Origin of the sequence: Oculatella sp. FACHB-28, assembly GCF_014696015.1 — a bacterium.
In the GTDB taxonomy this organism is placed as follows: Bacteria; Cyanobacteriota; Cyanobacteriia; order Elainellales; family Elainellaceae; genus JAAUTN01.
The window spans coordinates 115,344-171,506 of record NZ_JACJPJ010000098.1 but is presented as its reverse complement, the minus strand read 5'-3'; the positions used below and the strand labels follow the sequence as shown (position 1 = coordinate 171,506).

Annotated in this window: 56 protein-coding genes and 3 pseudogenes (2 of these 59 running past the window's edge); 29 read left to right on the top strand and 30 right to left on the bottom strand. The window is 46.1% G+C overall.

The window, feature by feature from the left end; translation table 11 throughout:
• From H6F88_RS28005 to H6F88_RS27990, 4 genes are all read left to right on the top strand, one after another.
• A protein-coding gene (locus H6F88_RS28005) for an ATP-binding protein (protein WP_190646080.1) crosses the window boundary here: on the top strand, positions 1 to 260 show its 3' end. 1,927 nt of this gene lie to the left of the window's left edge; only the last 260 of its 2,187 coding nucleotides appear in the window; the start codon falls outside the window, past its left edge; the stop codon is at positions 258 to 260.
• A gap of 214 nt (positions 261 to 474) precedes the next feature.
• Positions 475 to 1,158 (top strand): hypothetical protein, encoded by a 684-nt coding sequence (locus H6F88_RS28000; RefSeq protein WP_190646079.1) that lies wholly within the window; start codon positions 475 to 477, stop codon positions 1,156 to 1,158.
• Between the two features lie 58 nt (positions 1,159 to 1,216).
• Entirely contained in the window at positions 1,217 to 3,082 is a 1,866-nt protein-coding gene (locus H6F88_RS27995) for a hypothetical protein (RefSeq protein WP_199333834.1), read from the top strand.
• Positions 3,079 to 4,542, top strand: a complete 1,464-nt coding sequence (locus tag H6F88_RS27990; protein WP_190646078.1) for a DUF1802 family protein — start codon at positions 3,079 to 3,081, stop codon at positions 4,540 to 4,542. Before H6F88_RS27995 ends, H6F88_RS27990 begins: the two co-directional genes overlap by 4 nt.
• 36 nt (positions 4,543 to 4,578) lie before the next feature.
• On the opposite strand, the gene H6F88_RS27985 is transcribed toward H6F88_RS27990, so the two are convergent.
• Complete coding sequence (locus H6F88_RS27985) at positions 4,579 to 4,815, bottom strand: helix-turn-helix transcriptional regulator (protein ID WP_190646077.1); 237 nt, start codon at positions 4,813 to 4,815, stop codon at positions 4,579 to 4,581.
• A 214-nt stretch (positions 4,816 to 5,029) separates the two neighbouring features.
• On the opposite strand from H6F88_RS27985, the gene H6F88_RS27980 reads away from it, so the two are divergent.
• Complete coding sequence (locus H6F88_RS27980) at positions 5,030 to 5,302, top strand: hypothetical protein (protein ID WP_199333833.1); 273 nt, start codon at positions 5,030 to 5,032, stop codon at positions 5,300 to 5,302.
• Positions 5,303 to 5,391: 89 nt separating this feature from the next.
• A complete protein-coding gene (locus H6F88_RS27975; protein WP_190646101.1) occupies positions 5,392 to 6,240 on the top strand; it encodes an Rpn family recombination-promoting nuclease/putative transposase in 849 nt (282 codons plus the stop codon).
• Positions 6,241 to 6,294: 54 nt separating this feature from the next.
• Here H6F88_RS27975 and H6F88_RS27970 read toward each other — a convergent pair whose 3' ends face one another.
• From H6F88_RS27970 to H6F88_RS27950, 5 genes are all read right to left on the bottom strand, one after another.
• Positions 6,295 to 7,623 (bottom strand): TIGR03279 family radical SAM protein, encoded by a 1,329-nt coding sequence (locus H6F88_RS27970; RefSeq protein ID WP_190646076.1) that lies wholly within the window; start codon positions 7,621 to 7,623, stop codon positions 6,295 to 6,297.
• A 17-nt stretch (positions 7,624 to 7,640) separates the two neighbouring features.
• Positions 7,641 to 9,476, bottom strand: a complete 1,836-nt coding sequence (locus tag H6F88_RS27965; protein ID WP_190646075.1) for a class I SAM-dependent methyltransferase — start codon at positions 9,474 to 9,476, stop codon at positions 7,641 to 7,643.
• Positions 9,477 to 9,643: 167 nt separating this feature from the next.
• Entirely contained in the window at positions 9,644 to 11,041 is a 1,398-nt protein-coding gene (locus tag H6F88_RS27960) for an ATP-grasp enzyme (RefSeq protein ID WP_190646074.1), read from the bottom strand.
• Positions 11,042 to 11,109: 68 nt separating this feature from the next.
• A complete protein-coding gene (locus tag H6F88_RS27955) occupies positions 11,110 to 11,976 on the bottom strand; it encodes a class I SAM-dependent methyltransferase (protein ID WP_242050746.1) in 867 nt (288 codons plus the stop codon).
• Positions 11,973 to 13,229, bottom strand: a complete 1,257-nt coding sequence (locus H6F88_RS27950; RefSeq protein ID WP_190646073.1) for a sedoheptulose 7-phosphate cyclase — start codon at positions 13,227 to 13,229, stop codon at positions 11,973 to 11,975. The genes H6F88_RS27955 and H6F88_RS27950 overlap by 4 nt, the downstream gene beginning before the upstream one ends.
• A gap of 840 nt (positions 13,230 to 14,069) precedes the next feature.
• Between H6F88_RS27950 and H6F88_RS27945 the strand changes: the two genes are divergently transcribed.
• Positions 14,070 to 14,297 carry a hypothetical protein gene (locus H6F88_RS27945; protein WP_190646072.1) on the top strand — a complete coding sequence of 76 codons (228 nt, stop codon included), beginning with the start codon at positions 14,070 to 14,072 and terminating at the stop codon, positions 14,295 to 14,297.
• Positions 14,298 to 14,303: 6 nt separating this feature from the next.
• Here H6F88_RS27945 and H6F88_RS27940 read toward each other — a convergent pair whose 3' ends face one another.
• On the bottom strand, positions 14,304 to 14,528 hold the full coding sequence (locus H6F88_RS27940) for a hypothetical protein (protein WP_190646071.1): 225 nt from the start codon (positions 14,526 to 14,528) through the stop codon (positions 14,304 to 14,306).
• A gap of 398 nt (positions 14,529 to 14,926) precedes the next feature.
• Here H6F88_RS27940 and H6F88_RS27935 point away from each other — a divergent pair, with 398 nt between their 5' ends.
• Positions 14,927 to 16,840 (top strand): cyanophycin synthetase, encoded by a 1,914-nt coding sequence (locus H6F88_RS27935; RefSeq protein ID WP_190646070.1) that lies wholly within the window; start codon positions 14,927 to 14,929, stop codon positions 16,838 to 16,840.
• 329 nt (positions 16,841 to 17,169) lie between these two features.
• On the opposite strand, the gene H6F88_RS27930 is transcribed toward H6F88_RS27935, so the two are convergent.
• Both H6F88_RS27930 and H6F88_RS27925 read right to left on the bottom strand, forming a co-directional pair.
• Positions 17,170 to 20,088, bottom strand: coding sequence for a GAF domain-containing protein (locus H6F88_RS27930; protein ID WP_190646069.1), 2,919 nt, complete (start codon positions 20,086 to 20,088; stop codon positions 17,170 to 17,172).
• A gap of 152 nt (positions 20,089 to 20,240) precedes the next feature.
• Entirely contained in the window at positions 20,241 to 20,972 is a 732-nt protein-coding gene (locus H6F88_RS27925) for an Npun_F0813 family protein (RefSeq protein WP_190646068.1), read from the bottom strand.
• 456 nt (positions 20,973 to 21,428) lie between these two features.
• On the opposite strand from H6F88_RS27925, the gene H6F88_RS34200 reads away from it, so the two are divergent.
• The 6 genes from H6F88_RS34200 (at position 21,429) to H6F88_RS27900 (ending at position 25,594) form a co-directional block, all read left to right on the top strand.
• On the top strand, positions 21,429 to 21,554 hold the full coding sequence (locus tag H6F88_RS34200; protein ID WP_277882242.1) for a hypothetical protein: 126 nt from the start codon (positions 21,429 to 21,431) through the stop codon (positions 21,552 to 21,554).
• Positions 21,555 to 21,633: 79 nt separating this feature from the next.
• Positions 21,634 to 22,470: an AraC family transcriptional regulator gene (locus H6F88_RS27920; protein ID WP_190646067.1), complete on the top strand. Its 837-nt coding sequence runs from the start codon at positions 21,634 to 21,636 to the stop codon at positions 22,468 to 22,470.
• 48 nt (positions 22,471 to 22,518) lie between these two features.
• Positions 22,519 to 23,688 carry a benzoate/H(+) symporter BenE family transporter gene (locus H6F88_RS27915; protein ID WP_190646066.1) on the top strand — a complete coding sequence of 390 codons (1,170 nt, stop codon included), beginning with the start codon at positions 22,519 to 22,521 and terminating at the stop codon, positions 23,686 to 23,688.
• A 250-nt stretch (positions 23,689 to 23,938) separates the two neighbouring features.
• Positions 23,939 to 24,592: a hypothetical protein gene (locus H6F88_RS27910; protein WP_190646065.1), complete on the top strand. Its 654-nt coding sequence runs from the start codon at positions 23,939 to 23,941 to the stop codon at positions 24,590 to 24,592.
• Between the two features lie 380 nt (positions 24,593 to 24,972).
• The gene (locus H6F88_RS27905) at positions 24,973 to 25,158 is read left to right on the top strand and encodes a hypothetical protein (protein WP_190646064.1); all 186 of its coding nucleotides are present in this window, start codon (positions 24,973 to 24,975) and stop codon (positions 25,156 to 25,158) included.
• An 82-nt stretch (positions 25,159 to 25,240) separates the two neighbouring features.
• Positions 25,241 to 25,594, top strand: a complete 354-nt coding sequence (locus tag H6F88_RS27900; RefSeq protein WP_190646063.1) for a hypothetical protein — start codon at positions 25,241 to 25,243, stop codon at positions 25,592 to 25,594.
• A 109-nt stretch (positions 25,595 to 25,703) separates the two neighbouring features.
• Here the strand turns inward: H6F88_RS27900 and H6F88_RS27895 are convergent, their stop codons facing one another.
• Both H6F88_RS27895 and H6F88_RS27890 read right to left on the bottom strand, forming a co-directional pair.
• Entirely contained in the window at positions 25,704 to 26,009 is a 306-nt protein-coding gene (locus H6F88_RS27895; protein ID WP_190646062.1) for an RNA-binding protein, read from the bottom strand.
• A 181-nt stretch (positions 26,010 to 26,190) separates the two neighbouring features.
• The gene (locus H6F88_RS27890; protein WP_190646061.1) at positions 26,191 to 26,748 is read right to left on the bottom strand and encodes a GNAT family N-acetyltransferase; all 558 of its coding nucleotides are present in this window, start codon (positions 26,746 to 26,748) and stop codon (positions 26,191 to 26,193) included.
• Here H6F88_RS27890 and H6F88_RS27885 point away from each other — a divergent pair.
• Entirely contained in the window at positions 26,747 to 27,280 is a 534-nt protein-coding gene (locus tag H6F88_RS27885) for an AMIN domain-containing protein (protein ID WP_199333832.1), read from the top strand. The genes H6F88_RS27890 and H6F88_RS27885 overlap by 2 nt on opposite strands.
• Positions 27,281 to 27,320: 40 nt before the next feature.
• On the opposite strand, the gene H6F88_RS27880 is transcribed toward H6F88_RS27885, so the two are convergent.
• From H6F88_RS27880 to H6F88_RS27860, 5 genes are all read right to left on the bottom strand, one after another.
• Complete coding sequence (locus H6F88_RS27880) at positions 27,321 to 29,180, bottom strand: AAA family ATPase (RefSeq protein ID WP_190646060.1); 1,860 nt, start codon at positions 29,178 to 29,180, stop codon at positions 27,321 to 27,323.
• A 224-nt stretch (positions 29,181 to 29,404) separates the two neighbouring features.
• Positions 29,405 to 29,764, bottom strand: a complete 360-nt coding sequence (locus tag H6F88_RS27875) for a hypothetical protein (protein ID WP_190646059.1) — start codon at positions 29,762 to 29,764, stop codon at positions 29,405 to 29,407.
• A gap of 293 nt (positions 29,765 to 30,057) precedes the next feature.
• The gene (locus tag H6F88_RS27870) at positions 30,058 to 31,533 is read right to left on the bottom strand and encodes a CoA-acylating methylmalonate-semialdehyde dehydrogenase (protein ID WP_190646058.1); all 1,476 of its coding nucleotides are present in this window, start codon (positions 31,531 to 31,533) and stop codon (positions 30,058 to 30,060) included.
• Positions 31,534 to 31,954: 421 nt separating this feature from the next.
• A complete protein-coding gene (locus tag H6F88_RS27865; RefSeq protein ID WP_190646057.1) occupies positions 31,955 to 32,224 on the bottom strand; it encodes a hypothetical protein in 270 nt (89 codons plus the stop codon).
• A 64-nt stretch (positions 32,225 to 32,288) separates the two neighbouring features.
• Positions 32,289 to 33,032 carry a trimeric intracellular cation channel family protein gene (locus H6F88_RS27860; protein WP_190646056.1) on the bottom strand — a complete coding sequence of 248 codons (744 nt, stop codon included), beginning with the start codon at positions 33,030 to 33,032 and terminating at the stop codon, positions 32,289 to 32,291.
• Positions 33,033 to 33,087: 55 nt separating this feature from the next.
• Here H6F88_RS27860 and H6F88_RS27855 point away from each other — a divergent pair, with 55 nt between their 5' ends.
• A complete protein-coding gene (locus H6F88_RS27855; protein WP_190646055.1) occupies positions 33,088 to 33,474 on the top strand; it encodes a VOC family protein in 387 nt (128 codons plus the stop codon).
• A 34-nt stretch (positions 33,475 to 33,508) separates the two neighbouring features.
• Here the strand turns inward: H6F88_RS27855 and H6F88_RS27850 are convergent, their stop codons facing one another.
• Positions 33,509 to 33,781, bottom strand: a complete 273-nt coding sequence (locus tag H6F88_RS27850) for a Precorrin-3B methylase (RefSeq protein ID WP_190646054.1) — start codon at positions 33,779 to 33,781, stop codon at positions 33,509 to 33,511.
• A 68-nt stretch (positions 33,782 to 33,849) separates the two neighbouring features.
• Positions 33,850 to 34,275, bottom strand: coding sequence for a biopolymer transporter ExbD (locus H6F88_RS27845; protein WP_242050745.1), 426 nt, complete (start codon positions 34,273 to 34,275; stop codon positions 33,850 to 33,852).
• Between the two features lie 555 nt (positions 34,276 to 34,830).
• On the opposite strand from H6F88_RS27845, the pseudogene H6F88_RS27840 reads away from it, so the two are divergent.
• The 3 genes and pseudogenes from H6F88_RS27840 to H6F88_RS27830 all read left to right on the top strand — a co-directional run.
• Positions 34,831 to 35,145: pseudogene (locus tag H6F88_RS27840) on the top strand (ammonia channel protein); the annotation flags it as partial.
• 274 nt (positions 35,146 to 35,419) lie between these two features.
• On the top strand, positions 35,420 to 36,439 hold the full coding sequence (locus H6F88_RS27835; protein WP_242050744.1) for a HAMP domain-containing sensor histidine kinase: 1,020 nt from the start codon (positions 35,420 to 35,422) through the stop codon (positions 36,437 to 36,439).
• 18 nt (positions 36,440 to 36,457) lie between these two features.
• Complete coding sequence (locus H6F88_RS27830) at positions 36,458 to 37,102, top strand: response regulator transcription factor (protein ID WP_190646052.1); 645 nt, start codon at positions 36,458 to 36,460, stop codon at positions 37,100 to 37,102.
• A gap of 92 nt (positions 37,103 to 37,194) precedes the next feature.
• On the opposite strand, the pseudogene H6F88_RS34710 reads toward H6F88_RS27830, so the two are convergent.
• A pseudogene (locus H6F88_RS34710) lies at positions 37,195 to 37,311 on the bottom strand (DUF2281 domain-containing protein); the annotation flags it as partial.
• Positions 37,312 to 37,816: 505 nt separating this feature from the next.
• A complete protein-coding gene (locus tag H6F88_RS27825) occupies positions 37,817 to 38,191 on the bottom strand; it encodes a spore coat protein (RefSeq protein WP_190646051.1) in 375 nt (124 codons plus the stop codon).
• Positions 38,192 to 39,137: 946 nt separating this feature from the next.
• On the opposite strand from H6F88_RS27825, the gene H6F88_RS27820 reads away from it, so the two are divergent.
• A complete protein-coding gene (locus H6F88_RS27820) occupies positions 39,138 to 39,761 on the top strand; it encodes a hypothetical protein (RefSeq protein WP_190646050.1) in 624 nt (207 codons plus the stop codon).
• A 320-nt stretch (positions 39,762 to 40,081) separates the two neighbouring features.
• Positions 40,082 to 41,809 carry a DUF262 domain-containing protein gene (locus tag H6F88_RS27815; RefSeq protein ID WP_190646049.1) on the top strand — a complete coding sequence of 576 codons (1,728 nt, stop codon included), beginning with the start codon at positions 40,082 to 40,084 and terminating at the stop codon, positions 41,807 to 41,809.
• Positions 41,810 to 42,014: 205 nt separating this feature from the next.
• Here the strand turns inward: H6F88_RS27815 and H6F88_RS27810 are convergent, their stop codons facing one another.
• From H6F88_RS27810 to H6F88_RS27800, 3 genes and pseudogenes are all read right to left on the bottom strand, one after another.
• Complete coding sequence (locus tag H6F88_RS27810) at positions 42,015 to 42,167, bottom strand: hypothetical protein (protein ID WP_199333831.1); 153 nt, start codon at positions 42,165 to 42,167, stop codon at positions 42,015 to 42,017.
• 23 nt (positions 42,168 to 42,190) lie between these two features.
• A pseudogene (locus tag H6F88_RS27805) lies at positions 42,191 to 42,441 on the bottom strand (hypothetical protein).
• A 93-nt stretch (positions 42,442 to 42,534) separates the two neighbouring features.
• Positions 42,535 to 42,768: a helix-turn-helix transcriptional regulator gene (locus tag H6F88_RS27800; RefSeq protein ID WP_199333829.1), complete on the bottom strand. Its 234-nt coding sequence runs from the start codon at positions 42,766 to 42,768 to the stop codon at positions 42,535 to 42,537.
• 263 nt (positions 42,769 to 43,031) lie between these two features.
• On the opposite strand from H6F88_RS27800, the gene H6F88_RS27795 reads away from it, so the two are divergent.
• Positions 43,032 to 43,292, top strand: coding sequence for a hypothetical protein (locus H6F88_RS27795; protein WP_242050743.1), 261 nt, complete (start codon positions 43,032 to 43,034; stop codon positions 43,290 to 43,292).
• A 77-nt stretch (positions 43,293 to 43,369) separates the two neighbouring features.
• Here H6F88_RS27795 and H6F88_RS27790 read toward each other — a convergent pair whose 3' ends face one another.
• Positions 43,370 to 43,774 carry a GFA family protein gene (locus H6F88_RS27790; RefSeq protein WP_190646048.1) on the bottom strand — a complete coding sequence of 135 codons (405 nt, stop codon included), beginning with the start codon at positions 43,772 to 43,774 and terminating at the stop codon, positions 43,370 to 43,372.
• A gap of 86 nt (positions 43,775 to 43,860) precedes the next feature.
• On the opposite strand from H6F88_RS27790, the gene H6F88_RS27785 reads away from it, so the two are divergent.
• On the top strand, positions 43,861 to 45,171 hold the full coding sequence (locus H6F88_RS27785; RefSeq protein ID WP_190646047.1) for a S41 family peptidase: 1,311 nt from the start codon (positions 43,861 to 43,863) through the stop codon (positions 45,169 to 45,171).
• A 184-nt stretch (positions 45,172 to 45,355) separates the two neighbouring features.
• Here the strand turns inward: H6F88_RS27785 and H6F88_RS27780 are convergent, their stop codons facing one another.
• Entirely contained in the window at positions 45,356 to 45,868 is a 513-nt protein-coding gene (locus H6F88_RS27780) for a BON domain-containing protein (RefSeq protein WP_190646046.1), read from the bottom strand.
• A gap of 150 nt (positions 45,869 to 46,018) precedes the next feature.
• Positions 46,019 to 47,068, bottom strand: coding sequence for a YsnF/AvaK domain-containing protein (locus H6F88_RS27775; RefSeq protein WP_190646045.1), 1,050 nt, complete (start codon positions 47,066 to 47,068; stop codon positions 46,019 to 46,021).
• A gap of 448 nt (positions 47,069 to 47,516) precedes the next feature.
• Here H6F88_RS27775 and H6F88_RS27770 point away from each other — a divergent pair, with 448 nt between their 5' ends.
• Positions 47,517 to 48,035 (top strand): helix-turn-helix transcriptional regulator, encoded by a 519-nt coding sequence (locus H6F88_RS27770; RefSeq protein WP_190646044.1) that lies wholly within the window; start codon positions 47,517 to 47,519, stop codon positions 48,033 to 48,035.
• 88 nt (positions 48,036 to 48,123) lie between these two features.
• On the opposite strand, the gene H6F88_RS27765 is transcribed toward H6F88_RS27770, so the two are convergent.
• The 4 genes from H6F88_RS27765 to H6F88_RS27750 form a co-directional block, all read right to left on the bottom strand.
• Entirely contained in the window at positions 48,124 to 48,858 is a 735-nt protein-coding gene (locus H6F88_RS27765) for an SGNH/GDSL hydrolase family protein (RefSeq protein WP_190646043.1), read from the bottom strand.
• A gap of 28 nt (positions 48,859 to 48,886) precedes the next feature.
• Positions 48,887 to 50,593, bottom strand: a complete 1,707-nt coding sequence (locus tag H6F88_RS27760) for a R3H domain-containing nucleic acid-binding protein (protein WP_190646042.1) — start codon at positions 50,591 to 50,593, stop codon at positions 48,887 to 48,889.
• A gap of 822 nt (positions 50,594 to 51,415) precedes the next feature.
• The gene (locus H6F88_RS27755; protein ID WP_190646095.1) at positions 51,416 to 52,759 is read right to left on the bottom strand and encodes an erythromycin esterase family protein; all 1,344 of its coding nucleotides are present in this window, start codon (positions 52,757 to 52,759) and stop codon (positions 51,416 to 51,418) included.
• Positions 52,760 to 53,201: 442 nt separating this feature from the next.
• Positions 53,202 to 53,612: a response regulator gene (locus tag H6F88_RS27750; protein WP_190646041.1), complete on the bottom strand. Its 411-nt coding sequence runs from the start codon at positions 53,610 to 53,612 to the stop codon at positions 53,202 to 53,204.
• A 248-nt stretch (positions 53,613 to 53,860) separates the two neighbouring features.
• Here H6F88_RS27750 and H6F88_RS27745 point away from each other — a divergent pair, with 248 nt between their 5' ends.
• The 5 genes from H6F88_RS27745 to ssuC form a co-directional block, all read left to right on the top strand.
• Complete coding sequence (locus H6F88_RS27745; protein WP_190646040.1) at positions 53,861 to 54,529, top strand: HAD family hydrolase; 669 nt, start codon at positions 53,861 to 53,863, stop codon at positions 54,527 to 54,529.
• A gap of 111 nt (positions 54,530 to 54,640) precedes the next feature.
• A complete protein-coding gene (locus H6F88_RS34195) occupies positions 54,641 to 54,769 on the top strand; it encodes a hypothetical protein (protein WP_277882241.1) in 129 nt (42 codons plus the stop codon).
• 40 nt (positions 54,770 to 54,809) lie between these two features.
• Complete coding sequence (locus tag H6F88_RS32870) at positions 54,810 to 54,989, top strand: hypothetical protein (RefSeq protein WP_199318487.1); 180 nt, start codon at positions 54,810 to 54,812, stop codon at positions 54,987 to 54,989.
• Positions 54,990 to 55,016: 27 nt separating this feature from the next.
• Positions 55,017 to 55,943, top strand: coding sequence for a sulfonate ABC transporter substrate-binding protein (locus H6F88_RS27740; protein ID WP_199333827.1), 927 nt, complete (start codon positions 55,017 to 55,019; stop codon positions 55,941 to 55,943).
• 15 nt (positions 55,944 to 55,958) lie between these two features.
• Positions 55,959 to 56,163: the start of an aliphatic sulfonate ABC transporter permease SsuC gene (gene ssuC / locus H6F88_RS27735; RefSeq protein ID WP_190646039.1), read on the top strand. The gene runs 578 nt beyond the window's last position; only the first 205 of its 783 coding nucleotides appear in the window; its start codon is at positions 55,959 to 55,961; its stop codon lies off the right edge, out of view.

Sequence of the window (56,163 nt, the reverse complement as noted above, 5' to 3'; positions counted from 1 at the left end):
GTACATCTGTTTTAAGTGAGGAATGGGTAGAAGTGGCGATCGCCGACAACGGATCAGGGATGCCCGAAGCCGTTCGACAACGTATTTTTGACCCCTTCTTCACCACCAAACCTTTTGGCAAAGGCACGGGCATGGGTATGTCTATTAGCTATCAAATTGTTACAGAGAAACACGGTGGCAAATTGGAATGCTACTCCATTCCGGGGCAGGGAACTGAGTTTGTCATTCAGATTCCTCTGCAGCAAAAAGTTTTGATCTAATCTAACGGATATGCTAGTTGAGCGATCGAATCTGTTAGCTTCAAGGGCAAAAAACGTAATCTCTAGACCATCTTATATAGAGGATCTTATACCTTAGCTTCACATAGCCTTATCGGCATTTTATGATTTTCCAATGAATTGCTGTGATTCAATTAAAAAACAGGGAATTCTACTGAGGGATGGCACTTAACTGCACTCATTCAGGAAAACTATAATGTCACCAGCGACACAAACAAAGACGAATTCTCATTCTTTAGATTCTGCGATCGCTCCCCGTTCAGTTCGTTTACTTCTAGCCTTATGGTTTCTAGGGGGTAAGGACGTTAATCAGAGAAAGGTTAGCGATCGATTGAAGGTAGGCGGAAAGAAGAGTCCCGACTGTGATGAGCTTTATGCTCGTTTAGAGCGGGAAGAAGCGATTGAAGTTGCGAAGAAAAAGGTTTCTATTACAAACAAAGGAATTGAATTACTGGGTCAAGGTTTGCAAAGTTCTGATCTTGCTATAGAAGGGACAATTGTGGGTTCCTGGATGGCAAAAGCTTTGCTGAAGTGGATTCAACAATCGGATGTAAGTGTGAATGGCGCTGCAACCAATGGTAAAGTTGCCCATTCTGAAATTACTTCTTACGAAGAATTTAAGCCTGAAGCGCTAAAACTATTTGAGAAATTGGATAAAGGTTACAACTACAGCGGTCTGGTTCCAATCTGGCACATGCGACGTGAGCTAGGCGATCGTGTCGGACGTGTGGAATTTAGCGACTGGATGATGGAAATGCAGGCAGAGCAAAAATTTTATTTGCAGGGTGGTGAAGCTCGTGAAGCAACTGAAGATCAAAAACGAGATTCCATCACCAATGAGATTAGGGGACTGCTGTTCTTTGCCAGCAAAGAATCCTGAGTTTTAATCAGCAAGCTAGTTCAATCAATTCAGTATTCAGAAGTGGAGTCAAAAGCGAATGATTGCCGTGCAAGATCCGTATGCCCTGTTTGAGGAAGCTCGTCAACAGGGACCAAACCCTTTTAGAAAAGATTTGGTCATTGCAGCCGAAGAGGTTTGGGGAGAAGTAATCAGTGATTTACCTGCTATCAATCAGCACATTGAACAAAAAATTGATCAATCAATCGCTGAAGTTCGTCAAAAGTATCTGAGCAAAGTTGGTATTGTTGTCAAGGGTGATAAAGGTACTGGAAAAAGCCATGCAATCCGCCGAATATGGAAGAAAATTGAGCATGAAGGAGGTGCGCTATTTTCCTATATCTCCCCTTGTGCAAATCCAAAAATTATTGATGCTCATGTACGTTTTCATCTCGTTGAAAGTTTCACACATCAGGATTCTCACAAAGTAACCCAGTGGCAGCAGTTCGCTGCAACGTTAATCTCAAGCTTAAAAGGTACAGATTACGAGGAAGCGTACAAGGAATACATCGAGAGATGTAGTCAGCCTAATGAACTGAAGAAATACATCCAAAAAACAAGCAGCGGCTCTAGCTTAGTTGATTTGTTCGGGGCTCTAGCTGAGGCAATTCTAGAAAACCACCCTGAATTAGACTACTACTTCACCAAGGCGGCTCTGCTGTCGTTGCTTGGAACTGCTCTTGCTGCACAAGTGGCGTTGTCGTGGATTAAGGGAGAAGATTCTCCTGATGTTAAGAGATTTGGCTTGCCAGAGTATTCGCTAGAGCAACACCAAACCAGAAATATCTGGGTCATCAAACAGATCTGCAAACTTGCCGAAGTTGCCTCTCTACCCGTCATTGTTTGGTTCGATCAAGCCGAGTCGTCGCTAGCTGATTCTGAAACCGGAGATAGTGCTGTTGTAGTCGTCGCTAGATGTATCGACAGAATTTACTTTGATTGTACCAACGTAATCCTTCTATCCTGCTTCCAAAGCGATAAATGGAGAGAAGTTTTGCAAATGCAAGGCGGAATTCCTGACCGGGTAGGTCAAAGAATTTTAGAAGCTAAGCCTGCGACAGCAGAACAGATGATAGAGCTGATTCAGATGAGAATGAATTGGTTCTACGAATGCAAGGGACTTAACTTTAATAATTACCCACGCTTGTACCCTTTGGAAGAAGCAAGAATTAGAGAAATTGCAAAAGCTGGAGCTGGAGTGCGTACCTTGTTAAAGACTTGTGCTGAGGCTTTTGAGATGATAGGACTCGTTGATCCAGATCCAAAACCAGTTGCTCTAGATTCAACATTCGTTGATCCAGATCCAAAAGAGAAGCAGAAGAAGCAAGTTTTGGAAACTTACAATGAGTTGCTGAATAAGATCTCTCCTCCAAGCAAGGAAGACGAAAAAATTGCTGCAATTATTACCTGCGCGATGAAGATGCTTCCGAAATCAGGAACAGCAAATGTGGTAGTTAATCAAGTTAAAGCCGTTGGTTCTTCTTCAACCCACGATCTGCACTTGATTACATCTGGCTACGATGTGAAGCAAGGAAGAGAAGTCACTATCGGAGTTAGAATCTGCGAAACAAAGAGTGCTAAAACCTTCAATGCAGTAATGAAGCGATTGACCGATTACAGGAAATACAAGATTACACGAGGTTGTCTAATTCGTTCTACTGTAGTACCGCTGAGCTGGAAGATTGGTCAACAGCTTAAGCAACAGCTCGTAGAACACCAGGGTGGAGAAGTTGTGGTGCTTGAGAAAGAACACATCAGACCTTTAGCTGCTTTAGAACGAATTTACGAGCAGTCAGCAGACTATGGATTTGAAAAGGAGGAGTTAGTCTCTCTGGTGCAGGAACTCAACTTGGTAACAGATAACCCGTTGATTCAAGAGATTTTAAGCGCGCCAAATCAAGAATGAGTATCCAAATTTTCAAAGGAATTCAGCTTCCTGCACTTGATCTTGAGATGCTGAACTTGGGCAAGCTGATTGCTATTCCATTCAAGCAATCAGTATCAGAGGGTCAAGTGTTTTGGCTCTATCCAAGTCAACAGCTTCCGTCGGATTTAACACTTGAGCAGTATTACAAGCCAGAATACCTGAGTTTTGCTAGCAGATCACTGCAAAAGAGCGCTATCGCCCCTGTCCAGATGCCAACTTGGGGGCAGTGTGAATATCATTGGCAAATTCACTCCAACAATAAGCATCTTCTACCTAAAATTGCTCAGTCTACCATCTGGAATTTAAGCGCTTTAGAGCATCTTTTCGGACAGCACAACGTACTTAAGATGCTATTCCTTCGGGTGCATTATTTCTCTGAACCTTGTGTTGTCAACTCCTTACTTCAGTCGGGTTATTTCTTCTGGACTCAAGCAGAAGATAAAATAACGACACCCAACGAACACGACACATCTGTTGTTTCTAAGGTAGGTTTTGACCGACGTAAAAATCTTCTGATGTCAGGAGAGATTTACCCCTATACCAGCTTGGAATCTTTGCAGCTTCAAGTTGAAGAGGTCGCGACTGATAATCCAAATGCAAGTCAGTTGAATCACAACCTCAAGCAACTTCTGGGTTGGACTAGTCACAACAAACTTGAATCTAAAGAACCGGAATGGATGAGTAAAATCGCTATTTTAGGCGATCGCAGCAAAGAGGCTGAAGGCACAAGCAATTATCAGGCTGGAACAGATTTTGAAAATATTGTTCGTCAAAGTTTAGAGTTTTTAGGCTTCAAGATTGATTACTCTCATAGGGGTGGCGCAGGAGGACTAGATCTATTTTGTTCTGCACCTTATCCCCTAGTTGGGGAGTGTAAATCAGGCAAAAAGATTCCTAACGATACAGCCGTTCAACTCTTAAATCTTGGAACAATTCGCCTTGAGAATAAAGAGACCTTTAGTAAGGCGGCAAAATTAATCATCGGTCCAGGCGAACCTACAGATCAACTTCAAAAAGCAGCCAAAGTACACGGTATGGCAATCATTCACCCTACGACTCTTGAAAAACTCGTCAAACTTCATCACAAATATCCAATCGATCTATTTAAGCTGAAGGATTACCTCATAGATGGTCAAGCAGATGATGAAGTAGAGAGATATATTCATCAGAATCTCCAGGCAGCTAAGCTGAGAGCATACATTATTCAACTCGTTAAAAACTTTCTAGAAAACTCACTCGATGAGGACGCTGATATTGCCCAACTTCATGCAGTGTATGTAGTTTCAAAGCCTCCTCAACCTCTTAAGCGAGAGGAAATGTACGAAATTTTAGTAGAACTGTCTTCTCCGTTGACAGGTTACTTAGGACGACGAAAAGGGGACGTTGGAAGCGATCGCTTCTACTTCCTCCGTCACATGCCTGAAATAGTAGATCAGTAAGCCATTGCAGAATGAATAGGGCTAAACACATATCCTTCAATCATTTTGATTTTCTGGAAACCCAAATTGATCCGGCAACTCGCTGGACGTAATTTGTAGAACCTCAAGCAATTTTTTGTATTGAGCAGGTGTGAGTCTTGGTACTGCTCGACCTGCCTCCCAGTTTCTTACCGTCGTTTCCGTTACTCCTAGCGCATCTGCCAACTGCTTTTGAGTCAGAAATCGTTGAACTCTGAGTCGCATCAATGGCGATCGATCGGATTTGCTAGTCATTTACGCAAGCTGGTTGACGGTTAGCGTAATTTGATTTACGCTTTATAGACATCGAATAAAGGCAGTATCTCCCAATCTGGTTACAGTTTGGGGCAAGAAATTGCCTTTTCATCAGTTTGTCATCAAACGAAGTCTTTCAGACAACCATTCTGCCAGTCGGGTGACTGTTTGTTCTGCTTGCTTTTGAGCAGTCCAGTCAGACTGTGGCTTTGCCATGCCTATTTTCCCTTACTGCGACGCAATAGCGCGATCGCCTCCATTTCCCATGCCATCCTATCGAGATTCCTTGCATCCCTGGTGCATCGTCCGCTCCTTTCCCAATGCTCATACCCTGATTGTTGCTCGTTTTCGCCGTCGCAGTGACGCAGAAGCTCAGTTGAAAACCTTACAGCGTTTGATACCGACAGCTAGCTTTTGCGTGGTGTTTGATGCAGGACAGCATTCTGACTCAGAGCAATTACAGGACAAACAGGATGAGCCGAAATGAGTAATCAAAATCCAGGTTGCTGTCCTGAATTCGCAAAAGATTGCAGTGTGATTCAATGTGAAACAGGGTTAATGGTGGCAAGCAACTTCATGCGGCGTGATTCGATTTTCTACAAGCTGTTCCAACAATCGCCAACCCTGTTGTTTGAACTGTTGCCTGACCCACCCGCCAATGCCGAAGCTTATCGGTTCGACTCGGTAGCGGTGAAAGAACCCCGGTTTGAAATCGATGGAGTTTTCTTACCGCCAAAAGACGAAGCCGCAGGAACAGTCTACTTCTGTGAAGTGCAGTTTCAAAAAGATGAACGGCTTTACGAGCGCATCTTTGCTGAGTGTTCTCTGTATTTTTATCGGAATGGCGACCGCTACGGCGACTGGCAGGTTGTAGTCATCTACCCCTCCCGCAGTGTTGAACAAAGTAGGTTGCACCCACATCGAACCTTCCTCAACGGAGATCAAGTTCATCGAGTATATCTGGATGAATTAGGTGAGATTCGCTCCTTGCCTCTGTGGGTTGCCGTGATGGTTCTGACCACAATAGAAGAAGACAAAGCGCCAGAAGAAGCCCGTTATTTATTGAGCCGCACCCCTGCCGAATCAGCCTCACCAGGTAGTCGTGCGATAATTGAAATGGTGATAACCATCATGGCGTATCGATTTGAGCAGTTGAGCCGCAAGGAGATAGAGTCGATGCTAGACATCTCGCTCAAGGAAACACGGGTTTATCGGGAGATTAAGGAAGAAGGTCGCGAAGAAGGTCGCGAAGCAATGGCTCATGCTATGTCTCGACTGTTGACAAAGCGATTAGGAGAACTTCCTCAAACTGTGAATTCTTCTGTGATGAATTTGTCCCTGCCAGTGTTGCAAGAGTTGAGTGAGGCACTGCTGGATTTTGCGAGTTTGGACGATTTGCAGGCTTGGTTAGCAGAACAGGGCTAGCGATCGCCCCTCATTCCCAAGCGATCGCTCCAAACCTGACAGATGGGTTCGTTTCTAACTAGTGCAGGTCTCAATTAGCTGATCAATCCCATTGACCGTGAGAATAGGTGCATTCAACTGCTGGGAAAGGTCTTCCAGCCGCATGTCATCCAGAAAGCGAGAGTCGTCATGCTTGAGCATCAGAGATGGCAGCAAAATTCCTTGCCCCAAATCTTTGCCCGACAAGGCACGAAGTAAGTCTTGCCCGGTCAATAGCCCCGTAACCGTAATTTCCTGCCCCCAATATTGGCTGTTTAGCGCCACCATTTCAACTTCTAGCCCTTTTACCTGATTTAACCGTTGAAGAATGGGCTGAAAAGCTTGCTCAACTGCATTGCCAACCACCCAGGTAAAGCGACGAGCAGGTGAAACGCTTACAGGCAAGTGCTTTGCCGCAGACTGAAACTCTTTGAGAAATTGGCGAATCGAACCTACCCCATTGCCAATTTGCGGGTAATCTTCATAATGCGACTCAGGCGGTAAGTCTTGCCCACCGATGAGGAACCATTCGTCTGCAAGCCAAGCAAAGGTGAAGCCTAGCTGATGCTGAAATTTGGACTGCAATGCCTGCACCTGGGCGATTACTTCTCGTGCCTTGGCAGGCGTGACGGGCACCAGTTCATCTTCGACAGGGCGGAAGCGAGTTAAACCCACGGGGACAACCGCAACGGAGGCAACAGCAGGAATGTCTCCCTGATGAAACTTCACCAGGTCAAGTAGCGATCGCTCCAAATGTTCACCATCATTGATCCCCGGACACACGACAACCTGAGCGTGAATTTGCAGCTCATGCTGCTGAAACCAGCGTAGATGATCAAGAATTTGTCCAGCGCGAGGGTTCTTTAGTAGACGAATGCGGATCTCTGGCTCGGTGGCGTGAACCGAGACGTAAAGCGGAGAAAGCCGCATTTGAGCAATGCGGCTCCATTCTCGCTGGGTCAGGTTGGTCAGGGTCAGGTAGCTGCCGTAAAGAAAACTGAGGCGATAGTCGTCATCTTTGAGGTAAAGGGTTTGCCGCATTCCAGGTGGCTGCTGGTCAATGAAGCAAAAGGGACAACGGTTGTTGCACTGAATCAGTCCGTCAAACAGCGCAGTTTCAAACTCCAGTCCCAGGTCGTCGTCATACTCTTTTTCGATTTCGACCTGATGGCTCTGTCCTTTTGCGTCTAAGACTTCCAGTTCTAGAACCTCGTCCGCGCAAAAAAACTGATAGTCAATTAGGTCGCGCAAGGGTTGTCCGTTAATCGAGACGAGGCGATCGCCTGCCTCAAAGCCGATTTCTGCTGCGATCGAGTCGGGCAGCACATTAGTAATTAGGGCAGGACGAATAGAACAGTCGCTCATGGGATTAGGCTGGGGAATTAGGCTGAATCAGTCAGCTTTTCGACAAAAACTTGGTAAGACTTGTGGGTTATTTTGATCTTGTCACGAAAAATCGTGAGGAAGGCATCGATCCCGGCTTTGGGGTTGTGCTGAGTATTTTGGTCAAAGGAAAAGCCATAATCGTCAAACACGATCAGCCCTCCTGCTTTCACCAATCTCCAGCCTAGCAGGGCATCCTCCAAAACATCACTGGCGATGTGGGAACCGTCAATGTAAAGCAGGTCGTAAGTGCTGAGAGGAAGCGATCGCAGCTTTTCTTGAGACTGCCCAATTTGCTTTTGTACCTTTTGCGGTACGCCAGTTTTAGCAATGTTAGCGTCAAATCTAGACTCAAGAGACTGCACATAATCGGCATCAAAGCGACTATGTTCGGCACTTCCCTGAAACGTATCAATGCAGGTAACTTGAGCTGACCCGTGAGTCAAGATGTGGTCGAGCAGCCAACAGGTTGAGCGACCTTCCCAACTGCCAATTTCCAAAACTTGCAGATTTCGTCCGGCGAGCGGCAGTAGGTGCTGCTCCCAAACCAGAATGTTATTGCTGAACCAATCCTGGGTAAATTGGTAGCCTCTAGACTGTACCTGAAGCTGATAGCGGGTTCTCGAAAGCTGATATTGTGCCTGGGTCAAATGAGGGTCTGCCTCACAAGCCTGTTGGAATAGCGCTAGCGCCTGCTGAAGCTGCTCCTGGTCAAGCAAAACCATTCCAGCATTAAAACAAATTCGCGCTAGATTAGCTTTAGAAAAATCAGGCTGAAGGGCGATCGCCTGCTGAAAACATTCAATCGCCTGCTCTAATTCTTTCTGTTGGTGAAGAGCGGTACCCAAATTGTTGTAGGCTCTGGCAAGTGCATTCTTGTGTTCTGCGGCGATCGCCTCTTTCATTTCACTACTTTGCTGATAAAAGGCGATCGCTTTGACCCACTTTTCTTGTGCTAAATATTCAGCAACTATGGGTTGCCAATTAATGAATTCAGTTGGGATGAAGCGCTGGTCTAATTGATAGAGCTTTTTGAATAGATAAAGCGTTTTTTCAGATTCTAGTTGAGTGGCGATCGCATGTAATTTATTTTCCTCTGGTGTCCAGTCAAGCTGATAGTCTTCTGGTGGCGTTTGAAACTTCTTAAGTTGGCGATCGAAGCTATTGCCAGGATAACGGACATACTCAACCGTTTCTAGATCAGCTCTAAAGACCTTGAAAAACTTGCCAATCCAATCTAGATAAGCCGTATCTTCTCGCCCTCGAATCTGCTTGTAAACTGCTGCTTCAGGAAAACCTTCCACAAACTCGTGACAGTCTCGGCGCATGCAAAGATTAATCAACAAACTATTGTCAATTGCAGCCCTCCAATGCGGATGAAGCTGTTCTTGAATCTTGGCTTTTGTCTTAACCACAGCAACCTGATTGGTAGGCATAACTTCAGGTTGAATTGGAATTTCCTGACTCAATGCCTTGTAGCAAACATAGATATGTTCTTTAAGAAACAGATCATCCCCATCGCAGAAAAACAAAATTTCTCCAGTCGAAATTCTCACACCCGTATTTCTGGCTGGACCTGCTCCTAAGCTTTTAGAATGACGGGTGACTTGATAAATAGATTTATAGCTAGATTTCTGCTGAATAAAATCGTTGACAGCTTCTTCCGTATTATCCGAAGAAGCGTCATTCACAACTACAATTTCGGCACTAACGGCGGCAGCATTATTATAATTTTGACGAAAGAAATCAAGACTAGATTCGATACTTTCTAGTGTTTTTTGAATAAACCTTTCACAGTTATAAACAGGGACAACAATCGCCAGAGAGTTGATCATTGGAGATAGCCCCTTTCACGAGAATGTTTGAAGAGTCCTTCAAAGGAATAAAGGCTATCTGATTCTATCTAGTTTTTCTTAAAACTAATACCGATTTGATTTGCAGATGTTGCAGATTTGCGTAAGGGCGCATCGTAACGCGCCCTCACAGGGGTATCGCCACTGCCTCACTCAATTAGCTCACCAATGTTAAAGTCTATTCTTGTCCAGCTTTTGAGCCTTCTCAGGTTGCCAAGCAGCAGTAATGGAATTTGCCAGTGATGCACCATGAGAAATGGCAGCGGATCACTTACTTCAAAAATTGCTTCTTTGCCGCGCCAAACGTTTTTGAACCAGGTTTGTAATTGTTTGAAAGAACGAATTTGGTTCAGTCGCCAAAGTTCATGATAGAGCCAGTGGGTTGGTTTACTGTCTGGAAGCGGTTGTAACGGTTCAGCAGCAGGTTGACTAAGATACGCATCCGCTACGCCAGGATGGTTGTAAAACATGGTGATGGCAGAGTGAGTTCGCGGATTGCACTCAATTGGATATACGGTTCCATCTGCTGCCTGAATAATGTCAAATGAGGCTTGTCCCGTGCCGCCAATGCTTTCCAGAAAGCGATTAATCCATTCACTAATTTCGGGTTTGTCTACATTCTCGTAATTCACCTGAAACGCGGAGGATTTACAGCAGCAGTAGAGCGTTGATTTGCCATCTCGCACGGTGCTATGCGTGCAGTATTCTTGCCCAGGAATAAACTCCTGCATAATCCAGGGTTTCTTTTCGCTGATTGGCAAACTGTTGACGAAGGCGGCCGTTGCTTCAGGCGTATCACAAGGAAGTTTGGTCAAGTCTAAACGCCGGATTGCGTCATAGGGAATGCTTTTGAGAATGTACTGATGTTTTTCCTGAGAAAAGTCAAAGTTCAGAACCTGTTCTGGAGCGGTAATTTTAAAGGATTTGGGGACGGTGAGTGAGAGCGATCGCGCTTTCTCAGCAAAGGCAAACTTATCATCCAGCATTCGGACGATATCCCGTTCAAAGTGAAACACCTCACAGTAGCCAGATAGCGGATGCTGCTCCATTCCCTCTGGGTAAATGACCGCAAAAATTGCAACGGGAATAAACAGATCAATAGTTTCAGCTTTGGCGATCGCCTGCAACGTCTTTGTGTAACCTTCCAAATCCTGGTTTGGATCAGGAACCGTATAGAACTTTGCAACCGTGTTGGAGAACCGATTGCCATTCAGCCAAAACTTTTCAGTATCAATCAAAATGACCCGATGCCCAGCCGCATGGAAGGAACGCGCTAATTGCAGCGTTTTCGTCATTCTGGCACCCGCAATTAAGATATTCTTAGGATGCTGTATCGGAGTGGCTGGTTGGCGAAAAGGCTGACGTATCCAATTCCAGAGCAGCGCTAAACTTACAACTGTGAGGTTTAGGGGAAGGGCGATCGCTAACAGTGCCAGGGTTCCTAGATTTTGAAATATCACAAAGATGAGTGACGAGAAGTGCGGCGATCGCGCTCCAGAAGCCGCTGGAGGTGGATTTGTTATTGTTTCTCGCAAAAGGGTTTTCATTCAGTTGGTTTGTAGGGAGTTAATTGCAGGACCCGTAGGGGCAAACAGCCGTTCGCCCCTACCTGGGTTTACACTCGACGAATTAGGGTTAGCCCGTCTCGCAATGGCAGCAGAACTTGCTCAGTGCGAGGATCTTCGGCAACAAATTGATTGAATTGAGCGATCGCCTGACCATTCGTTGACCGCTCTGCCTCTGGTGAGTAAACCTGCCCCTGAAACAAGGTGTTATCGACGCAGATGTAGCCATTCTCAGCTAGCAAATTGCTATCCAATAGCTTTTGGTAGTACTGAATGTATTCCTGCTTATCCGCATCGATAAACACGAAGTCAAACGGAGGTTCATGATTCGCCAGTTTTTCGAGTGTCTCTAGAGCGGCTCCTAGCTCAATCTGAATTTTGCTGCCGTGGGGCGATTGCTGAAAGAGCGATTGGGCAAACTCAGCCGTATAGGGGTCAACCTCACAGGCAACTAAATACCCGTCCGCAGGCAAAGCCTCTGCCATTGCTAGCGCTGAATATCCTGTAAACATGCCAATATCCAGAATGCGACGAGCACCTGTCATGTGAACAAACAGTTTGAGCGTCTGTCCTTCAACATGTCCAGAGAGCATTTCCTGCTCCAGTGGACGCACCGTTTTACCCTGATCGAATCGGCTTTGCCACACTTCACGGTGTGTTCTTTCAGCAATTTCAGTGAGTTCTGGTGATTCGGGTGTGGTCGATTGCTCCAGATAGGGGTCTAATCCCGCCATCAACACCAATGCCTTTTGTAGATGCATTGCCAGATCGTCCGATACATCCGGCATTTGAACTAACAGGGCTACTGCGGCTTCCAAATGTTCAACCGCAATACCCAAGGGTGTAACAGGGCGGGGTGCGTTTGGGGTACTTGCAGCCATAGAGCGAACCGAGTCAGGAGTTACGCTGAAAGTCATGCTTTACCTCCAACTAAGGTGGGTTCTTCGACGGTCTGACTAGCACCCGTGTCACTCACATAGGCATCTACTCCTGCACCAGCACGGGGATAGTCTGCACAGAGCTGCTTGTGCTGATGTAAAGCTGCGTCTAGCTCTTGACGAGTCAGGTCATTCACAAAGTGACAAACCCCAATTGGACAGGGCATTGCAGCTCGCAGCAAACCGTCCCGTGTTGCAGTAATAGATTGGGTTGCCTGCCAGAGTAAATCACCATTCAGCATGGGATGGTCAAGCGCTAGCCCTAAGCGGCTCATCAGTCCCAGGATGCGATCGCGCTCTTCAGTCGTGATATATCCTCGCTTAGCAGCGATCGTAGCGGATAGCGCCATGTCGATATTGACTGCGTGACCATGCAGCAAAGGCGGTTCAGGAGCTAGCTCTAGCGTCGGACTCCAAGTATGTCCGTAGGCAATCACCCGGTCGAGCATCAACTCATGCAAATTAGAAGCTTCTAACTCCAGCATGGTTTTGATCGACTCATAATTTACTTTGTGTCCAATCTTCTGTAAGTCAGCGTCTTCAGTGAAATAGCCAAAATGATTGTGCAGCAACGTTTCACCATAGCGATCGAGCAAATCAAACACTTCAGCATTAGAAACGATTGCAATTTTCAGCAGTTCTGCCATGCCGTTACGAATCTGGTCAACAGGCAGCGTTTGCAGGAATGAGAAATCCAGAAAGACCTTCTGGGGAGCATGGTAAGCACCGAGGCGGTTCTTTAGTTTGCCGTGATTTACCGCGACTTTAATCGCAATGCCTGCATCAATCAGCGCAATCAACGTGGTTGGAATCCGAATGTAATTAGTGCTGCGACGATAGGCAGCACAGGCAAAGCCCGTGACGTCTTGAACCAGTCCGCCACCGATCACTAAAACGGGTTCTTTGCGCACTAGATTGAAGCGGGAGAATGCATCAATGATGGTTTGAAAAGTCGTGATCGTCTTGTCAGGCTCTTCGATCGCGACTGGGAAGATGGTCAAATCAATGCCGTAATGCTGGAAATATTGTTGTAGATAAGAACCGTAAAGACGGTAAACGTTGTGATCAACGACTGCAAGGCATCGTCCCAGACGAGTGTAGTGGTCAGCTAAGTCAGATTTGCGAAGATCAAAAATGCTGTCCACAATCTGAAAATTGAGTTCAATTTTTTCGTATCCTTCGACTTGAAAACCGGTTGCAGTGGAAGAAAGCTGTGCCTGTATATTGCTCATGATGATTCCGTAAGAGTGATGAAAGGGTGAGTTGTAACAGGGAAGACAAGGAAACTCAAGCCCGAGTTGAGCAAGCGGCTACCCCTCAGGGCAGCAGTTGCTCTAGTCATCAACGTTTAACTTTAAGAGAATGGGCGAGGTGTACAGTCCGCGTTCTGCAAATCTCTCAGACTACTAAATCTGGTCATACCAACTCTCAAGCAGCGCAGACCTATTGATTAATCTGCGCTAGCCAAGGAGCAGGGTTATCCTGTCTGAGGTTTGTGTCAGCTAGACAATATTGCCAAGTAAAATTGGGCATGGAAAAATCTCATACGATAGCAGGTTGGTCAAATTCGCACATCCTGTATCTATGGATTGAGTAAAAATCTTTTAATTGGAGCTTACGCTTCTACAAGCCAATCTGTTGCGGAAAAATGCGAACAGATGAAAACCCGAATGCGAATAGATTTGGCAAACTCCCAATAAATGACGAGTCCGAAAATACCTTTGATCTGAAGCATTAGGGAGTAACACCATCAACTAAGAGTAGGGTAGTCAGTGGCTACAGGCAGAGAACACTGTCAAGAGGTGTAGAGCGGCTACGTCAAAAGATAGAGAAGTATATCCTGGCGGATACATATGAAGTAAGGCAGCCGCAAGTTTGCAGTATTGACTGGACTTTGAAGAGGCAGTTTAATCGGTGATTGTGGCTGTAAGGGGGTATCGGTGAATGGCTTAAGCTCACCCCTTAACCGAGTTTGCCAAAGATGCCTTCCCTGACCTACAAAATGTGGCGATCGGGACGAAGACAGGTTCCTAAACCGCTATTGTCTAGCGAGTATTAAGGAACCCTATAACATGCCACAACAATTACCAACGTTGTATTCGCAAACTGGACATATTAATAATGTGGTTCGCTACAAAACAATCATGAAGGGGCGATCGCTAACTGGCGATCGCCCCTTCATGATTGACCCGCTTTACTGGGTAGATATCAATACAGAAGCCGACTGGACTTATGCTGAATGGCTGATTAACAGCAATACACTACCGATTTATCAACCACAGATTAAAAAAGCAACTTAAAGCAGCTCAACACTGCTTCTCAAACAAATGTTCTAGAGAATTGCGGACAAGGAGATTTTTCAAAAAGTCGCGGGCGTATTCTAATTCGTAGTGCCTGGGTCTGCCCTGAAAGATAATCTGATACTTGTGGCTATACTCACCGTCGCCGTGACCAGAAATTAGTTTTTGACGAAAAGCTGCGTCAGCAAGGTGGCGCACCTCATCTCTAAGGTCAGCTTTAGTGCTACTCATCACTTACGTCTCCAAAAAAACTTTTTATCAATTGCGATATTAACTGGGATATTAGTACCACCCAAGAAGTCAAAGAAGCAATCTGAAGAAGGTTTTAGTCCTTAAACATTCTGCTTGTCCGCCTTACACCACACTTAAGGTTATAGAAAGCCGGCTAAGTAACTTCATCTTCCAAAAGTTGTGTTCCTTGATACAGAATATGACCCTTAATCAGCAACAGCTTGAACAGAACCTCCGATAGAAGCAGCTAAGGTTAGAACGAGGTACTGTTAGGGTGGAAAATTCGACCTGAATGCAACGTCTCACTTGAGATAGATCATTTACTTCTAAAGTAAGTTGCTTTTTGGTCGAGCTGTTGTGTTGGTCGAGTGATTAAGGCGTTTGATTTGGAGAGACAAATGGTTTTACAAGAAAGTGAGCAAACATTTCGGGTAAATGCTCGAAAAACAGATGCCTTTGACATTTATAACTTGAGGCACTACGAAGGACCTAACTTCTACCTCAACACGTCGGCGCTAGTTTTTGACTTTGCTTTAACGGGCTACAACGAACCTCTGCCCCTAGCTGATTATGTCTCAGCCATTAGCGATTACTATCCGCACCTAAAAGATAAACATTACGAATCCTACGCTCAACTGTTTGCTTGGACCGTAGCTGAGGTCAGCAACCTGGATATGGGCTTACATCTCGATCGCTGGAGTGTAACTCCTCAATCTAACTCTGTCGATAAGATCGCGGTGCAAGCAATCCATCAACGCACTAGTCGGGAAGTTGCCTACTGCGTCTGGGACTGGTTTGAAGCAATTAGCCAAAACCAAACCTTTAACCTTACGGACCAGATTGAGGTGTTGCAGAGTGCCTTTCGCCATTCAGTTTATGGTGGACCTACAGTGTATGCACTGTTACGTACGGCCTACGAAAGAGAAATCCCCACCTTCTATTTGTGGGATGAGGGGTTGATGCAGTATGGCTATGGCAGAAAACAAGTTCGCGGTATTGCCACCACTTTTGACTGTGATAGTCATATTGACTCAGATTTTACGACTAACAAAGAAGATTGCAAACGTTTCCTAAGCACGTTGGGTTTCCCTGTTCCTAAGGGAGAAGTTGTATTTTCTCGTCAAGAGGCTTTGATTGTGGCAAAGCGCATCGGTTATCCCGTTGCAGTCAAACCTGTAGTTGGGCACAAGGGTATTGGCGTAACAGCAGCCGTGCAGAATGGGGATGAGTTAGAGATTGCGTTTGAGCGGGCAGTAGAGGCGATCGCCGAAAATGAACCTGTTCGCGTCATTGTCGAAGAAAGCATTTCGGGTGCCGACTTCCGCCTCCTGTGCGTTAACGGCAGATTTGTTGCAGCAACCGAACGCCGTCCAGCCTCCGTGACTGGAGACGGAGATTCCACTATTTTTGAATTGATCCAGCGCGAAAACCGCACTGCGGCTCGAATTGATACTCCCACCTCTCCTCTAGGCAAGATCAAGCTTGATGAATCGCTGGAAAACTACCTGGAAGAGCAAGGGCTATCTGTAGACAGTGTGCTTGAGGAAGACCGTACCGTTTATCTTCGCAAGGTTGCTAACCTCTCAGCAGGCGGTTTAAGCATTGATGCAACTCCTTCCATTCATCCTGACAATGTAATCCTGGCGCAAGACGTTGCCCAACACTTTCGCTTGACCTGCTTAGGAATCGATTTGATTACTCGGGATCTATCAAAATCCTGGAAGCAAGGTGGACTGAGCATCATCGAAATTAATGCAGCTCCAGGCATTTATATGCATCTTAAACCTGCGATCGGAGAAAGAGTCGATGTGACTTCTCACATTCTGCACACCTTCTTTGAATCAGGTGCCGCTGCTCGAGTCCCCATCATTAGCTTTAACCGAGTTTCAGTCCAGGAGCTTCAAGAAGTCATTGACCACATTCTGTTGCAGCGTCCAGACTGGGTGGTTGGCGCAGTTTGCCGAGATACCGTTTTTGTGAATCGGGCTGAGAAACCGTTGAACTCGGAGTACAACGCCAATGTCCAAAATCTGCTGCGGAATCGCAGGTTAGATTTGCTGATTGTGGAATATCGGGAAGACGTTCTAGAGCGAGAAGGAATGTTTTATTTCGGCAGCAATCTTGTCGTGTTAGACAATCCAACAGAACATGAAATGATGCTCTCCCGCGATGTGTTTGAGGATTCAACTGTTGTGATTCGACGCGGAGACAATATTTCGATTTCCCGCAAGGGCTTGATGGAGCAGTATCAGCTTGGCTCCGCGGAACCCTTTTCTCGTGCTTACCTCAAGGAATTTGCAACGGTTCTCTAACCACAAAAATACAAGGTGGTGCGACAAACTTACAGCAACTTCCATTTGCATAAACCACAAATCCCTGTAGGGGCAGTTCGCGAACCGCCCCTACGCTTCCCATCGGAAGATTACTGTAAATGAAGTGTTGGAATAGCTTCAAAGGCTGCAATTTTCTGACAGCATGGGTTCCGCTACGCTTCACCCATCCTACAAAACCCTACTGATACCTCTCTCCGCGTAGGTTGGGTGGAGCATAGCGGAACCCACAGTAGAAGCATAATTGACACGAATTAGCACTCTTTGCCCATGCTACGTTTGCCGCAAAATTAAAGACTCTCCACGCGGTTTCACCTCAGAGCTGAAGAGTTGAGTGAGTCTGCTCGATGGCTGCTACGCTGACGATTGATTACCTCTGGCAAAATCACCCCAACCTGGTTATTAAAGATCTCCATATCTTTCTGATCTTTTTCCTCAAAACTGGACTTGAGGTAATCAGGCACGTCTGGCCAGTCTGCCGCACTATATTCTGGGAAGTTGCCTAGTCTGCGTTTGTTGACCAGTTGGGTTACACCCAACAACTCACCATCCGCCCCTAAAACAGGCATACACAATAAACTGCAAGTACGATAACGAGTTTTTTGATCGGTTTTTCGGGCTATCTCAGAGTCAGGGTGATTGTACAGGTCAAAGGGAATATTCAAGGCTTGTCCAGTTTGAGCAACTTTTCCGACAAAGCCCTCGCCTATTGGGACTCGGGTTTCTAACCAGGCTCCGCTGCTTTGACGGATGCTAGTCCACAGTTCATTGGTTCGATGATCAATCAGCCAAAGTGTACTGCGATCGGCGTGAGTTAAATTCTTGGCTGCCTGCATCACCTTTTGAATTAACTCCTCAGGATTGCCGCTGCTTTGGTTGACGAAGCTAATGGCTTGATAGAGCGGATCAAGCGCCCGCTGCTGTTCTTGAATTGTCAAAATTTCCTGATGGAAAGATCGACATGCCTGAAGGATCGGCAGAACTGGCTCAAGACAAATCTTTAAGTAGTCTGAATCAGATTTTGAAAATCCTCTTGGATCAATTTTTTCTTCTAACGGTAGTCCGGGTATGGAAAGCTGCAATTTGTTGAACGCTCGAATAATTGCAATTACTTTTCCGCGTTGATCTATCACTGGAAAGAGCAGCAGGTTGAGGAGACCGTTTACTTTATCTGGACTCACTCCTTTGTAAATCAACACATCGTTAAACTTCTGCGGATTGTGGCTTGCCTGAGTTGCTCTTGTTTCTAGAATTTTGTGAGCAATTCCTAGAGTGGCTGAAATCCGAATTTCGCTTGCATCGCCTCCTATATCTAGATTGAGTGACCAAAATTCTGTTTCTTCTGCATCTAATAAAAAGATAGTTGTGAATTCGGCTTTTAGCAGTTTGCTGAGCGATTGGCTGACAAAACTCAGGACGTGATAAAGCACGTTGTGTAGTGCCTCGTCATCCCGGTCAGCAACAGCACTGCTCAACACGGACAGTGCGTTGTAAATTGCCTCTTTGGGTTTAACCTGTCCTAGCTGCTTGAGGGTTTCGTGGGTTTTGACAAACTGAAGCATAACTCCTACCCGTTCATTAAACACCTGCATTGCCTGCTGATCGTTGCGGTCAAAGCCAGTCTTAAAGTAATCGGGAACGGTGGGCCAATCGTCTTTGCTGTATTCAGGATGATTTCCTGGTTTGCGTTTGTTGACGAGTTGAGTTACACCCAAAAGCTCACCTTCTGGGCTAATCACGGGCATACACAGCAAACTACAGGTGCGGTAACGTGTCTGTTCGTCTGTTTTTTTAGCGTTTTCAGCGCTGGGGTGATCATACAGGTCAAAGGGAATGATCATCGGTTCGCGGGTGAGGGCAACATATCCTGCAAACCCTACACCGATCGCACACCGCACTTCGCCCCGCCCTGGAATTTCTGTCCATAGATCGCCCTGGTCATGGTCAACTAACCATAGGGTGCTGCGGTCAGCATTCATCAACTTTTTGGCGGTGTTCATTACCCGTTGCAAGATTGCTTTTGTATCCAGATTGATCTGGTCGAGCGATCGCGTTGCCTCTGCCAGTGCGGCAGTTGCCTGAAGCTTTCTGACTGCCTTGTAGCAAGACTGACAGCTTTCCAAAATTCGCCGGATGGGTAACAAGCATTTTGCCAGTCGTTCTAGATCTAGCTTGGTAAAGCCCGTTGGCCTAATCGCTTCGTTGCTATCGGGCAGCTTTTCTGCCTGCAATTTATTTAGAAATTGGATAACGGCAACCACTTCTTTGGTTTCGCTTAGAATTGGCAGCGCCAGGATGTTCTCAGTTTTATACCCATACTTCTGGTCAAATTCCTTCACCAAAACGGCACGGGGATCGTCATACACGTTGGCAGGAATATGAATCACCTTTTTCGCCTGAGCGACCTGTCCGGCAATTCCTTCGCCCACGCGCACTCGGATGTCGAGAAAATCTCCGGCTTCGTTTTCAGCCACGAGTGACCACAGTTCTGTTTTCTCGTCGTTAAGGAGAAAAATGCTGGCTCGGTCTGCACTAACTAGATCTCCTACCTGTGAAGTGACATCGCGCAGCACTTCATATAAGGTTTGAGCCGACTTTTGTTCTTCTGCACCGTTGTCTACGCGAGACAGGATTTCGATTTGAGAGAGTAGCAGCTTTCTTTCAAGTTCAGCTAATGTTTTGCGAAATATAGCATCACTCGGTTCAATTTCAGACTGAATTTTCTTAAGCGCCTGATCCAACCAGGTTTGGTTAAATGCAGCGGCATAAATGGGGTTGTGAACTTTGATCTGATCTTGCTGTTTGCTCACTAACCCCAGCAGTCGGAGTTCCTTTTGCTCTGGTGAGTCGTCTGCGGCGATCGCTCCCTGCTCCAAGATCTTTTGATAAGTCTGCAACAGTTTAGCGCTGCGCTGCTTTCGCATGGTGAGGCGATCGCGAATTGCCCGCATCGGTTCAAGCGTTGGTAGATTTTCCCATGGGTCAATCAGCTTTTGATGTACCAAATGTTCAAACCACTCTGTCTCAGCACCGACGGCCGGAGCGTCTTCAGCATCCGCAATCAATTGACAGAGTGTTTGAGTCAGAGCGGGTTGCCCTCCCGTCCACTCCAACACTTTAGCCAGCAGCAGCTTATAGTTCTGAGATTTTTGTTTAAACCTCTGGGAGATCGGTAGCTTACTTTTAATCTGATCCTGCTGATGTAGAGTGGAGGGGGTACTTAAAGTCATGATGCAACTCGGTGGGAGAAAGCTGCCTCGCTCACAGCGCACGGCTTCTCAGAGGTTGGTAATTGTAATACGTTTACATTTAGTAGAGCAGTCTTAAAGACAACGTCTTCAGAAGATTTTGGGTCGTCGTGGATCTGTTTGCACAGCCCAAATCAAATCTTGGATACATCTGTCTGAGGCAATTTCCATGTTTTGCCATCTGGAAATTGCTCTGCTAGCCAGACTGTAAACATCACCCGTTCTTTTGTAGGCAAGTCTTCTAAAGCGCTAAAGACTCGTGCTGTAAAGGTGTCATTGCTGAAGAATTCTAAAGCAAGCTCATACACTTTTTGGAGCAGAATGGTGAGGTGTCGTTCCTGCCACACGACTAGATGTGCCGCAATTAACGGATCAACCTTCAAAAGCTGCCGTACCAGATCGCGGGAGTCAGACTGAGGAAAGTTTTCCTGCTGAATGACCTTAGTTACATCTTTCTCAAACAGCTCAGCGTGTCTAGTGCCAAAGAAATAGTCAACTTCTGCATATACTGCCTGAAGCAGCAGCAAGGTAGCTTTGACAAACGTAGAATTGGCTGCATCCGCTGTGTTCCAGGGCAAGGAAGCATCGTCGATGAGTTCATCCAGGTGAACCTTTTCCCAAATGCTGTGACTTTTGGACCCCTTGAGCAGTAAGCAAGTTTTTCCTAAGTTGTCGGTCAAGTTCCACCAAATAAAGCTGACTTCCTTGGACTGACTTTTGGGAAACACATTTAGCAGACGAAACGTCTGATCTTGATGATGCAGGATCGGTATCCGCTTATTTCGGGTGGGGTCCCAGGCGCTAGCGATTTGAATGTCGGGTTTGCGAACTGGAGATGACACCGTCACTTGTAGCTCTTGGCGCATGACGTTACTCTTAAACTTCTCCCTTACAGGATTAGGAGGGTAGATGGAGCGGAGGGGCAGACGTTGATAAAAATCTTGAGCGTCTTTCGGGCGCAAAATTTATAGATGCTAACTGATTATTGATGCTAATCGAGTTTTGTGATCAAGTTTATCGCTAAATCCGTTTCCCAGGAATCCATCCGTCGGGTGTCTAGGAGAGGAGTTTTTTCATGCGATCGGGCTAATGACATAAGTGCCCTGATCGGAACGTAGAGTTAACATTTCAACACGAAGCGCTGGGAGAATAGGCAGATTTTCTTCTGAGTCCATAACAGAAGGGCATTGCTGATGTGATGTATGAATTTCGTAGGGACATGGCATTGCCATCTCCTTACAGAGGGGATTGAGTTCCGTGAATCACACCCATGTTCAGCAACGCTGACAGGAGTTCCTGACACGGTTACAGCAACTTCTGACATGGTTGCAACAACTTCTGGCATGGTTACAGTAACTTTTGTTGTGATCGCCCGTTTAGCCCAATGCACCCGACGCAGAGCAGATGAGCAGGGCAGCAGGATGGCGCAGTCGAGCAAGCCTCTCTAGGTCTTGTTTCATTATTGGAAGCGATCGCCATCAGTGGCTCCAGAGACGCTTGAATAGACTTAGATATCATCTTCTGACTATGAACTCAGACACAGAATTTGCCAGGTTGTGGAGAACAGATGTATCTGGCGTTGAGCTGTTCAGTGCCCGACTGTTTCATCATGCTTTTTCCAAGCACATGCATGAAGAGTACACGATCGGCATGAATGAAGGGGGGCAGGGGCAGTTTTTGTATCGGGGAGAAACCCATCGCGCCTATCCAACCAGTTTTAACTTAATCAATCCAGGCGAGGTACACACGGGGCAAGCCGAATCTAAGGCAGGCTGGACGTTTCGCAATATCTATATTAGTGTGCCGTTAGTTGAACAGATCCAGGCTCAACTGGAAGGGCAGGGAAAAGGATTGCCCCATTTCACTCAACCTGTCATTCGGGATCAATCATTGCGGTTCTGTTTTCACACCTTATTTCAAGCGTTGGCTGAGCCCGCCTCTCACCTAGAGCAACAATCTCATTTGCTTGAGACTTTCTCACAGCTATTTGTAAGACATGGTACGCTGCTGTATTCCTGGCGATCGCCCAAACCAGAAACAAAAGCGACTGCAATCATTCGAGATTACTTGGAGTCTCACTATGCTGAAAACATCTCCATTGAAACGCTGACGCAGCTAACCGGATTGAGTCCCTACTATCTGATTCGCAGTTTTCGGCAGCAGGTTGGCTTACCACCCCATAGCTATCAACGACACTGGCAACTAGTGCAGGCAAAGCGATCGCTACAAACATCTAAACCGCTGTCCCAAATTGCGGTGGAACACGGGTTTTACGACCAGAGCCACCTGAATCGCGCCTTCAAACGTGCCTTTGGAATTACTCCAGGTCAATACCAGAAGGACAATTCTATCCAATACGGGTGAATTCGAGCGTCTGTATCTTGGGAAGACTACTGGTCATTCATCCTAACGATGCACACTACCTTACTAAAAGATTTCTCTGTTTCTGCGGCGATCGCAGGTTTTGTCACCGTGTTGGTTGGGTTTACTAGCTCTGCCGTGATTGTGTTTCAGGCGGCTCAAGCGTTTGATGCATCCCCGGCAGAAATCGGCTCATGGATGGGGGCACTGGGGTTGGGCATGGGATTAACGTGCATTGTGCTGTCTCTGCGCTATCGAGTGCCAGTCGTGACAGCCTGGTCTACACCAGGTGCAGCCATGCTAATCACCACAGCAACCGGAGTGCCGATGGAAGAAGCGATCGGGGCATTCTTGATCTCAGCAGTATTGATTACGCTTTGTGGATTTAGTGGTTGGTTTGAACGAGCAATTAACCGAATTCCAATGTCGATCGCAGCAGGAATGTTGGCTGGTGTGCTGTTGCGGTTTGGGCTAGATGTCTTCATCTCAATGCAGACGCAGTTTGTGATGACCTTCTCAATGTTTTGCATCTACTTAATCATGCGTCGATTCTCACCCCGCTATGCCGTGGTGACTGCACTGATTTTAGGAATTCTGATCGCAGGTTCTCAAGGACTACTGCAAATCGACACCGTGCGTCTGCAACTGGCAGAACCCGTGCTGACGACGCCCCGCTTCTCACTTAGCGCACTCATTGGCGTAGCCTTGCCCCTGTTTGTGGTCACCATGGCTTCTCAAAACGTGCCTGGGGTCGCGGTGATTCGAGCTTCTGGTTACACCGTGCCCATCTCTCCTTTAATTGGTTGGACGGGTGCTACAACATTAGTTTTGGCACCCTTTGGTGCGTTTGCATTAAATCTTGCTGCCATTACTGCTGCCATTTGCATGGGGCGAGAAGCACATGAAGATCCAGCAAGACGCTATGTTGCAGCCATTGCGGCCGGAGTCTTTTACCTGATCATAGGCTTGTTTGGCGGCACAGTGGGTTCCATATTTGCAGCATTTCCTCAAGAACTGGTGCTGGCGATCGCCGGACTCGCTCTATTAGGCACAATTGGCAATGGACTGCTGACCGCGCTGATTCAGGAAAAAGAACGAGAACCCGCATTGATCACGTTTTTGGTGACAGCATCCGGAATCACTTTATTTAGCATCGGTTCAGCCTTTTGGGGATTGGTTGCAGGTGGACTGGCGATCGCGATCTCACAAGTGAAAAGGTGAAACAAACCTTGGAATTGGTATAACAATCCGTGACTGATGACCAATAACTATTGACAAAATTGTTTATGTTACTCATTCATGAGTTAATCTAGTCACAATAGAAAGTCATTCAAGTGCTTTTCTTTGCAGTTACCTGATGACTCTCGATTAAAAGTCCTGACTTGTCAGTGTTATCTCAACCAGACTCGCTGCAACAGTGACTTTCTGCCCAGAATTGCTACTCAACTCAACTTACTTAAGGACAATTCCCATGAACAAGCCTCAGAAAACTGGTCAAACCAATGATCCCACTCTCATTAAGCTACTGGAAGCTGACTCAGATTTAGCTGCACAAGCGGCTGCCCTAGCTAGCCAACTGGAAGCTTTAAAGGAGAAGCGTCAAAGCCTGCAAACCGTGATTGGGCTATTCAGTTCAACGGGTAGCACTGCGGATTTGTTAGATAAAACCCTTGAGACTGATGATGAGATTGAATCTACTGACTCATCAGAAGCATCTCCTGAGCCTGAAGATACTTTAGACGAGCCTGAAGTGAAAGCACCCACCAAAGAGAAGTCTAGAAAACCTGCGGGCAAGGGTAGTAAGTCCTCCGAAGAGGAGCAACCCGAAAAAATCACTGGACGAGACACCGCTTGGCGGCGCTACATGCGGAAGGAGTTTATCAAAACCTCACTTCCTGAAGCGGTTGCTCATATCCTGCATCAGGAACCCGACAAAGTGTTTGAAGTACCCAGTATTGTAGATGCTCTGTTTATCGAGGCAACTCCTAAAGATGCCCGCAATGATGCTCGCAATCGCGTTTCTAATGTGCTTTCGATTGGCTTGAAGAACAACAAATGGTATCGGGGTAAGAAAGGACAATACAGTCTCTCTAAAGAGTCCGCCAAAGCGAGTGCGGCATCATAGTAAACATGTGATTCCCTAACTCCTCTGATAGAGCTTGGTTTAGCCAACTCCAAGAAAGACAAGCGATAAAGCGATAGGTTTTTCAGGTGACTGATTGGCACTAGCCCATCAGCCCTTGATGCGGGTCGATAACGGGGGGCTAACCATCTCTTAATTTGTGCTGCCAAGTATCAAATATATAAATGTTTGTAATAAAACTAGGGTTAGCCAAGAGTTTTAAGTACCTCTCCCTAGTTAAAACAACATTTTGAAGAAGCACTAAGTCAGGGTAAGAAATAGGGGTTGTTTCTTCTAGCGATCGCATACAATGAGGAGTCAGCAAACTAGAATCTAAGTTTTGCTGGTGCCGCTTCGCGCTCAGCCCATAAGAGTAACGACCTATGACCGCAGATGAATTGACCCAGTGTCTCAACATGGCCAGAATGCTCAATTTGGTCACTGCCACTCGTCGAATTAATGGCGTACTGTATGTTTACCGGCTCAATGGGCATTACACTACCTGGGAAAGCTTTGTCTCAGAGTATCCCCTAGAGCGTCTCCAAGCCATGATCAATAGAAGCCGATAGCTGCTGCGTCATTTTTGACGTTTCAATCACCTAAAAGTAATTACCCCAAATTGAAGGTTAGCGCCGTTTTGGTTAGAGTTCTATGGGGTTAATTTTTGTTTGCTGGCTATTTCTAATTTATGCTGTGCTTCCTGGCATAGTCAGCAGTTTTGTCATTAGCCTACTTGCTGGAGTGGCAGCAGCTATTTTTTACAAGTCTTCTAGGTCCTTTCTACCAACCTTTGCTCGAATCTTTGTTGGAGGGGTGGTTACCTCTGCGATTGCCGGAGCAGGAGGAATAGCATTTGTTTTCTTTAAGTCCTACATCCTTGACGATCTTGCTTTTCGAGGGCAGGGAATGGGCTATGCGCTGCTACTGGTGCCCGTCTTAGCAGTTGTCGGAGCTGTGTTGGGCGGTATTGGGACCGCACTGTTCAAACAACTTTTCTCTAACTAGAGGTTAAGGATAAATTCAGGAAGGCGCAAAGAAAAAAGAGAAGGGCAAAAGCCCTTCTCTTTTTTCACTTAGGTTTCTAAGGTTATGACTGCTTTCTCAAGCTGCAATTTTAGTATCTGCTAGAGGAAAAGCTGCCACGATTGCCGCCGCCACCGAATGAGCTTTTGTTGTTTTCGCGAGGCTTAGCTTTGTTAACTTTGATGTCGCGACCCATCCACTCAGCGCCGTCAAGCGCATCAATAGCAGCTTGCTCTTCAGCATCGGTACCCATTTCAATGAAACCAAAGCCGCGCATCCGACCTGTTTCACGATCAGTGGGAAGCTGAACTCGCTTGACTGAACCGTATTCTGCGAATACAGAGGTCATGTCTGCCTCAGTAACTTCGTAAGACAGATTGCCTACATAGATTGACATAGATTTTCTCCAAAATCAGAGGTGTGTAGAGATTGAGATTTCGGAGAGAAGCCTGTCAGAACCAAACGTGAAAAACTCGTCAAGACTAAAAACAAACGCTGCAACCGATACTTAATTCTCAATCACCAACATAACACAAGAATTCTCGACTCTGTGCAGCATCTTCATGACTCTAAACAAATCAGTCAAAAGAATGTTCGCTCAGATGTGATTCAGACTTAAATGTTTCAGACTTAAATGTTTTAGATTGCAGGCTGTAGTAAACCACTTCTGTCGCTGCATACTCTATGTTTTTCTCGTACTTCATACCCAGCTTTTGCATGACGCAACGAGAGGCGACATTTTCTGGACTTGTGACGGCAACGATTTGCTGGAGCTTAAGCGTGTCAAACCCCCAGCGCAAAACGGTGCTGGCTGCTTCAGTTGCTAATCCCTGCCTCCAATAAAATGGATTAATAGCATAGGTTAGCTCGACTTCCGATGTATCCCCTAAATAATGCAGACCACAGTGCCCCACCAATTGCTGGTTTTGCTTGTAAACGAGCGCCCACACACCAAATCCGTGCTTCTGCCAATGGTCTAGCCGTCTATGTAAGATCTGAGTGGTCTGCTCAAAGGTGAGTGAACCTGTTGGAGACAAAGCTCTAGCAACCCCTGGATGGCTGTAAATCTCCTGATAAAGCTGATTTAAGTCAGCTGGGAAGAAATGCCTGAAAATAAGACGAGGAGATTTGAGCATGAGTGGAGGAGTGGAGCGTAAACAAATTAAGGAATTTTCCCGTCAAGCTTCTGATAAGACGGTAAAAGAGTGGTGGCGATCGCCATCCTCCCACCCAAAAATATTAACGACGAAACCTAGAGTTATGAAATCCCGCTGGTCAAAGTTTAGTGTATTGCCCGCTATCGTACTGGCTGCAAGTGTTATTGCTGCTCCCGCAGAGGCAGCCGTGCTTCAGTTTTGGCGATTTGATGCAAATGCAAATCGTTTGGTCTTTCTAACGGACGTTAGTGTGCAACCCAGAGTGCAATTGCTTAATAACCCAACCCGGCTCGCCGTAGATTTACCCGGAATTATCTTTAGTCGGACGACCGTAAGGCAACCTTCTCGAAATCCGATTCAAGAGATCAGAGTCGGACGATTTGAGGAGCAGACCACTCGCATTGTGGTCGAGCTTAGCCCCGGCTACACCTTAGATCCAGATGAGGTGCAGGTGCGGGGAGCGACCGCAGCACAATGGAGCATTGACTTACCCACCCCTCGACGATTTTGATAGTAGGGTTGCGATCGCGGGCAGTCTCCTACTCCTCTCATTATGCAAGTCCTGCTGCCGCTCGCTGGTCAGAAATCCACTGATGAGCCGCTGCAAAATCATCGGTCGTGATTTGAATAGAACTGGGATCGGTATGCCCTTGAGCCCGATATCGGCGGATTGCTTCTAGAGCAGCTTGATTACCCAAAAGTGCTAGGTCAGCGCCATTCCAGCCTTCGGTTTGGGTAGCCCAGTTTGCTAAATCTACATCTGCCAAAGGACGTTTTCGGTTATGAACCTGGAGAATCGCTAGACGGCTTGCCTGGTCGGGCAAGTCTACTTTTAGCTGTACGTCCAGTCTGCCGGCCCGTAAGAGAGCAGGGTCAAGGGTTTCAGGACGATTGGTGGCTCCGATTAACAACACATCGGCACATTCTTGTAAGCCGTCTAGCTCGGTGAGTAACTGCCCTACAACGCGATCGCTCACTCCTGAATCGCCTGAAAAGCTGCCCCTTGCAGGTGCCAGCGTATCAATTTCATCCACAAACACAACACAGGGAGAAGCCTGGCGCGCTTTGGTGAACACTTCTCGCACGGCCTGCTCAGACGCGCCTACCCATTTGCTCAACAGTTCTGGCCCATTCACCGCAATAAAGTTTGCTCTGGCTTGGGAGGCAACCGCCTTTGCCAAAAGGGTTTTGCCTGTACCGGGAGGACCCCAGAGGAGAATTCCGCGCGGCGTTTTGGCTCCGGTTTGTTGATACAGTTCGGGATAAAGTAAGGCTCCTTCGACGGACTCCTGAAGAATTTGCTTGACGTTTTCTAAACCGCCAATGCTATCCCAAGAAACTTGAGGAGACTCAATTTCAACCGATCGCAGCACAGCAGGTTTAATTTCTTTAATAGCCTGGAGAAAATCTGCCTGAGTAATTGTCATCGTGCGCGGAACGGGTGCTTTGAGTGAGGGGATCAGTCGCCGCAGGGCAGTGTAAGCAGCTTTTTGACATAGCGCTTTTAGGTCTGCGCCAACCATACCGACTGAGAGGTCAGCGATCGCCCCCAAATCAACAGATCGCTCCAGTGGCATCGCTTCTGTAAGAATGGTGAGGATTTCTAGTCGCCCATCGCGATCGGGAATGCGGAACTGCACTTCTCGGTCAAACCGACCCGGACGACGCAAAGCCGGATCGAGGTGGTCAGGACGGTTCGTGGCTGCTAGAACGATCACGCCTTTGGTTCTGGCAAATCCGTCCATCAAGCTCAGCAATTGAGCGACTACTCGTTTCTCAACATCGCCTTCCACCTTGGAACGATCGGGCGCGATGCTGTCAATTTCATCGATGAATATAATGCACGGAGCAGAGCGAGCTGCCTTCTCAAACAGTTGGCGTAGACGGGCTTCGGCTTCTCCATAATATTTACCCATCACCTCTGGCCCGACGATGGCAATGTAGTTAACCTCCAACTCTTCAGCCAGGGCACGGGCAGAAAGGGTCTTCCCTGTACCAGGTGGCCCGACTAAAAGAACTCCTCGCGTCGGTTCTAAACCTAGCATTGTCAGCAGTTCAGAACGCTTTAGCGGAATTTCGACCAGTTCTCTTAATTCTCGAAAAACCTCTGACAGTCCACCCACGCCTTGTAGAGAACTATCTGATGGTGGGGTGACGATAACGCGATCAGTGGTTGTACTTGCGGATGGATTAGCAGTACTGGAAGGCGATCGCTCTGTCGAGCTGGTTCGAGGGCGATCGCTCTCGGCTGTACGACCCGCACGACTAGACGCATCCGAAGAGGTACTGCGACGAGTTTTTACTTCCGTTTGAAACCCTTCATTTCTGCCTTCGATTTCCCGCACAAAGTAGAGAAGATCTTCAAATCCTTGATCGATCAGGTCTTCAAATTCTTTAAACAGATCGCTCATCGTCGTTACCACAGTCCAGTGTTTTCAGTATAGTCACCCGCTTCGGGAGTGTGGGCTGTGCTTCAGGAGGAGATATTTTGGGCGTAATTTGAGCGTTACAGTTTGCAATAAAAGCAGTAATACCAATTCCAAAAATTAGGGTTAAAGATGGAAGGGCACCCCGCTAGCGGGGTGCCCTTCCATCTTTAACCTCTTTTTAGAGAAAATTATAGTAATAACCGAATCTATTCAACGGGTTCCCGAATTTCGACGGAGGGATTGATCAGGTCAAAGCGATCAAGCAGCAAGACCAAACCGACCGATACCAGTGCCCCTAGACCAATACCAATTGCTAACAGAGAAAGGTAGAGCCGCTTCAAGCTTCTGCGAGTAGCCGTAGCATCTTCGTGCCGCCGCTGGGCCAGATCTGGCTCTTCTTGATCTCTTTCCTGTGGGGTGAGTGGTGTACTTCCTTCTGGTGTCAGATCTGTCCGTATTAGTTCTTGTTGCTCACTCTCCTGGGGTGCGAGATCTGGCAAATGTCTCCCATTCCCAGAATAGGAATTTTGATCGGGCTTAGAGGGGTCAAACGGATGATCGTTCATGCTTGATATTTTGCTCAGCCTTTAATTCAGTTGCATCAATCTAACGGTTGGTCTGAATAAATCTCCTGCGTGAATGGTGGTGCGGCTTCATCGCACCACCATTCACGCTTCAAAAGATAGATTCATGCAAGAAGCTGAATAAAGGGCAAAAAGTAAGCCCCAGCCAGTCCGAAGACTGCTGGGGAACCATCAGGGTGCATCTATTGATTTCAGTATACCCCCATGAGGGGTGAAACCCCTCACCCCGCAAAAAAATATTTTTGGGAATTTGAAATTGAGGTTGGGGGTTAGGGCTAGAAGGTGCGTGACCATTCCTGAAACCAGCGCTCGACAACGACTTTGGTCTGAGTGAAGAATTCGACAGCATGATGACCTTGACCGTGCAAGTCGCCAAAGAAACTTTCCTTCCAGCCGCTGAAGGGGAAAAACGCCATTGGGGCCGCTACGCCGATGTTGATGCCGATGTTCCCGGCTTCCACTTCGTAACGAAATTTGCGGGCGGCAGCACCGCTGCTGGTAAACAGACAGGCCATATTGCCATATTGCCCCCGGTTAACCAGGGCGATCGCTTCTTCAATGGTGTCTAAATGAATTAAACCCAACACCGGTCCAAAAATTTCGGTTTGAGCGATTTCCCCAGTTGGCGGCACATCTTGTAAAATCGTCGGTCGCACAAAATGTCCCTGCTCATAGCCTGGGATCTGAGGTCTACGTCCGTCTACTAAAACTTTTGCTCCTTCTTCTGCACCCCGCTGAATGAGTTTTTCAATTCGCGCTTTGCTTTCAGCCGAAATCACGGTGCCCATCTCGACTCCAGGGTCGAGTCCGTAGCCGACTACGCGAGATTCAGCGGCAGTGGCGATCGCTTCAGTAAAACTATGTCGCGCCTCTCCGACCGTGATAGCAACCGAGGCGGCAAGGCAGCGCTGTCCGGCACAGCCGAAGGCACTATCTGCCATGATGCGAGTGGTCGTGTCGAGATTGGCATCGGGCAACACAATGACCGGATTTTTTGCACCACCCTGACACTGGGCACGTTTGCCATTGGCGGCAGCACGGCTATAAACATAACGGGCTACAGGGCTTGACCCGACGAAACTCACAGCTCGAATGGCGGGATGATCCAAAATTGCATCGACTACATCCTTCGCCCCATTCACCAAATTCAACACACCGGGAGGTAAATCTAACTGATCGATCAGTTCAAATATTTTTCGCATTGTCAAAGGCACTTTCTCGGAAGGCTTGACGATGCAAGTGTTGCCGCAGGCGATCGCATAGGGCATAAACCAGAAAGGAATCATGCCCGGAAAGTTAAACGGACAGATGATTGCCGTCACACCGAGCGGCTGACGAATCATGATTTCATCCACACCTCTGGCAATGTCTTCTGAGTTGTAGCCCTGCATCAAAATCGGAATACCGCAGGCAACTTCGACATTCTCAACTGCCCGTCGCATTTCGCCGCGCGACTCTGCCAGCGTTTTGCCACACTCCTGTGTAATGGTCTGGGCTAAGTCGTCAAAGTGTGTTTCTAGAAGTTCTCGTAACCGAAACAAATATCGCACTCGTTCGTTAGCGGGTACTCGCCGCCATTCCACAAATGCAGCAGATGCAGCCTCAACAGCCCGCTCAACTTCTCCAGCTACAGACAAAGGAACCCTGGCAAGCTGCTCAAGTGTGGCAGGATTGGTGACTTCCAGAAGATCAGTGGTATCTGGAACAACCCATTGACCGTTAATATAATTTGCCAGGTCGTTTGTACTCATGCAGCAACATTCCTCAAGCGTCTGGTAATGCACAGTGTGGCTCAGATGACGCTGTTTTGGGCCACTGTTTTAGATATTATCGTTATTTGTCATTGGTCACAGGTCATTCGTTGTTTGTCATGAATGCAGAGTAAGCCATAGCATAGGGGCGGTTCGCGAACCGTCCCTACAGGGGTTTGTGGTTTATAGAAGTGAGAATTGCTGTAAGGATTTCTGAGAGGGGTTTTATACCGATTTGATTTGAAAAGAATGCAGATGCCCACAAGGGCGAATGGCCATTCGCCCTTACAAGGAGTTAATGTGTCGTGAAACCTATTTAAATCGGTATTACATCAATAGGGGCAAAACCTTCGTTCCCCCCTATCAAAGTGTTCTCAGAGTATTGTCAGATCAGCGATCGCTCCTTTTCTGAGGAATAGTTTCAAGCATCCTGATCTGTAGAAGTTTCGTCTGCATCTCTGTACAAATCGACTCTTAAATCTCGTCCTTCTTGATACATTTCGGGTGCAACTCCAGGGTTTCCCAAGATTTCTTGAGGGTCGCCTTCATACCCACCTTTAGATACTAAGTCCATTACGTCATAAGTTTTGGAGGTATCGGTGGGGCGATCGCCAGTTTCACCTGGCTTTTGAGCTGCATTCTGCTTGTTCTCATCAGGCTTGGAAGATTGATTCGTTGGGCGATCGGTCATGGCTATTCACACTCCAAGTTTTGAATCTTTTCCTATCCTTTAGCAATCTTTGCAAAGTAGCATCCTACTTTGGGACAGATTGTTGCTTGAGGTAGCGGGGTTGAGGAAGGGTAATGCAGTAGCGCACTGAGAGCATTCTCAAGCTTAATGTCACCATAAACCCCAAGAAAGTTGCCGTGGCAGTTGGAATATCGAGACTGACCGCCAATAAAAATGTCCAGGAACCTATAAAGGCACAGGTTGCATATAAGGAAGTTGAAGTCCTGAAGATCATTGGAATTTGAGCTAATAGGACATCTCGCAACACTCCACCAAACACACCTGTAATTACGCCAATAATCGATGCCACCAGGTAAGGCATTCGAAAGGTGAGCGCGTAAGATGTTCCTGAGATACTAAACAGAGCTAAACCCATTGCATCGATAATCGTAAATAACCTTCCAGTCACAGGTTGGTGAGGAATTGAAATTCGCGGCGAATATAAAAAGATAATAGCCATCAGCAAAACAATCAGCGGATATTCCTGATGCTCTACCCAAAACAAAGGTCGTCGATTTAACAATAGATCTCGCAGCGTTCCACCCCCAAATGCATTGACAAATGCCACGATGTAGATACCCACGAAATCTAGCTGTTTAGTCTGAGCAGCCAGCATTCCAGATAGAGATGCTGTAATCACAGCCCCAACTTCAATCACATATCCAAAGAATGCAAGCCGCTGTAAGTGATAGGCGATCGCCGTATCACGAGGCAAAGCCGACGTGAGCAAAACATCAAACCAATAACTGTCAGGGGAATGGAAAAACATAGTGGCAGGATTGCGATTAGCATAGAAAGCATAACCGAACACACTACCTATCCCGATGAAAACGAGCAGAATTCACCACGTTGCCATCATTTGCTCTAACTATGAGAAGTCAAAACAGTTTTATGTAGAGACTTTGGGGTTTGAAGTGATTGCGGAAACATTTCGTGCAGAAAGAAACTCTTACAAGTTAGATTTGAGAGTCGGTGAACACGATCAGATTGAGTTGTTTTCTTTCCCCAATCCGCCCGATCGCTCCAGTCGCCCTGAAGCTTGTGGGCTGAGGCATCTGGCATTTGTGGTGGAAGATATTGGAAAATCGGTTGCGGAACTTCAGTCAAAAGGAGTTGCTGTGGAAGAGGTGAGAGTAGATCACCTGACGGGAAAACAGTTTACCTTTTTCCAAGACCCTGATGGATTGCCTTTAGAGATTTATCAGGCTTGAGCAAAACTAGTATATTGCTTTGAAGACTAATGGATTATTTGGGCGATCGCTTCGAGCGTTTTGACTTAGGCGGGGTTCGGTGTGCCCCAAAATATTTCTCACTGCGATGGCGCAACCACACCCGCAACTCCTGCGGAATTTGGTCTTTTTGCTCTTTGGTCAGAGTGTTGTAAAGTGCCAGAGCGCGTTCTCGCTCACCCCGACAAGCTCGATTGTTATGAGCATCCCAATAGCTGCGGGCAACCCGAATTCGCCGACAGACTTCTTTGATTAATTCTTTTTCGGGGAGGGGTTCTTGCTGTGCCATACTTCAATTGCAACGTCCTCTTCCCGATCCTAACTCACTCTCATCTTCCTCAGCCGCTCTGATGCCATCTAGTCAATTCCTAGGGAAACGCGATCGCCTCCGATCGCTCGCATCTGACCCAGAACATTAACAATTTGCTGGTAGGGTAGTCGGTAATCTGCCTGCAAAATAATTGAACCTTCTGGATTCTGACTCAAATACGCTTGCATCTGCTGGCTCAGTTGTTCTTGACTCACAGGTTGACCATTCAAGGAAAGTTGTTCCTGCTCATTCATTCCTACAATTAATGGATCAGGGTAGTTGACAGCATTAGCTCCTGAGTCAGCATTGGGAAGTGTAATATCTAATGCTTGCGAACCAAACTGAGCAGACATCGAAACGATGATGAAAAACGTCAGGATGGTCATTAGAACGTCCATCATTGGCACCAGGTTAATCTCTGGCATTTCTTGCTTTTTAGACCGATTGAATCGCATCGCTAAATCACGCCTCATCAAGCTTCTGCTGTCAACTTCATTTTAGGGCTGATTGTTGATCTAGTCAGTCAGATTCAGGTGGCTAAAGATTTGCTCGTTGTTTGCTCGTTGATGAAGTAGAGACAAAAACTAAAAGGGTTCAGCAGATTAGCTTCCTGAACCCAGATCTGATGTCTAAACGTTCTTATTACTCATAAACAGATTTGATTGTCTATTTTGAGGTTTTTATAAGAGCGTATACGGTTTTATTAAAACTCGCAGATTAAAGTAAAAAAGTATATTTGACAGGCGTTTAATTTTGTCTATAACAGGCGTTTAAAAACAGATAAACTGATTGAATTGCTACATTTTTGTATCTACCCTTGTGTGTAATTTTGATAGGCATCAATCATGAATTGAATTAAATGATGTCTTAATTCCGGAGAGTGGGAAGACGTGGGTATTCGGATTTTTGCAACCTTAGTAGTTGCTTTTGGTTTGTCAATGGGTTTATTTACAGGAGAAGCCCTGGCTCAAGCTCCTGATCCACTGGAGGCAGCGGCCACGGCTCAAAGCGCGGCAGATACAGCATTTATGCTGATCTGTTCTGCTCTTGTGCTACTGATGACTCCTGGCTTGGCATTCTTTTACGGTGGGTTTGTGCGATCGCTCAACATCCTCAACACGCTGATGATGAGTTTTGTACTCATGCTGGTAGTTGGGGTGACTTGGCTGCTTTGGGGATATAGTCTGGCATTTGCACCAGGAACCTCTTTTATTGGCGGCTTGCAGTGGCTGTTCCTGAACGGAGTTGGACTGGAGACAACGGACTATCTAACAGGTTCAGAACCAGAGGCGGTAGTGTCCTACGCTGCAACCATTCCCCATCAAGCGTTCATGGTTTACCAGTGACTTGTCTTCGATTACTGCATCGAGCAGTACAGGTAAATTGAGTACCGAATAGAATTGGATTAACTCACAAATCTTTAGGTCATTTGCTACAAAACATATCAAACCAAACAGGGGAGTTAGAATGCTAAGAAATCTCAGTATTCTAACTCCTAGTTTTTGAACTAGGGTTGTCGTCAATACTTTTATGGTTTATTCATTGCTGCGTCCAATCTCTATATCGAGTCAAAATTCATACTCAAATATTTTTTGGCTGGTCGTTGGATTGTTCGCAATGGTCGTCTTTCTGGAACTTGTCACCCTTGCTGACTATGTTTTTAGCTATTTCTACATTGGTCCAATTCTGTTGGCTAGCCTTCGCCTAAATCGCAATGTCGCCGTTCGCTTAACGCTGTTAGCATCTGCATTAACTATCGTTAACCTGTGGATTCCTGGTAGTCATATCATTACGGCTCCAACGGTCGGAAACCGGATCATTGCTGTATTCGCACTGGTTGTGACTCAAATGTTAAGCGATCGCAATCGCTACTACGAAGAGGCGATCGCTCAACAGAAAGCAAAACTGCAATTTCAAGAAAAACTAGCGAACTTACGAGAAGATTTTGTTCTCACGCTGACTCACGACCTGAAAACACCGTTATTGGGTGCGATCGAAACCCTAAAAGCATTTCAGCAAGAGCGATTTGGCGCTGTAACCGAGATGCAGCATAAGGTACTCTCCACAATGACCCGGAGCCACCAAGCCAGCCTACAACTGATTGGCACGGTGTTGGATGTGTACCGCAACGATGCAGAAGGGGTCAGGTTAGAGCGATCGCCCGTCAACCTGATTGAACTCACCGGGCAAGTAATTCAGACCCTCAGCGATTTAGTATCCAGATATCAGGTATCGATTCATCTCAACACTGAAGCAATAAACGCTCAGTTTTGTTGGGTAAATGGGGATGCCCTTCAGCTTCAACGAGTTTTGTCAAATCTGGTGATCAATGCCATTCACCATTCACCTACTAATGGAAATGTTGAGGTGATTTTACAGTCTGAGAACAATTCTCATGCAGCGCAGCAAGTAGTAATCAAGGTGTTAGATGAAGGTCCTGGAATTCATCCAGAAGAATTACCTCAACTCTTTGAGCGGTTTTATCAGGGACACAGCGATCGCCAAGCAAAGGGATCAGGTCTAGGGCTATACTTATCTCGGCAGATCGTTGAAGCACACAGCGGCACAATCTGGGCAGAAAACCGATCCTCGCGTGGAGCCGTATTTGGGCTGTGCCTTGCTGCTCTCACGCCATAGCCCCTTTCCTTAGTTTCTATGGATTCCTCTCAGCTACGAATTTTACTGGTTGAAGATGACGAACTATTTCGTCTAGGGCTGCAAATGAAGCTGCAACAGGAACCAGACATTGAGATTGTAGCTGAGGCAGGAGACGGCGAAACCGCCATCAGATTAGCTAGCGAACATATCCTGGATGCGGTTTTGCTGGATATAGGACTACCCAGAATAGGCGGCGTTGAAGCTTGTCGCCAAATTAAGCAAAACTGTCCTAACCTACCTATTCTGGTCTTGACCTCTCGCTCCGACCGAGCGCTGATTAGTCAACTAATTCAGGTAGGTGTCCGAGGTTATTGTCTCAAAGGCATTGCGGCTCAAACACTGGTGTTAGCCCTCCGCTCTGTGGTTGCAGGAGCATCCTGGTGGGATGAAACCGCAACGGTTGAAATTCAAGCGCTAGCCCACTCAAAAACTACAAATAAATCACCTTTAACCCCAAGAGAACAAGAAATTTTACAGTTAATTACTGCTGGCAAAACGACACAAGAAATTGCCCAAACGTTTTACATTACCCCTGGAACGGTCAGAGTTCATATTCACGCGATTCTACAAAAACTAGATGTTCGCGATCGCACTCAGGCTGCTTTACTGGCGCTGCAAAAAGGATTGATTACCTCTACCTAAATACGTCTGAAATAGACACATAATCCTTGAGTAGTGTCAACTTAACTTGTAGAGAAGGGATAGAATGCAAGTTTATGTACTCTTGTCATCGCTTCCTGATTCTGTCTGCTCTTTACGAAAAGCAAAAAGTCCAGCACTTCTTCTACAAGTGCATCTGGAACTTGTGCAATTTCTTGGATAAGTTGCTCTCTAGCTGTCCTGGGTTTAATTGCTATGGTTCTGTAGCTATTTTACCAAGTCCAAATTTGGCAATCCGCCTCTTTTGACTGAGCGAGCGCTGCAAGTGAGAAGACGTTTGAAAAGTTCAATCTGTAGCCCAAAGATTTGTAGAGGCGTGGCATTCGGGCAAGGATTTTCGATCTATTTCAGGGTCTACCTGCCCAATGCTACGCCCTTACAGGGACATTCGCTACTTTTCAAACACCCTCTGAGGCAGCGGTACAGGTTTTAGGATTTTTCTCAGCAAGAATCGACTTTTCTACAGTAATCAATCAAGGTAATTGAACAAGTAAGAGCCACTTTATCTGGATTGGCAATCAGATTCTTGAAATGCTTTAAGCCATTCCATAAGTGATGTAAACCGTCTGTTCGATTGAACTCAGTCAACAAGGTGTCAGTTCTCATATCTGATATTGAGAATGAGTCAGAGGCGATCGCTGTATTCTCTAGTAAGTTGCGATCGCCCCTAACCCAAGCTGAATATTGCATTGAGGATTAACTCGACGCAGATGTAGCAGGCTTGCGGGTAGGACGCTTGCGGTCTGACTTCTTTTTCAGTCCTACGGATTGTGCCTGATCGCTGTCGGAGCCGTAGTGACCTCTTACCACTTCTTTCATCGCTAAAACTGCATTGTGAAATTCCCATTCTGCCAGTCGCGCAGCGTCGGATGCAGCCCGATACAGGGCTAGTTTTTTGGTTTCATGCTGCTGTTGCGCCAGCATGGTTTGATATGTTTGTTTCAGGTTGTCTGAGGTTGCTTCGGGTCGAACGGTTATGTAATCAACCACTGTTTTCAAGCCATTGAGCGAGTCGATGTCTTGACTGATGACTTGATCAGGGAGACGACGGTTTGTATTAGGAGCTACCATAGGCTACACCTTGATGGAGGACAGCATCAGTGTGCCCGTAGCCCTGTCATCGCTAACAAGAAAATTGCGTTTTGCTGACGCAATACTAATGTGATGACTTACAGAAGCAATGTAACGGCTTACAGAAGCATTGTGATGACTTATAGAAGCAATGTAACGACTTACAGAAGCATTGCAGCGAATGCAGAAGCATTATAATGATTTACAGAAGCAATGTAACGACTTACAGAGGCAATGTAACGGCTTACAGAGGCAATGCGATCGCTCTCTTCATACTTTTTGCTTTGGTGCAGAGTGGGCAATCGCCCTTGGTTCATCTTATAAGTAGGAATTAGGAGTGGATGGGGCGATCGCCCCTGTTGCGTTTCCTGATGTAGTAGTTGAGTTGGTGAGTTGAATGAGTTGAAAGGTGGAGCGATCGCCAGTCCTCCTGATACGGAAGCATTGAGCTTTGCTGATTACAAACTAAGACGGTGACAGTAAAACTATAATGCAGCCAGTACAAAGAAATTGTGGTGAATTAGCTGAAGAGGAGGCGATTGCCCAAAGTTCTAGTCCTTACAAATTATGATTCTCGATGTAAGAACAGATAGTATTTCTACCAATAAAACTTGCTATGGAGGTAAAGCATTTATATATGTGATCCAGATCAACATAAATAGAAAAAAATAAGCTAGAACGTTCTTTATAAAAAGCGTTTCCTGAATCCATGTGTCTAAGCATTGGTTTGATGTAATCAGCGCAATCTAAGGATGAATCACAAAGGGCAATAATTTATAAATGTTAAGTGGTTTTGAAGGCTGTCTACTCCCACTAAAGAAATCATAGAGGGTTCTACCTACTAGCTCAACTTGTAAAACACGGAAGCTCCTGTTAATCGGACTATTTTGTATGATATGCAGAATTTCCTAGCTTAGAAACAGTTTCTACTGTAGAGAAAGTTTATATGCCCAAACAAATTCTAAAAGATGAAGAAATTTATATTGCGCCAGGAATAATAGGAAAATATGAAGATGGGAATCCTATAGCTATAGATGAAAAGAGTGGTAAAAGATTAGATCCAAAAAACATAGATGACAAAATTTTCATATATGAAAGAGAGGTTACAGGATGGTTCTTAGATCCAGCCTCAGCATTATTAGAAGGGAAACATCGTTTTGAAAATAGTTTTATCGTATTAATGATTTGCATGTCGTACTTTGAGGGAGTAGAACAATATAAAACCGGAGAACAAAGTAGTAATAGAAGCAGAGTTTTTTTTATAAATTCTGTTAAGAGAATGTACCCAAAGGAATTTCAGGATGAAGAACTAAGAAAATTGTACTCCAAATCAAGATGTGGGTTATTTCATAACGGAATGGTGAAAGGTGGGGTCATTTTTAGTAGTAATTTTGAAAATGCAATAGAATTTCAAAAAAATGGAGAAGTGATTAAAGTTAATCCAAGGTTACTACTGAAGGATATCAAAGAGGATTTTGAAAATTATATTATTGAATTGAGAAGAGTAGGCGTTGCTAGCTGTAGAATTGCAAGAGAAAATTTTGATAGGATGTTTACAGTTTTAGAATAAAACTTACTTACCTCATAGCCTCTATAATAAATTAGGAAAACAACAAACTTGTACAAACTGTAGCCCTGTCGATATCCTTGCCAAGATTTTAGTAGCTACTTGTTAGTTGTGCTCCTCTGTCTAAAAGCTTTGTACTGATCGTTAAACTTCTGCGTAGTACTTAAAGCCCTTGAAGAGTGATTGATGGTGACACTGAAAAAATAATTATCTTTCATTTAGTCATTTAATTTAACAATATTTAACCACAGTTTTGTTGCTCAAAAAACCAATCAAAATTCACTAGAATTGGATGCTCAATATCCTAGAAATAAGGAAATACAATGGAGCTTCATGCATACACTAGAACAATTTCTGATCTTTTTTCAGTAAAGCGAAAATATGTTGTACCCCGCTTTCAACGTGCATATTCTTGGTCAAAGGAACAGGTAAAGGAGTTATGGGATGACATTGTAACTAATATTCAGATAAGCAATGAAAAAGACATAAAACATGAAGAGTATTTTATTGAGGCTCTTGTACTTGTAGGCGATGACAAGTCAAATGTTCTGCAAATTGTGGATGGACAGCAGAGGTTAACGACAATTACTATTCTTCTATCCGTTTTGTGTGAAAGATTCAAGGAATTAAAAAAGGAGAATCTGGCAGAAGCAATCTTTAAAAACTATATAGAGGGGCAAGACGATGATGGGAGGAACTACTTTAAACTAGATAATGAGACACCAAAGCCTTTTTTTCAGAAAAGTATACAGTACATTGACAAAGAGCAATCTACTCCTCAGAGTGATGAAGAAAAGACTTTATTGTCTTCATACCAAGATTTCTATACTTTTACTGTTAGAGATAATCTTGCGGGACGCTTTCGTATAAATCAAAGAGTAAGCGACGAGAAGTATGAACTTCTACTTAGGGCGATTCGAGATCAAGTTGTGAAGTATCTTAAGGTGATTTTTATAACTGTTACAGAAGAAGAGGAAGCATACACAATCTTTGAAACTCTTAATGCTAGAGGTATGAATCTCAGCTTCGTAGATCTTATTAAGAATAGGATATTTAAAGAACTGAGTGATACTCATCCAGATGATAATGCAAAAACAACTTGGAAGAATATTAGATTAGTTATAGCGTCCCGAGATACTGTAGGCAGCCTAGAAACGTTTGTTCGTCACTGGTGGATATCAAAGTACTCCTATGTAGGTGAAGAGAAAATTTATAAGAACTTTAAGAAACTTTGGATGGAAGATAAGATTGAGGCAAAAGAATTTATAAAAGAACTCTACTCAGATGCTGGAACGTACATAAAGATCGCATCTCCAATTCAGGAAGACTTCAAACAGCAGGAGGAGAGATTTATATTCGACACTTTGTCTTCATTTAAGGTGTTCAACATTACCCAACAGCGTCCGTTCTTATTAAGTTTGTTCAAGGCGAAAGAAAGACGGATAGTTAAACTTGACGATCAAAAAGAAATTATGCTGTTCCTTGAGCGGTTTCATTTTATGTTCAATGCCGTATGCTCTCTAAGACCTTCCGGTATTGAGGGGAGTTATTCTCGGGCAGCAAGAGATCTTCAGAATGCTATAGATAGACGAAAAGCCAGAGAGATACTTAATGGGCTTAGAGATAATTTTGCAGCGAGAATACCTGATGAAGCCGTATTTATGAATAAGTTTAAGGAGCTTAAGTTCTATAGCGGATACACACGGGACAAGAAGCTAATACAGTACATATTTAATAAGATTGAACGAAGCAAATTGGTAACAAATGAGCTAGCACCTGAAAATATTAGTCTTGAACATATATTGTGTCAGGCTAACAACGATAAGGAGATCGTTGGCAAGATTGGCAATCTTCTACCCTTAAGTCAGGAGCTAAATGAGAAAGCCAAGGATAAATCAGTTATTGACAAGTTGTCTATCTACCAAAAATCTCAGTATTCTTTGCCAAGGGAGTTTGCAGCAGAATGTGCAGTACCGTGGAATGCTAATGCCATAGATAGGAGAACGGAGAGCCTTGCCAAGTATTGCTATCATAATATTTGGCAAGTTTAGAAGAGTAAAATTTCTGTAGCTTGAGCAATGCAACCTTTGATTCTATAAGTTAAGTTGACGTAACAAAAACAAACAGTTCTTGTATTGGCTACGCATCAAGGCATCGCCTAGAATTCTGAAGGAGTGGCGATTGTCCCCTTAAAGTTAAGGCAGTAGCTTAAAGTAATCGCAGTGGCTTGGACGGATGATCAAAAAGTCTTGATGGTCAAGCAGTCAGATAATATATTTCAGGCAGGACAACTACAGGCAGGATTAACGCTTCGTCAATGCTTTGAGCAACAGCCAAAACACGCTTATGGCTGCGATCGCTCTGAGCAGTCAGCGCAAAAAGAAAATTTGTATCTAAAATTGCCGTCATGCAGGGTCGTTAGATTTGAGGTTCTAGCCATGAATTGGATCAATTCCATTGTGCAGAATTTCCTCATCCCGCTCTAAAATATCAGTTTGACTGGAAGCGCCTAAACCTGCAACAGCGAGAAGAAAATTGGAAGCGTTACTATCAGAATTTTTGGGTTGAACAGACTTGTAGCGGAGATAATCCAGAAAACTAGCAAGCCCAAGCAAAACTTCGTCAGGCAAGGCACTGTGACCGTCTCAATTAGCTCCTGTCGATCTACAGTAGTTCTGTCCATTGCTATTAGCTAAGAGAAGAGATTGCTCTCATTCTACTTCCTTACTGGATGAGACGTTGAGATGCGATCGCTCTTTGCTTATCCTACAGTTGGTTATTCTACTACACCTGCAGAGGGTCCAAAATCATCCGGCAACTTCTCAATTGGAATATTTAGCTCTCTACACAGCGCCTTGACTTGAGGAATCGTGGGTCTAGCGATTGTTTCACCTGCTTCCCAGCGCTGGTAGGTGCGAAGCGGAATATTGCAACGCCTAGACAGCTCCTCTTGAGTCAAGCTAAGCCCTTCTCGTAATTGCTTTAACGGTGATTCAGCTTGCTTTGACAACCTCTTCCACCAAAATGAAATTATGACAACCCGACACGACACCTTGACGTAAGATTTTGGTCATGGCATCATGTCGTAAAGACATTCGCTCAATCGAGTAAGCAACTTAAGCGGGGCTTGCAGGAGAGATTCCTTGCGCCCAAGAGTTGCTTCCTTCTAAGTGTCTCACCAAGGAGACGCTTACTAGATACATCATGCCATTCAAAGGCTGAATAACTGCCATTCGCACAGCGAACGGCTCTTTTCTGCTGGCTGAAATTTCCTTGCAAACCCTAGCGCGATCGCAGCAGCAGCGATCGCCCCTATTTCCCATGCCATCCTATCGAGATTCCCTGCATCCCTGGTGCATCGTCCGCTCTTTTCCCAACGCTCATACCCTGGTTGTCGCTCGTTTTCGTCGTCGCAACGATGCAGAAGCTCAGTTGAGAGCCTTGCAACGTCTGATTCCAGTGGCGACCTTTTGCATTGTGTTCGATGCAGGACAACGTTCTGACCAGCCTGAAACCGAGGGAGAAGACAGCTAAAGGCGATCGCTAATCATGTCAGTGCCCAGGTGTGAGGGCGATCGCTGAATTTTCTGATGGTAGGAATTTGCCTCGCTTCACAGATGCCGTGTCTCTGCGGGTGCCGCCCACCAGTTGTTGTTGCGTCCATCGGCATACTGAACCGGAGCATCAACCAGCTCTTGCAGATCTACGTTGTCGAGGGCAGCGAGTTTGACCGAAATGTAGTCACCGCCAAGCTCTTCAAGGTATCCACGTCCAAACGGGCGGACACCACAGTGTTTGCAGAATAGATGATGACTGCTCTTGGTATTAAACTGGTAGTCACTCAGATCGTCTTCACCCGCGAGCAGTCGAAATGCGTCAGGCTTGATGATCACGCTCCAGTTTCGAGTCTTAGTACAGATTGAGCAATTACACTTGCCTGTGCCCAAACTCAGATCGATATCTGCTTCAAAACGAACAGCGCCGCAGTGGCAGCTTCCAGCGTATGTCTTTTTCATTGGTGCATCTCCATAATGACTTCATAAGAACTTTGCTGACCGAGTTTCAGAAAATTCTTATCCTCAACCTCTCAGGAATCAGAACAATGGTGACTCGCTTTCTCTCTCGTATTATCTCTCGCCTTAATAGAACAACAAGGTTTCCTGCGATCGCCTTTGTTGGCTTTACAGCCTTGCTTCTGCTCTGGTTTATATCTCCCGTTTTGTCTCAAGAATCGTTAGAAGAGAAGGTATTTAACGAGGTTTGGCAAACAGTTAACGATAATTTTTATGATGACGATTTTAACGGAATTGACTGGGCAGCAATGCCAGACAAGTATAGACCTCAAATCAGGCAAGTACAAAGTCGTCAGCAGTTTGCGGAGGTCATTAATCAGATGCTAGCTGAATTGCAAACCTCCCACACCTACTTTTACACCCCAAGCGAAACTGCTTACTACCAACTTTTAGGGATTTTTCAACCTGAAATCAACGATCTACCAGCTGCTGCAAAAGCACTATTTCCCAACGATAGATATGAGTACACCGGCATTGGTATTTTCACTAAAACCAGCCACGAAAAAACTTTTGTCAGCGCGGTTTTGGAGGGTAGCCCAGCGGCGATCGCAGGTTTAAGGGTAGGCGATGAATTACTTAGTGTAGACGGCAACCCCTATCAACCGATTGAGTCATTCACAGGTAAAGCAGGACAGAGCGTAACGCTGTTGATTCAGCGATCTGCTGATCCCACCAGTCAGCAGGAGATTAATGTTACTCCTCAAACATTCGACACAACGATCTTGTTCAAAGAGGCGCAGCAAGCAAGTACTCAAGTGGTTGAGCAACAGGGTAAACGCATTGGCTATATTCACATTTGGTCAAATGCGGCTGATCTTCATCAACAGCAGATGATGGAAGATTTGATGTTTGGCAAGCTCGCCGATGCCGATGGTTTGGTATTAGATATTCGTGACGGATGGGGAGGAGGTTCGATCGCTTATCTCAATTTCTTTACGGGCGAGAGTCCGAGCATCACCAGTATTAGACGAGATGGAAATGCATTCATCGCCGATTACCGCTGGAAAAAACCCGTAGTTCTTCTGATGAATGAGGGCAGCAGAAGCAGCAAGGAAATTATCGCCTTTGGCTTTCGGCAATCTGAAATTGGGACTTTAGTCGGCACGACCACCGCAGGCGCAGTCGTAGCAGGACGTGGCTTTATGATGCAAGACGGCAGTTTGCTATATGTTGCTGTAGCGAATGTGTTGGTAGATGGCAATCAGAGATTAGAAGGAAAGGGAGTAACCCCAGATATTCCTGTGGTTTTTCCGTTGGAATATGCAGAGGGCGTTGACCCTCAAAAGCAGCAGGCGATCGCTACATTGGTTACTGCTATTGAACAGCAACACCACCATTAACTGCAACCGCTTTATTGAGAGAAGATAAGAAACAAAGCAGAGTTTCGTACCCGCTAACGTAGCGCTACGCACATACTTTAAATTCGATGTATAAATTTTGTAGGGGCATAGCAATACCATGCCCCTGCGAGGGGGTTGAGAACCGTGAATCATACCCGCATTCAGCAACGCCTCAATTGCTTTTTTACGGTGTGCCCGTATGCGACTCCGTTATGTTGTTGCTGTCACTTGGAGGTGGCTCTGGCTCTGCACCTGAGCGAAGTGCAGCGTTCACCGTAACACTTTGAACACCCTTGATTTCTCTGGCAAGTGTCTCAATCTTATCGAGTTGAGCTTGATCAACCACGGTGCCTGCAACTGTTACTGCGCCATCTTTTGCGTCAACCGTCAACTCACTTGCAGGTAGATTAGCTTCAAGTTTTGATCGCACCTCACTCTGCAAGTCGCCATCTGCTTTCTCAGCATCACCCCCGGTTATGTCATTGCGCTGCTCAGCAGCGCGAATATCAGAATTTAGCTGTCTGCGACGTACCTCGGAAGTTGCATCGTCTTGATTAGTTTCGGCAGTGGGTTGATCCAAATCAGCTTCAGCATTAGCCGCCGAATCAGGAGCACTGCTGCTGGTTCGAGCAGTGGAGCAACCTACGGCACTGATTAACAAAACGCTACCCAAAAGTAATGAAGTTACTTTTTTCATAATCTGATCCAATGATGTTGTTAAAAACGTTTACTGCACAAACTTTGAAGGCAAATTCAAAGGCAAATTATTTGGCAGCAATGCATTAGAAATAGCCTGAAATTTCTAATACTTTCTAATGCTTTTAATGCATTGCTGATAGAACGATGCCTAAGTGCGATCGGATGGGAAATCAACTGGGCCCTCCACTCTCGGATGTCCTTGAACATTGACATCCAGTTCTTCATGACGAACGGTCTCTTCGGCATTCACAACTTCCTGGTTGACTTCCTTCCGTAAGCTGACTTCTTCTCGCACAAAGGCTTGTTTTTGGATGTTTGGTGTTTCTTCGTACATCTCCATCCGCATTACTTCGCCTTCACGGAAGTCCGCATCGCTAGGAGCTACAGCTTTACCGATTTCAGACGAAATGCGCTTAACCACAATGCGCTCTTTCTCGATTGGAACTGCAACCCTAGCTGTCTCTGTTTCAACGTGCTTGCTAACCGTTACCTCGCCTGCTTTTTGCCGGGTTTTCCCGACCCGCAGTTGTTCTTCGTAAAGCCGAACTGATTCACTATCAGTGACTGCTCGAACCGGGGTTTCAACGGTGCTACTCGGCGGGTTGATTGGAGCAGCAACAGGTTGCGCCTGCTCAACGGTTTGGGTGTGGGAAGCATCCGTTACGTTGTAAATGCCCCAGTCTTGAATGGTGTGCCGCTTGAGAACTTGTTCAGCATGTTGAACGTCGGCATCTGTACCTTGCACCATGACCAAGTAGTCACCACGAGAAACGCGATCGCTATAGACTTGTGCTTCTTTTTCAGGAATGCCTAGCCCAACCAGCGCTCCCAGCAAACCACCTGCTGCTGCTCCAATTGCGGTTCCCGAAAGAGCCGTCGCCAGCACGGTTGCTCCAGCCCCAGCTAACATCACAGGCCCGATGCCAGGAATTGCTAAAACGCCCAAACCCACTAACAACCCAGTGAGTCCCCCCAAAGCGCCTCCTGATACTGCACCTGTTTTGGCTCCGTCATCAGCTTTGTTGCCTACATGCTCACTCACGCTTGCACCAGCAAGTTTATCAGTGCGGTCATCTCTGGCAATTACAGAGACTTTATCCATTGGGAAGCCACTACGCTCCAGCTCATGCAGCGCTTGTTCTGCTGCACGTCGAGTGGGAAACGTTCCGATCGCTCTTCTGGTTTGAGTTAAAGCCATACTTCCGCCCTTTCATCTAAAGTAAACCTGTATTTCTTACTTCATGTTGGGTCAGCTTGACGGCAGTCGTGTTCCCCTAAAGACTGAGCCCAAAATGCTCGAAAGAAATAGCTTTCGGCTAATACCTTATATTGCTTTCAGCCCTATGAATACTTTTGTTCACTCCTTTTCCACTAAATAATTCAGGGATGTATCCCTGCTTCCCTTGATCTTTTAGTACCTAATCTTTAATCGGGAAGAGAGTAAAGTATTTAGGTAATTTTTACTTGAGGTGGTAGTGGTAAGATTAAAATACTCTACACAAGAGTGTTCGCGTAGCGCTTGCACTAGACTTGCCTGCCCAATTGGGTTGTGTGATTGAAGCACAATTCAGCGATCGCAAACACAAAGTAAATCAATCTGATATTTCTAATCCCTAACACCGAGCTTTAATCCTTGCTTTACCCGTATGAATCCTTTGAAGTTGCGCCCTGAAGATTGCTCAGCCTTTGGACAGTTGGTGTTGCAGTATCTTCAAGACAACCCTCAAACCAACATGAGTCAGCTTGCTAAACAAGTGCATATTTCTCGTGCTGGATTGGGCTGGATTTGCCTCAAGCGCAGTGGTCCCGATGAGGAAACTGCTAAGCGGATTTCAGAGGTGATTGGCGCTGATCTACGAGAGGTTGCACGACTAGTGCATGAAAACAAAGTAGAAAATTTGTCAAATTTGGGTGGGTTAAACTACGTTGCTAAGGTGAATGGCAACAGGGTGAAGCGATTGATTCCCGTCTCTGATGCTCTCGCGGGGTTAAATAGTCTTTATCAAGCATTTCATCAGGTCACAAGAAGCGTCTCACTTGCCGAGAAGCCGTCAGAGTTCCAAATTTACAAGCAGTCGTTTGAACTGCTAAAAGCACACCTTCTCAAACCTAAACAGAGATCTTCTAAACATTCTGATAGCTTTAATTCGCCTGATCAAAATTGATATCTTTACCAGATTGATATCCTTGTCAGGCTGAAGCAATGCCTTGCTCAGAGGTTCGCTCCAGACACACTGTCTCCTGACTAGCGTTTCATTCACCAATGACATGAGGAAGAAAAGCCCGTCTCACTTCCGATGCTCCCCGTAGGCTTGGCTCAATCGTCGCTGTGAACCAGGATAGATCGCCTTTGAGGAAATGAGCGTGGAGATCAACGAGCTTTCCATAGCGGTTGGCGATCTCTTGAATTGCTGTATTTATGCGCTGTAGGTTTTTGCGGGCGATCGCTGGCTCAATTCCTGAAAAATTGAGCCTATCATCTCCCAAGGTTGGATCGTACACATTACCTAGCAAAACGGGGCGAATGGGAAGGCGCTGCACAAAGGTGTCGAGAGCGTTAGCAAAGGTGGCAATTCCTGGTCCTGTATCTTGCATGAGTCCACGAAGCAGATCGTTCCCACCAACGGTGATCAGGGCAATTGCTTTTCCTTCAACCCGCAATCCTTGTGCTTGAGTGGGCAGACCCGCAACGGTTGCCCCATCAACGGCACGATGTTCAAGTCGGGCAGATCCATGTGAGGTAAGGTCTTGACCCTGAAATTCGGGAAACAGGCGATCGTCGTTCTGAACCAGCAGTTGTCCTGGATGAACGCCAAATTCGTTGTATCGTCCGCAATCTAAGATCGAATCACCGAATGTGTAAAGGGTTGTCATGGTTTGCTCCTGCTGAGTGTTTTGCTCCCGCTGATTGCAGCCCAAAAGTGCCAGGAGGCTTACTCCTCCGACTGCCCGAATCAATTGTCGTCGCGTCACTCGCAACGAAGTCATCTCTATTCTCCTCCTTGTCCGACGTTGATTAAGCCGGATAGATCCGCAAACGACGGTTCGGTTCTACTCCAAAGCTGCTAGATTTGAGCCGATAATGCTCAATAAATTCATGCTGCAGCTTGCGAACATGAGCGGAGCGTGGCAGCAACTCGACAGGCTGACCTTTTGGAATCACCACTTGCTCAACGGCTAGTCGCGCTTCTTCCAGGGCATCCCACTCATCATCTTCATCACCGCTGTAAGCAGACTCGCTTGATTCCAAATCAGGCTCTACCGATTTGTCCTCTTGTCCCAATGCCTGCTGTAAGGTGCTGGCAATGTGAGCAACGGTGTTGGCTTTAACCGCATAGATCGGCAGCCCATAGCCTTCTGCCATCCGTCGTAGGTTGGCGTGTTTTCTTAAGTTTGCCTTCAGCGTCAAAATTGCATCTGCTCGTTCAACCCCACCCACGACTCGAACCGGCAATTTCAGTTGTTCAATTACTTGTTCAACCAAACTCCGACTCATTTGGTAGGGGTAAAGAGATAGCGATGTCTCTGAGTTGTTTTGAGCCGGTGGAATTGCGTCTATCTCCCAATCGCTCAGTAAGCGCTCAGGTTGGGGAATCACCAGCGGTTCCGTCTCCACGCGCTGTGGAAATGGCAGCACATGCCCTGCTGCATGTCGTTTGAGTGTTGGTGTGGATGGTGTAGAGTATTGCCCACCCCGACCTGTTCGCCGCCCTAAGGGCACTTGTGGAATCTCTTGGGTAATCGTAATCTGTCCCTGCTCATTCACGGTTCTGATTTGACGCGCAGGTTGATTTCCACGCAGGAGGCGATCGATGGTGTCGGTTACACTCTCATGCACAACCCACTTTTGGCGTTCCTGCATTTCAACCGCGATCTCGAAGGTTGGAGGTGCTTTGCGCTCTAGCACACTCTTCTGGGAACCACGACGACGAGCTTCGTCATCACCCAAGGTGACAGACTGGATACCACCCACTAGATCTGATAGGGTTGGGTTCTTGATCAGGTTCTCCAACTGATTGCCGTGAGCCGTACCGACGAGTTGCACCCCGCGTTCGGCGATCGTTCGGGCTGCTAGTGCCTCTAGTTCAGTGCCGATCTCATCAATTACGATGACCTCTGGCATGTGGTTTTCCACCGCCTCAATCATCACCTGATGCTGTAACTCAGGACGCGCTACCTGCATTCGTCTTGCCCGTCCGATCGCTGGATGAGGAATATCCCCGTCACCTGCAATTTCATTGGAGGTGTCTATGATCACGACCCGCTTGTTCAGATCATCTGCCAGGACACGAGCAATTTCCCGCAAAGCTGTCGTCTTACCCACACCTGGACGACCCAACATCAGAATCGATTGTCCTGTTTCGACTAGGTCGCGAATCATGGCGATCGTTCCTTCGATCGCACGACCGACCCGACAAGTTAGTCCGATAATTTCGCCTTGACGGTTGCGAATGGCACTAATGCGGTGCAAAGTTTGTTCAATTCCTGCCCGATTATCTGCTCCAAAATGACCCACGCGGTCAGTGCAATCTTGCAATTGCCCCTGAGTGACCACTTGCTCTGAGAGATACTCGGCTTGATTGGGAAACCGGGCTTCTGGTCGTCGTCCTAAATCAAGCACCACTTCAACCAAAGCGTCGCGCTGAGGATGATGATATAACGATTGCCCAATCTCCTGAGGCAGCATCTCCAGCAGTAGCTGAAGTTCGTTTGTTGTATGCATTCTATAAACTGGCGTATCAGCGCCGATAAAAGAACGTAATTTATGTTGCAAAGCTTGCTTTTACCAAGTCCCAGGTAGCAAAACGTAGCAGATGAGTGGGGACTGGGTGGACTGAGTGAATTGTATAAATGTCTTTGATTTACATCCTAGACCTAGGAATCTTGCTATAGAAGATCTTGATTGTAACAAACCTACCTTTAAAGTATTGGATGAGAACCGAACATTTTAGTGCGGATCGTGGCGTTGCTAAATGCGGGTACGACTCCCGGATCTCAATCCCCTTTGTAGGGGCATGGCATTGCCATGTCCCCACGAAATTCATACATCAAATTAGCAGTAAGTTGGCAATGCCTGGAGCATTTCTTTCAATACAAAAGCTGCTTAAAGAAAATAAGCCAAATGGTAGAACGCACACAGGGGGAAAGCTCCCAGTTACAAAACTTTAGATGGAGCAAACTCAAGTATTGGATAGATTAACCTTAAAATCATATTCTAAACAACACTTCCACTTTCACTATGCAATCTGAATTCTCAATGCCCTATCAGACTGGTGCAAAAATGCCTCAAAACTCCAGTCATGTTAAAAACTCCAGCAAGGCAAAACTGACGACCTCAATTTCACCTCCCAACATTGAGGGTTCTCCAAAAGAGCAAAATTGACGTTCAGGAGGGTTGCAGTATCTCCAACAGTTGCTTGGAAGGTATGCTGAGGCGTTTCGCTACGAAATAGGTAGTTTGTGTGGCGATCGCCCTCATTCAGGGCTTGCTCGAAACAACCATTTTCTACAAGTTGCCTTTAGAAGATTACATCCAAAGTTGAATCTACAGACCGGAAGGAAACGTTTCTGGAACTTCTGTCGCTTCAGGCTGGCCTAGGTGATCGAGCGGTTCTACTGCGTGGGTATGGTCAATGTGAATTACTGCATCAAATTGTGCCGGAAGTTGAGCTTTAAAGTAATGGCTTCTACGCTCGGTTCGGGGTGAATAGACCACCCCGATCGCCCTTTCTAGGCGTGCTTTTTGCAGTCCTGTAATCGCTGAATTATCCTGACGTAGATTCAACCAAAACTGAGGCAGTTCAACCTGATGAAAGACTGCTTCGTAGCTTCCGGGTAAAGCCGGTCTAACTTGCTTTACCTCGACCGGATCTCCCCAATGAGAAGCTGCTGCTACGGTTCCGCTGTAGGTAGTAAAACCAATGAGAACAGCCTCTTGTCCATAACGTTCTCGCACCAGTTGCCCTAAGTTCCACTCACCTGCTTTTTTCATATCGGTTGCCCGTGCATCTCCCAGGTGAGAATTGTGCGCCCAGACAACAATCTTGGGCTGTTTTCCCTGGCGGTTAAGGTGGGCAGTGAGATGATCTAATGTCTCTGCCATGTGGCGATCGCGCACATTCCAGGAACTCTCTCGATCTTGAAACACTGAGCGGTAATAGGCTTCTGCGTTTTTGACTAGACGGGCATTTTGTTCTGCGTAGAAGAAGTCATCCTCTGCTACACGTCCATCCCGTTGAGCATACTCTCCCTTATGGCGCTGCAATTCCATCAATTGATTGATAGCTTCATCTTCGCAGGGAGTGGTTAAGCCAAAAGTGGTCGCGTACCCGTAGCTTTGCGAGTCTTCGCCAGCCTGGTCAAAGCAGGAATAACGGTGACGGGCCTGTTTTGCTGCTTCCGGATCAACCTGTTCTAGATATTTCAGCACAGCCTCCATTGAGGCATACATACTGTAGAGATCTAGCCCATAGAACCCTACTTTTGCGCCATATTCAGGCAGGGTGTCGTTATATTGACGAAGCCAGTCTACGAAGTTTAATACGTCTGTATTTCGCCACATCCACAGCGGAAAGTCTTGAAAATCGTCCAAAGCGTCTATTGCTGTTGCATCTTCGCCAATGCCCCGGACAAAGCGATTGACCCGATCAGCGTTGGGAAAATCAGCTTCTACTGCTACTGCGACAAAACCTTTCTCCTGAATTAACTGTTTTGTCAGGTCTGCTCGCTGCTGATAAAACTCATGAGTGCCGTGGGAAGCTTCTCCAATCAACACAAATCGAGCCTCCCCAATAAGCTCCAGCAAAGAATTATAGTCTTGCTCGGCTCCAGTTAAGGGATGAGCAAGTTGTTGAATACTGTTTATTAGAGGGGCGATCGCTTCCGACATGACTTTCAAAAAGCCTCGATTGAATTTAGCTATGATAGTGCTTACATCAGATCAATTTCGCGAAACAGTTTCCATCGCGATGATGTCATAATACTTCCCTCCAAATATCAGTGATGACAAAAAGCTGTGTTACTCTTTCGTGAGTTTGCTTTCATAGTATTGAGGGTCAAAAATAGCTCCATCCGCCCTTAGGATTAGTGCTATTTCACAAAGGACAGTATTCAGTGTCACGCGTATTGGTAATTCACAACAGTGTATGGATCTTTCCAACTTTGAATAACTGAGAGCAATCCTAAATGGATTGTGAGAGTCCACTTTTTAGGGGGTGCCTCTCACAACCTACTCATCTCACCAGTGATTTAGGACTGCTATAGATGTAGTGAAAACTACGAAGCTTCACGTGAGTCTAGCGACACAGATATGATGATTGATGCCAATCTTGCTATTTAATCTTGCTAGAAGCCATTTTCAACACAGCTTGTAGCAACGTATCTGGGTCAACAGGCTTGGCCAAATGCTGCTGAAATCCTGCCGCAAGTGCTTGCTGTCGGTCTGATTCTTTAGCATCGCCTGTTAGGGTGATCGCTGGCACCTGCCCCCCTTGCTCCGCCGTCAATTCTCTAATTCGGCGAATCAAGGTATAGCCATTTTCCTCAGGCAACCTAATCTCACTCACCAGGATGTCTAGTTGTCGCTTTAGAAACGCTTGCAGTGCGTCGCTGGTTGAACGAACTGCTGTTACATCCGCACCGTAAGTCTCAAACAGAAAAGCGAGAAATTGAAGGTTGTCATTCCCATCGTCTACGACCAACACCTTTAAACCGTTCAGGTTTAGATCATTATTTGAAGTCATAGAGCAGGAGCTTTAACAAAATCTTTGAATATGGTTAATTATGCTCACTGAGAAACTCGCCTATCGTCGTCTAGCTTACCAAGCTTCAGATCTCTGTCTTTAGATAGATGCATTGCAAAGGTTAATAGTGGCAATCGACACATTGGCGGATTAAGCGTTATCCCTGCTCTTTCCATTCCCTTTAAAGATAGATGTTGTTCAAGACAGTTCAGGCAATGTTGGAATGACTCAATCAAAAAAGGGAAGTTATGGCAATCGAAGGGGTAATTCTGGATGTGGACGGCACCCTGGTCGTGAGTAATGATGCTCATGCGCAAGCTTGGGTTGAAGCATTTGCGGACTATGGCTATGAAATTTCTTTTGACCAAGTTCGTCCTCTCATTGGCATGGGTGGCGACAAGGTTGTTCCTCGCATGGTTTCTTCCCTGAATGGCAAGAATGGCACTGGCAAGGAAATCGCCAATCGACGTAAGGAATTGATTATCAGTAAGTTTGGTGCTCAACTTCCACCAACAAAGGGGTCACGGGAGCTAGTGAAGAAGTTGCAGGCAGAGGGACTGCATTTAATCATTGCCAGTTCTGCGACTGAGGAAGAAATGGGAGTTTTACTCAAGGCTGCTCAGGTCGATGATTTGATTTCGGAATTCACGACTTCTAGTGACGCAGAAGAGTCGAAGCCAGAACCAGATTTGGTAGAAGCTGCTTTGGATAAAGCCCAGTTGCAGCCCGATCGCACCATCATGCTAGGAGACACACCCTACGACATTGAATCAGCAGGGAAAGCGGGTGTGGGCGTAATTGCCTTTCGCACAGGTGGATTCAGTGATGAGCAGCTTCAAGGGGCGATCGCCATCTACGACGATCCGAGTGACTTGCTAAATCACTATGAGACCTCGGCGATCGCAGGGGAGGGTTGACCTTCTGCTAGAGCTACAAACCGGGGCGACAGCAGCGCAAAACGCAACGAATTTAACTCAAAGGCTTTTGAAGCACTGGTTTGTAGTTTAAACATCACTACAGCTTCATCATTGGCTCATTCTAAGGATATGGCGATCGCCCCTACACTCATTCCATTAGTTGGAGGGAAGCGAATAGTTCATAGCCATAGAATGGTTGCCAATGCTCCGTTTTGGAGTAATTTTCGCGTCACTATTTAGAGTTAAACTTTCACAACTTTCTAGCACAACAATAATAATAATGTTCCTCGCCCGGATTACGTTATCCTCACTGCGTGCGTATTGGACTCGACTGCTCAGGCGACCCCAGGGGCGATCGCTGTCATCGTTTTCTCTGGTGTTTGCGATCGCCTTGAGCTTGAGTCTTGTGCTTTCTGCTTGCGATTCAGGTCTGTTGAATAAATATGTTGCAGTACCTTAATTTAGCATTGGGTTAGATCGAGAAAATGTGATTCGGTTAGGGCATCAAAAATATGGAACGCTGAGCATTGTCAGAATGCAGCGATCGGTCGAAGAACGACTGAAACCCCTCGGCGTTACGGTGCGCTGGAATCAATTTTCCACCGGGCCACAATTGCTAGAAGCGTTGAACGCGGGTCGGCTTGACTTTGGACATGCTGGAGAAGCTCCCCCTGTCAATGCTCAAGCCGCAGGAGCGTCCTTGCTCTATGTGGGTAGTCAACCTCCCAACCCTGTAGGCGAGGCAATTTTAGTACTCCCAGATTCTCCAGTTCGTCAGGTTGCTGACCTAAAAGGCAAAAGAATCGCATTCAACAAAGGCTCAAATGTGCATTACTTTGTGGTGAAAGCACTGGAAAAAGTCGGATTAGACTATAGCGATATTGAACCTGTTTTCTTGCCACCCGCCGACGCACGAGCCGCCTTTGAGCGCAAGAGTGTGGATGCCTGGGCAATTTGGGACCCCTTTTTCGCAGCGGCTCAATATGCAACTGATGCTCGAATTTTGACAGACGGGCAGGATATTATTGCAAATCGTGAGTTTTTTCTATCTTCACAGCACTTTGCCCAAACCCATCCCGATCGCCTTCAAATGGTTTTAGATGTCATTGCAGAGACGGCTGAATGGGCAAAACCACGACCCAGAGAGGTTGCCGCTTTAATATCACCCCTACTGGGCATTAATATTGAGGTTTTGACACAAGTTTCTGCTCGAACAAGCTATGGTCTGAATCCAATCACACCAGAAGTTGTCGCTTATCAACAAGAGTTAGCTGACACATTTCATCGTCTGAAGCTAATTCCAAATCAGATTGATGTCAAACAAGTGGCGATGATGAATCCACAGATGAATCAACAAACAAATCAACAACAGTCATCATCGTTAGAGCGATCGCCAGTTACCACTAACCCATGACCCCAGAAAATTGATATGCACCGCAGACTTCCTAAAGTAGTCATAGGACAACTCACTCCTTGGATTTTGCCCATCACTTTGCTCATTCTTTGGCAAATTTTGGTACAAATAGGCTGGCTCTCAACCAAAGTATTGCCTGCACCATCTGATGTGGTGATTGCAGGAGGACGGCTAGCTCTGACAGGAGAATTATCTCGTAACCTGATTATTAGCACCGTGC

What these genes read in the sequence shown, in the direction of transcription:
- H6F88_RS28000 (WP_190646079.1), top strand. Translation starts at nt 475, where the DNA reads ATGTCACCAGCGACACAAACAAAGACGAATTCTCATTCTTTAGATTCT.
- H6F88_RS27995 (WP_199333834.1), top strand. Translation starts at nt 1,217, where the DNA reads ATGATTGCCGTGCAAGATCCGTATGCCCTGTTTGAGGAAGCTCGTCAA.
- H6F88_RS27990 (WP_190646078.1), top strand. Translation starts at nt 3,079, where the DNA reads ATGAGTATCCAAATTTTCAAAGGAATTCAGCTTCCTGCACTTGATCTT.
- H6F88_RS27985 (WP_190646077.1), bottom strand. Translation starts at nt 4,815, where the DNA reads ATGACTAGCAAATCCGATCGATCGCCATTGATGCGACTCAGAGTTCAA.
- H6F88_RS27980 (WP_199333833.1), top strand. Translation starts at nt 5,030, where the DNA reads ATGCCTATTTTCCCTTACTGCGACGCAATAGCGCGATCGCCTCCATTT.
- H6F88_RS27975 (WP_190646101.1), top strand. Translation starts at nt 5,392, where the DNA reads ATGCGGCGTGATTCGATTTTCTACAAGCTGTTCCAACAATCGCCAACC.
- H6F88_RS27970 (WP_190646076.1), bottom strand. Translation starts at nt 7,623, where the DNA reads ATGAGCGACTGTTCTATTCGTCCTGCCCTAATTACTAATGTGCTGCCC.
- H6F88_RS27965 (WP_190646075.1), bottom strand. Translation starts at nt 9,476, where the DNA reads ATGATCAACTCTCTGGCGATTGTTGTCCCTGTTTATAACTGTGAAAGG.
- H6F88_RS27960 (WP_190646074.1), bottom strand. Translation starts at nt 11,041, where the DNA reads ATGAAAACCCTTTTGCGAGAAACAATAACAAATCCACCTCCAGCGGCT.
- H6F88_RS27955 (WP_242050746.1), bottom strand. Translation starts at nt 11,976, where the DNA reads ATGACTTTCAGCGTAACTCCTGACTCGGTTCGCTCTATGGCTGCAAGT.
- H6F88_RS27950 (WP_190646073.1), bottom strand. Translation starts at nt 13,229, where the DNA reads ATGAGCAATATACAGGCACAGCTTTCTTCCACTGCAACCGGTTTTCAA.
- H6F88_RS27945 (WP_190646072.1), top strand. Translation starts at nt 14,070, where the DNA reads ATGCCACAACAATTACCAACGTTGTATTCGCAAACTGGACATATTAAT.
- H6F88_RS27940 (WP_190646071.1), bottom strand. Translation starts at nt 14,528, where the DNA reads ATGAGTAGCACTAAAGCTGACCTTAGAGATGAGGTGCGCCACCTTGCT.
- H6F88_RS27935 (WP_190646070.1), top strand. Translation starts at nt 14,927, where the DNA reads ATGGTTTTACAAGAAAGTGAGCAAACATTTCGGGTAAATGCTCGAAAA.
- H6F88_RS27930 (WP_190646069.1), bottom strand. Translation starts at nt 20,088, where the DNA reads ATGACTTTAAGTACCCCCTCCACTCTACATCAGCAGGATCAGATTAAA.
- H6F88_RS27925 (WP_190646068.1), bottom strand. Translation starts at nt 20,972, where the DNA reads ATGCGCCAAGAGCTACAAGTGACGGTGTCATCTCCAGTTCGCAAACCC.
- H6F88_RS34200 (WP_277882242.1), top strand. Translation starts at nt 21,429, where the DNA reads ATGGTTGCAACAACTTCTGGCATGGTTACAGTAACTTTTGTTGTGATC.
- H6F88_RS27920 (WP_190646067.1), top strand. Translation starts at nt 21,634, where the DNA reads ATGAACTCAGACACAGAATTTGCCAGGTTGTGGAGAACAGATGTATCT.
- H6F88_RS27915 (WP_190646066.1), top strand. Translation starts at nt 22,519, where the DNA reads ATGCACACTACCTTACTAAAAGATTTCTCTGTTTCTGCGGCGATCGCA.
- H6F88_RS27910 (WP_190646065.1), top strand. Translation starts at nt 23,939, where the DNA reads ATGAACAAGCCTCAGAAAACTGGTCAAACCAATGATCCCACTCTCATT.
- H6F88_RS27905 (WP_190646064.1), top strand. Translation starts at nt 24,973, where the DNA reads ATGACCGCAGATGAATTGACCCAGTGTCTCAACATGGCCAGAATGCTC.
- H6F88_RS27900 (WP_190646063.1), top strand. Translation starts at nt 25,241, where the DNA reads ATGGGGTTAATTTTTGTTTGCTGGCTATTTCTAATTTATGCTGTGCTT.
- H6F88_RS27895 (WP_190646062.1), bottom strand. Translation starts at nt 26,009, where the DNA reads ATGTCAATCTATGTAGGCAATCTGTCTTACGAAGTTACTGAGGCAGAC.
- H6F88_RS27885 (WP_199333832.1), top strand. Translation starts at nt 26,747, where the DNA reads ATGAGTGGAGGAGTGGAGCGTAAACAAATTAAGGAATTTTCCCGTCAA.
- H6F88_RS27890 (WP_190646061.1), bottom strand. Translation starts at nt 26,748, where the DNA reads ATGCTCAAATCTCCTCGTCTTATTTTCAGGCATTTCTTCCCAGCTGAC.
- H6F88_RS27880 (WP_190646060.1), bottom strand. Translation starts at nt 29,180, where the DNA reads ATGAGCGATCTGTTTAAAGAATTTGAAGACCTGATCGATCAAGGATTT.
- H6F88_RS27875 (WP_190646059.1), bottom strand. Translation starts at nt 29,764, where the DNA reads ATGAACGATCATCCGTTTGACCCCTCTAAGCCCGATCAAAATTCCTAT.
- H6F88_RS27870 (WP_190646058.1), bottom strand. Translation starts at nt 31,533, where the DNA reads ATGAGTACAAACGACCTGGCAAATTATATTAACGGTCAATGGGTTGTT.
- H6F88_RS27865 (WP_190646057.1), bottom strand. Translation starts at nt 32,224, where the DNA reads ATGACCGATCGCCCAACGAATCAATCTTCCAAGCCTGATGAGAACAAG.
- H6F88_RS27860 (WP_190646056.1), bottom strand. Translation starts at nt 33,032, where the DNA reads ATGTTTTTCCATTCCCCTGACAGTTATTGGTTTGATGTTTTGCTCACG.
- H6F88_RS27855 (WP_190646055.1), top strand. Translation starts at nt 33,088, where the DNA reads ATGAAAACGAGCAGAATTCACCACGTTGCCATCATTTGCTCTAACTAT.
- H6F88_RS27850 (WP_190646054.1), bottom strand. Translation starts at nt 33,781, where the DNA reads ATGGCACAGCAAGAACCCCTCCCCGAAAAAGAATTAATCAAAGAAGTC.
- H6F88_RS27845 (WP_242050745.1), bottom strand. Translation starts at nt 34,275, where the DNA reads ATGAGGCGTGATTTAGCGATGCGATTCAATCGGTCTAAAAAGCAAGAA.
- H6F88_RS27835 (WP_242050744.1), top strand. Translation starts at nt 35,420, where the DNA reads ATGGTCGTCTTTCTGGAACTTGTCACCCTTGCTGACTATGTTTTTAGC.
- H6F88_RS27830 (WP_190646052.1), top strand. Translation starts at nt 36,458, where the DNA reads ATGGATTCCTCTCAGCTACGAATTTTACTGGTTGAAGATGACGAACTA.
- H6F88_RS27825 (WP_190646051.1), bottom strand. Translation starts at nt 38,191, where the DNA reads ATGGTAGCTCCTAATACAAACCGTCGTCTCCCTGATCAAGTCATCAGT.
- H6F88_RS27820 (WP_190646050.1), top strand. Translation starts at nt 39,138, where the DNA reads ATGCCCAAACAAATTCTAAAAGATGAAGAAATTTATATTGCGCCAGGA.
- H6F88_RS27815 (WP_190646049.1), top strand. Translation starts at nt 40,082, where the DNA reads ATGGAGCTTCATGCATACACTAGAACAATTTCTGATCTTTTTTCAGTA.
- H6F88_RS27810 (WP_199333831.1), bottom strand. Translation starts at nt 42,167, where the DNA reads ATGACGGCAATTTTAGATACAAATTTTCTTTTTGCGCTGACTGCTCAG.
- H6F88_RS27790 (WP_190646048.1), bottom strand. Translation starts at nt 43,774, where the DNA reads ATGAAAAAGACATACGCTGGAAGCTGCCACTGCGGCGCTGTTCGTTTT.
- H6F88_RS27785 (WP_190646047.1), top strand. Translation starts at nt 43,861, where the DNA reads ATGGTGACTCGCTTTCTCTCTCGTATTATCTCTCGCCTTAATAGAACA.
- H6F88_RS27780 (WP_190646046.1), bottom strand. Translation starts at nt 45,868, where the DNA reads ATGAAAAAAGTAACTTCATTACTTTTGGGTAGCGTTTTGTTAATCAGT.
- H6F88_RS27775 (WP_190646045.1), bottom strand. Translation starts at nt 47,068, where the DNA reads ATGGCTTTAACTCAAACCAGAAGAGCGATCGGAACGTTTCCCACTCGA.
- H6F88_RS27770 (WP_190646044.1), top strand. Translation starts at nt 47,517, where the DNA reads ATGAATCCTTTGAAGTTGCGCCCTGAAGATTGCTCAGCCTTTGGACAG.
- H6F88_RS27765 (WP_190646043.1), bottom strand. Translation starts at nt 48,858, where the DNA reads ATGACTTCGTTGCGAGTGACGCGACGACAATTGATTCGGGCAGTCGGA.
- H6F88_RS27760 (WP_190646042.1), bottom strand. Translation starts at nt 50,593, where the DNA reads ATGCATACAACAAACGAACTTCAGCTACTGCTGGAGATGCTGCCTCAG.
- H6F88_RS27755 (WP_190646095.1), bottom strand. Translation starts at nt 52,759, where the DNA reads ATGTCGGAAGCGATCGCCCCTCTAATAAACAGTATTCAACAACTTGCT.
- H6F88_RS27750 (WP_190646041.1), bottom strand. Translation starts at nt 53,612, where the DNA reads ATGACTTCAAATAATGATCTAAACCTGAACGGTTTAAAGGTGTTGGTC.
- H6F88_RS27745 (WP_190646040.1), top strand. Translation starts at nt 53,861, where the DNA reads ATGGCAATCGAAGGGGTAATTCTGGATGTGGACGGCACCCTGGTCGTG.
- H6F88_RS32870 (WP_199318487.1), top strand. Translation starts at nt 54,810, where the DNA reads ATGTTCCTCGCCCGGATTACGTTATCCTCACTGCGTGCGTATTGGACT.